We start from the raw sequence: 57,671 nt of genomic DNA on the forward strand, positions 1-57,671 counted from the left end.
ATTATACTTTATTTCAATCTATAAAAATATGCAATTCAATATCTGTTAGTTAAATTACTTTAGCACAGTTCTTCAACTCTCTGAAATAAGATATCTCCATCTTTTCCATATTCATTTATGATTACTTTTGTAGCCTTGCTTTTTGGAATTAACTCATTATTCTTATCAACATAATGTTTCAGCAATCGAATACCACCATGAGGGTATTTACCGGTTTCAATCTCAATTTGAGGATCTTGATCTTGCTGCTCTGCAAGTACTTTCAGCTGTTGAAGAATTTTTTCAAAATGAATATGTCTCTTAAAGTCTATTTGTCTTTCCCTATTAATTGGATTCTCAAAATCCAATATTTCTTCATATAGAGTTATACAGATGACGCTATCTCCAATTCGTTCATTTGAGTAGCAGTTTTCAAAGCTTGCAAGAACTTCTTTCGAAACGTAATTATAATAGTCATTACCAAACCACATTTTTCAAGCTGAGCCTGCCCATATACCATTAATATAGGTATTATAACCAGGCATCTTTTCTACATTAACAATTTCTCGATTATTAAAACGAGGGTCTTTTTTCAGTGGTATATTTTTAAGTGATCTGCCTTTTGCTTTATAAATTTCTATTTGATGCATATTTTGCCAGAAATCATCCTCTAATATACTGACTTTAGCAGAAACACCACATTGTTCCATTATCTTGTCTACTAATAAATCAATAGATTGCTTTTTTTCTAAATATAAGTCGAGATCTAAGCAAGCACTCAAAATAAAGGTATTATGCACAATAGCACTTTTAGACACACGAATTTCATTTACTAAATGACTATAAGTTATTGAAAACTTATTATTATGGATGACGTTCTCAATAACTTGCAAAAATTCAGGCTCAGAATATTCTTTATCTATTTTAACCCTATCAGCTTTAATTATCATTTTATTTGGTATAATAAAATCAAAAAAATGAAACCATGTTTTTAAAGTATCTACTTCAATATTAGTGACCACTTTTATCGAGGCACGCATTTTATCATATCTCCTTTATCTCTAAGTTTATACCCATCTCAATCGCTTCATCTTGTAAAAGCTCTAAATCCAAAGTATCAAGTGTCCCTTTAGGAATTCTCAAATCCAGCGTTTTATTAGCTGATATATCACTAACAGTTATCTGCTTATCTAAATCATTTAGATATTGCAGAACTTGTTTAGTTGCTTTATCTCCTGTATAGGATGGCAATCTAGGATCAAGGCTTTTTAAACTAACTACCTCATTTCCTAGTTGAAAGTCAATTGTCGGAAACTTACCATCATAAAGTTGACCACAATTCCACCATTCTTGATACTCAGTTTTGGCTAAAATTTCTTCAATTTTATTACCGCCTTCTAGTTGAGGTAAATCCCAAATATCATCAAGTTCTTTTGTCAGTGCAGCTAATTCATCCGCATATTTCCCAACATCCGCCACATCTTCAGCTGCATCGCCAACCTTACCGGCTTTTCCTAATTTACCTAATCCTTTGGTTACCAAAATATCTAATGCGATATCCGGCACTGCTGCACCTATACTACACATTATACCTTTTTCTTCATACGTGTCACTGATATTTTGACCCATTCCTTCAAAAATCAGGCAGGGATCATTAAGAATCGTACCAATCGTTTCATTTGCCCCGTCAAGATAATCGAGTACTTCCTGAGGTGTTGAACCGAACGGGGCAGTAACCAAGTAAACAATGCCGCTAATCGTATAACATGACACATTTACAGCCATACTCCACAAACCTGAAACAATTCCCACGATGCCATCCCATACGCCTACAAGGAAACCTACATCTCCTTGACTCGCTGTGTTGAAAATATCACTGGCTCTTTCTTGCCAACTCGTATAGTGATCATACAATCTTTCAGAACGCGCTTTGTAGTCATCATCCGTGTTTTCAAAAGGAACAATTCGTTGGTTATAAATATCCCATAAATCTTGAATTTCATTCTTGATACACGCAACTATATAATGCACATCCTCTTCAATTTGATCCACGATTCGTTGATTGTGTTGACCACTTACAGAGGGTTCAGTTGTTGTCGTATAAGCGTTCGCAAAAGCATCATAGGTAGAAACATTACTTGAAGTGTTCACATAGGATTTCATCACCGAGATATAATTCGTTCCTTCAATTTGCCCCATGTTCATCCAAATATCATTTCGATCCACCTGCATAACAGCGCCGATTGCCTGCGGACGAATATAACGCCCCATATCCATCACATAGTCACAGATTAACACATAAATATCATTTACTTGTTCTTTATACGTATCAATGGCTTTTACTACTTCTGATTTACTTTCCCGAATCGCTTCTACACTTTTTCCCGACCCGTTTGCTAATTCCTTATCAATCAGTTGGACCGAACCCTTCATTTCTTCTAATGCCCGCATGAACTGATATAATGATTCCCGCACATCTTCCAGTACGCCAAAATTTATCCTCAAATCCCGTTTCATCTCATTACTCCTCCATTAGCCGGTGTTCATCGTATCAAAATTCATGCACTTCGTCATTCTCATGCTTCACTTTTGATTAGTATGGGTGAAAATCCACTAATTATCAAAGACCGTTTAGGACATGAAGATATTGAAACAACACTTGGTACTTACGGTCACCTGTATCCAAACAGCAACTTTGATGTTGCCAAGAAACTTAGCGGTGTCATTCACTTTGAACACTCGAAAACAAATCTTGACACTTCACCTAAAAATCAATTCACAAGAGACTATTTACGAAAAAACGCATAAAAAAATGCAATGCTTTATATAAAAAAGCCGTAAAACCTTGATATACAAGGCTTTACGGCTCTCCGACTACTATTCCCACTCCACCGTAGCTGGCGGCTTACTTGTCACATCATAAACCACGCGATTCACATGTTTGACTTCATTTACAATCCGAACAGAAATTTTCTCCAGCACATCCCATGGGATTCTTGCCCAGTCCGCTGTCATGCCGTCAATACTGGTGACTGCGCGGATTACGACTGTATGGTCATATGTCCGGCCGTCTCCCATTACGCCTACACTGCGGATGTTTGGTAAGGCTGTAAAATATTGCCAGATTTCGCGCTCCAATCCGGCCTCTTTGATTTCTTCACGAAGAATATAATCGGAATCACGCACGATTTCAAGTTTTTCTTCAGTGATTTCTCCTAGTACGCGAATCCCAAGTCCTGGTCCTGGGAACGGTTGGCGCCATACGATTGCATCCGGCATGCCTAGCTGGGTGCCAAGTGCACGTACTTCATCTTTGAACAGCGTGTTTAATGGCTCGATCAGTTTAAACTGCATATCTTCCGGCAAACCGCCTACATTGTGGTGAGATTTGATCGTTTGTGCGGTGGCTGTTCCACTTTCAATAATATCTGTATAAAGTGTACCCTGAGCAAGGAATTCTACACCGTCAAGTTTGCTTGCTTCATCGTCAAATACATAGATGAACTCGTTTCCGATGATTTTACGTTTTTGTTCTGGATCTGAAACGCCTGCTAATTTTTTCATAAAGCGGTCTTTTGCATCTACTTTAATGATATTCATGTTGAACTCGCCTTGCAAGGTGCTCATAACCTGGTCAGCCTCACCTTTACGAAGCAAGCCATGATCAACAAAAATACAGGTCAGCTGATCGCCAATCGCCTTATGGATCAAAACGCCCACGACAGAAGAGTCTACACCACCGGATAGGGCAAGCAGCACTTTCTTATCGCCCACTGTTTCTTGGATTTTTGCAATCTCTACTTCGATAAAGTTTTCCATCGTCCAGTCGCCTTTAAGCCCACAAATATTGAGTGCAAAGTTTTTCAGTAGCTCATTGCCGTACTCAGAATGGCGGACTTCTGGATGGAACTGCACGCCGTAAATTTTCCGTGCTTCATTTGCAATCGAAGCGATCGGACAAGATTTACTCGTTGCGATAATTTCAAAATCAGCGGGTGCTTCTACAACCAAATCACCATGGCTCATCCAAACCACTTGCTCATCTGGAAGTGCTGCGTATAAATGGCTTGGCTGCTCGACATGGATTGTCGCTTTGCCGTATTCGCGGTCGCTTGCAGGTTCGACTTTTCCACCAAAGTGTGTCGTAAGAAGCTGCATGCCATAGCAAATACCAAGAACTGGAATGCCCAAATCGAAAAGCGCCGGGTCACAGCGGAATGCGCCCTCATCGTAGACACTATTAGGACCGCCGGACAAAATAATGCCGCTCGGATTTAGTGCTTTCATTTCCTCTGCTGTAATCGTATGCGGGTGCAGCTCACTATACACGCCAAACTCACGAATACGTCTTGTAATCAGCTGATTGTATTGACTGCCAAAGTCCAGAACAATAATTTTTTCAAGATCCGTAAAATCTTTCATCTGTTGATCAAAACCACCTTATCTATAAAATTAAGCCGCTAAAAAAATCGGCTCATTCGTCCTTTCATACAAGAAAAGGACAAACTGCTTTGTCCTTTTCACGCTTCTTTCATTTTAACTTGTTATGTGCGAAGTTGCAACCACTCTCAGGCTTTTTTTATGAATTATCCTCATCACCAAGCATCTCAAGCGGCTCACTTTGGTTAATCTCACGTATAAGCGGTTCTGCCCGCTGAATGACCGCCCGGATTTCCTTATTGTCTAGTGACGCTTTGTGGTGGCCTTCATCCGTCCACATTTCAAAAACCGTCACACGATCAGGCGCCTCTTCTGAAACTCCGACAAAATATTCTAAACAGCTCGGAATTCCTTCTAAAATGGGGCCTGCTTCTAAAATAATTTCTGCTAAAGCTTTTCCCTCACCTGCATGTGCATGAAAAGTTGTCACTAGACCAAAACCAATCTTCATTTTGTCCCCCTCACTTCCAAAAGTCGTCGAAAATCGTGATTGCCATATGCCGTTTATGCTGTGTTTTCAAATACCAGTTTTCAATTTTTCGAGCTGCTTCTTCAGGGACTGCTTTTCCTTCCAAATAATCATCAATCTGATCATACGTCACGCCGAGTGCTACTTCATCCGGCAAAGCAGGCTTGTCCTCCTCTAAATCAGCCGTCGGTTTCTTCAAATAAAGATGCTCCGGACAGCCGAGTTCTTTTAACAACGCCTTGCCTTGCCGTTTATTCAAGCGGAAAATCGGATTGATGTCCGTGCCGCCATCGCCATATTTCGTATAAAAACCTGTGATGGCTTCTGCCGAGTGATCCGTTCCGACAACCGCTCCCTGATTCATTGCCGCAATCGAATATTGGGCTTTCATGCGTTCGCGCGCTTTCTCGTTTCCTTTGGCAAAGTCGCTCAGCTCCACACCCGCTGCTTTTAAAGTGGCTGCGCTGGCATCTACAGCCGCTTTGATATTGATGGTCATTCGCACATCGGGTTCAATAAACGTCAGGGCATCTTGTCGGTCCCCTTCATCAAATTGCTCCCCATAAGGCAGGCTGACAGCGATGAATCGATACTCGTCATCTCCTGTTTCTTCACGCATCTCCGTCATGGCAATCTGTGCCAATCGACCGGTCAGTGTGGAATCCTGACCGCCAGAAATTCCCAGAACAAGTGATTTAATAAATGGATACTTCTTTAAATAGCTTTTTAGAAAATCGACGCTTTTGCGGATTTCTTCTTGGGGATCGATTGTCGGTTGTACTTTCATATTAGCCAAAATTTGTTCTCTTAATTGCATGGATACACTTCCTCCTCTAATTTACGAAAGCGACTTGCTATTTTCAGTTTTCCCGAAAAGCAAGTCGCCAAACCCTGTGATTAAAACGGCATTTCAAGGTCGATCGGCGAGTGAATTCGTACGCTTTTTCTTACCTTTTCAATGTTGCGCATTTTATTTTTCCAACAACGAACACTTAAATCGACCGGATATTGTTCTGGTCGAACAGTTCGCTTATACTCATCCCAAAGCAGCGCCAAATTTTCCTCTTTATATGCTTTAATTTCTTCCAAGGACGGTTTTTCATAGACTAGCTTGCCATCAGTAAAAATGGGCACGAGCAATTCACGTGCTTGGAAGTTCCGAACGGTTTTTGTGATGTAAGTATGCACGGGATGGAACATCGTCAGTTCCTTCATCCCCTCAAGCGTCTCATCCTCAAGTGCAATGTAGTCGCCTTCTGCTTTTAGACCGCCTTCATTGGTAATGATTCGATAGACCTTTTTCTTGCCTGGTGTAGACACTTTTTCTGTGTTGCTAGATAGCTTGATGGAGTCCTGCAATACGTCATTCTCATCCGCGATCGCCGCCATTTTATAAACAGCGCCAAGTGCCGGCTGATCATAAGCCGTAATCAGTTTTGTCCCAACACCCCACGAATCGATTTTTGCCTTTTGTGCTTTTAACGAAAGAATCGTATGCTCATCTAAATCACTTGAAGCAAAGATTTTCGCATGAGGGAAACCTGCTTCATCCAGCATTTGCCGCGCTTTCTTCGATAAGAATGCCATGTCACCGCTGTCTAGACGAATCCCAATAAAATTGATTTTATCACCGAGCTCTTTGGCCACTTTGATGGCATTGGGGACGCCAGATTTTAATGTATCATATGTATCAACAAGGAAAACGACATCACGATGCGTAGTGGCATAACTTTTGAAAGCATCGTATTCATCGCGATAAGCCTGCACCATGGCGTGGGCCATCGTACCGGAAACCGGAATGCCGAAAATTTTTCCAGCGCGCACGTTGCTTGTCGAATCACAGCCGCCGATATAGGCCGCACGTGTCCCCCAAATCGCCGCATCCATTTCCTGCGCTCGTCTGGTGCCAAATTCAGCCAATGATTCATCCTCGACGACACTGCGAATGCGTGCTGCTTTGGTGGCGATCAGCGTTTGAAAGTTCACAATGTTGAGGAGTGCCGTTTCGATCAGCTGTGCTTCTGCAAGACTTGCCTCCACTTGGACGATCGGTTCTGTTTTGAAAACAAATTCACCTTCTCGTGCCGCACGAATCGTTCCTTTAAAGCGGAAATCCCGCAAATAATCTAAAAATGGTCCATCAAAGCCTAACTCATCGTGCAGATAGGCGATATCGGTATCCGTAAAACGCAAATTTTCCATGTAGTCGATGATTCTTTCCAAGCCAGCAAAAACGACGAAACCTGAATCGAACGGCATGTCGCGGAAAAATACCTCGAATACACTTCTTCTTTCATGGAGTCCATCATCAAAATACGCCTTCATCATGTTCAATTGATAGAGATCCGTATGTAATGTCAGACTATCATCTTTAAACAATTTTGTCATTTGTCTGCTCCAATCCTCTATGGTTCATTCGACCAATACGTCATAATACCCTTATAATAGCACAAATTGCCTGCCCGAACTAGTGTAAAGACACCCGCCCCAATTGAAAAAGAACCTGCCAGAAACGGCAAGTTCTCCTTATTTTAGATCATCTTTGATTTGTGTGGTGGATATCCCTTCTGTCCGCGAGAGATAGATGACTTCGCAATACCCTTTTAAAAAGTCAAATTCGCCTTCCCAGTCGCTTCCCATCACAAAGATGTCGACATGGTATTTTTCAACATCATTGACTTTTTGTTCCCAATTTTCTTCTGGAATCACTTTATCCACATACCGAATCGCTTCCAAGATCAGTTTGCGATGCTCATAACTGTGAAAAGCTTCCTTATGCTTGATCCGATTGAATTCATCCGTCGACAGTGCCACGATCAGATAATCACCTAGCGCACGTGCTCGCTTAAGCAGCTCGATGTGTCCCCAGTGAAGCAGATCGAAAGTACCGTAAGTAATCACCGTTTTCATGCTTTCTCCCCCTTACAGCTTATCTTTCAAATAATGCACCAGCCGTTTGCCAGACTCCCCATCTGCAAATTTGTTCCATTTTTGACCAAAATGAGCAATTTTTTTCAAATCGGCTGCTTCTTTTTTGATTGCCTCTACAAGCTCTTCTGTCGAGCGGTAGACTGGTCCTGGTATCATTTTTTCAAACCCTTGTACTAGGCCGCGTTCTTTGTCATATTTTTCTAAATCAGGTGCAAAAAAATAAATCGGCCGTTTTAAAAGCGCAAATTCAAATGGCGTAGAAGAATAGTCCGTCAGCAAAATATCGCTTGCCGCCAGTACTTCTTTCATTGGCAATTGACTATCCAGTAGCAAAATATTTCCCTTTGCTTGCGGAAGTTCGACATTTCCACTAATCGCCGGATGCAACTTTAAAAGCAGCTGATAATCAGCACCTAGCATGTCTGCTGCTTTTTGAACATCAAGTAATAACTGCGGACTATCCAGCTCCTGATCCCGAAAAGTCGGTGCATATAAAACTGTTTTCCGTGAGCCTGTCGCCCATTTCGCCCGGTAATCGGACCGCGTCTTTTCGATTTTTTCCTGATCAAAAAAATAATCCGTACTCGGCACGCCTAATTTCAGAAAGCGCGAGTCATCCTCGATTAGGAACGATCGCTTAAATATTTTTGTCATTTCGTCAGATCCCACTAACACATGTTGAAAAGACCGATAAACCGCTTTAAAACGTTTTTGGTCACTTTCACTGCGAGCAGATACTGTTTTATCTTCCCATGCAAAGCGTTTTAGGGCTCCATCTGCATGCCAAATTTGCACACAGGTCACATCAGTTCGCCATTCAACAGATGCAAGTTCAGGAAAATAATTATCAATAATGACCACTTTAGCCGTATTTAAATGATACAGACGAGAAACCAGATTCTTTTTTGTTAAGGGAATCATCTGGATAAAATTCCGCGCAAATTGGCTGCTGTCAAGCCGAGGATCATAATAGACGATCGTTTCCGGCGTAAAATGTTCTGCTTCCATATCTTGAAAAAGCTGCTCCGGATTATCAGAAAAGCTGATCATCATGACCGTCTTAGTTTGCAATTTGAAATGGCGGAACAGTTTCGAGCATAGCGTGGCCGCCAACATATAAAGGGATACGAGTAGTTTGTTCAAGATTATCATCTCCTAGTTTCAAGTCTCCCTTTTGTAAAAACGCAGTGCAAGACAAAACCAGCACTGCGCATCAAGCTAAATTAAATATTCCATGCCATGACCGTTTTGCCCCAAGGACTCCGCAAATCAGATTCAAATGCTTCAATGACATCCTGAATACTGCGCACATCGTGAATTTCCCCTACAAGGTTAGCCAAGTATTCCACCGCACGTCGATTATTCGCTAAAAATTCCACTGTTTTCTCGAAATCATAGACCCCACTGCGGCTGCTGCCATAAACGGTCAGCCCTTTTTCAAGTACCATCCGGGTGTTAAATTCGATTGGATACTCAGAAACACCTAGAAGCGAGATCGTGCCTTCCGGGCGGATGAGATCAATGATTTGGCTCACTGCATACTGACTGCCGCGGCCTCCTGCACATTCAAATGCCTGATCAATCACCAAATCATCCGGAATGCTATCAATATTATAAGCACCATCTACAAACGAGAAAAAGTCCAGCTTATACGGTGTTTTACCAAAAATGTAAACTTTGCTGTCTGGATAATAGTTTTTCAAAAGCAGTGTCATAATAAAGCCTAAATTACCGTCGCCCCATACCCCAAATGTCCCGCGGTTCTGGTTGCCGCGTGAATCAAATCGAAGTAGCGCATGTACGGCAACAGAAATCAGCTCAGAAAAAGCAGCCACTTTCATATCTATTCCCTCAGGCAAAACAACCAGCCGATCACGCCGAATAAAAACATTATCCTGCATCAGCCCATCAAATCCACTGGAACGAAATTTCGATGTCTGCAAATAATTTTCTGCAATAACAGGGTCCTTTTCCATGGGCGTATTAGGAACCATGACAACTTTGGTGCCAATTGGAAATTCTTTTTTCGCATCATAGACCACTTCGCCGACGCCTTCATGAATCAGCGCCATAGGCAATTTTTTAGCGAGGATCTCTTTGCCACGCGAGCCCGTATAGTAGCGCTGGTCTGCCGCACAAATGGATAAATGAGTGGGCCGAACTACGACAACATCTGAAGATAATTCTTCCTCTACATTGCTCACTTCAAATTGACGTTCTGAAACGAGACGATACACCTGATTAATCATTGTTTATCCGCTCCTGTACAATCGCACCTGCTACCTGAAGATCATAAGGCGTCGTAATCTTAATGTTGAAAATTTCCCCCTTCACCAGGCTTACTTTTTCACCGGCGAGCAAGCAAATCTTACAAGCATCCGTTAGAATTGCTTTCTTTTCATCTGAAAGGTCATTGTAATGCTTCATGATCATTTGCATATTGAAGCTTTGCGGTGTTTGACCTTGATACATATGGTCACGCACCGGAATGTCAGTAATAAAATCATGATTGCTGCTTTCAACGATTGTATCAGTTGCCGGAATGACCGTATCTACCGTGCCGTATTCTAGGACAGCATCAATATTTTCTTCAATAATTCGATGCGTTAAAAATGGTCGAACGGCGTCATGCGTAACCAGCACATCATCATCATTCAAGCCATAATTTTTTTCCACAAAACGAATTCCGTTCATAATCGTTTCATTACGATCTGATCCGCCTTCAATGACAAGTACGCGATCATCTGAAATATATTTTTTAAGAATATCTTCTGTGTGATTCATCCATTCTTTCGGACAAGCCACAAAGATTTTTTCAAAACGTGCATTCAAGATAAATTTTTCGACAGTATGGACGATTACGGGTTTATTACTCAGTGGCAAATATTGCTTAGGCATGCTGACATTGCCCATTCGTGTTCCTTTACCGCCTGCAAGGATTTCTGCATAGATCATTTTTCTATTCTCCTTCATTTCTAAAGTTTCTAATTCACATAAATTCATTTTAACATAAAGTATCAAATTTAACAGTGGTAAAGCAAAAGACACAGCATTAAGCTGTGCCTTTCCGGAAATACCTTTTCAGCAGATAACCGCCGAGCAGAATGAGTATGCCTAAGCCAAACATGATCAAGCCGATTTTAAGCCCCGGCGTATGATAGTTCAGTTCGATCTTGTGCGTTCCTTTTTCCAAGGAAAGCGTCATAAAGCCATCATCCAGTACAGGGGTCAGCGCTGTTTTTTCTCCATCCACATAAGCTGTCCAGCCTTTACTATACGGAATGGATAAGAATAAGTCGCCCTTTTCTTTCGCGGTAATCGTACCTTCAATCTGGTCATCGGTCTGCTGCTTCACTTCCAGTTCAGAAGTGGCTAATTCATGAATACGTTGATCAAATGCGTCCAAATCCAGTGCCGCAACTTTAAAATGATTCCAGCGGTCACTGTCTTTTTTCACTACGATCGTCACTTTCACCGGCTCATTTTCATAAGTTCCCAGATCGGCCACTCGACCATCCAGTGAAGTTTGATAAACCGAAAGCAGCTTGCCATTCACATAGACCTGTGTTCTTGTATTCGGATCCCATGTAAAAGCATATTGATCATTTGAAAAATACAGCTGTTGCCGCCCTGTAACATTGAATTCAAAGCTCAGTTTGGCCTCCTTACTATCGGCATCCTTGTTGATCACTAGGTTGCCATTTTGATAGGAAAAAGTCCCGCCTGTCATACTAATTGGACTGACATCCAAATAAGAAAAATAATTTCTCGGCTGATCGGCATCACTAAAGAGAATATTCTGGCGATCAAAATACCCCATCTGCGGATCATTTAGAGCCTGCTCCAACTTCTGATAATCTGCATTCATCATAAAACCAATGCCAAGATTATTCTGGTTCTCCTGCAGAACAAACGGCTCGTCTGTCGCTACATCCTGATAGCCATATTTTTCAATGTTATAGCTCGGTTGCGTCAAATTATACCCGACATTGAAGAGCGCATCTGTTACCAGCGTTGATCCTGTATAACGCATCCAAACCTTAGATGGAGAGGTACTAAAGCCAAGTTGCCCCAATGACTCGTTCAGATTCTTTTGCGTCATTGTATTATAATTGGTCACACCGTCAAACCCGTAGCGGAAGGAATCATTATTCGAATAGGTGCCTGTATTCATCTGACCAATTCGCTCATATGGCTCTTTTTGTTCATTGAAAGCTTGATAAAGAGTCGTTTTCTGCTCACTATCCTGCCAAAACTCAGCTTTCGACTGCGCCGGATAAGCCAAATTCGACTGATAGGTATTAAAGCTAAAATCGAACACAAAAATAATGATTAAACCAATCCAAGCTAGATTCCGAACATTTTTTATCTGCAGCAGCGTCAAAAAGACGACCATGACAATGATGATAAAAATATTTACCTTTAACAAATCGGCAGTTATCAGATCCGGCTCTTTCATGGAAACGAAATAAACGACACCAATTAAGACAATGCCTGCGAGCCATATCCAAATTTTTCGGACTTCTGAAAAATGCATGAACGTTCTGGCCGCCATAATAATCAGAAAAGCCGACAGCAAGAAAATAAAACGATACGGCCAGCCATTTGGCAGTGCAAAGCCGTGCATTGCATAATAAAGTCCCTGATTTTGCGTTGCTAGAACGAAAAACAGCGAGCCTAGCACCCATAGAATTTTACTTTTCCAAGGGATGGCACGATTAAAAAGAAAAAGTAGCACGCATAATAAGGCTAAAAGACCGATATAATCATTCGGCGCATTATTCGCGGAATCCACCATTGGGAATGTCACACCGCTAAAAAGTTTGGCCAGCGATCGAAGCGGATCGGTCATGAGTAAGGAGGTGTAGTCAATTTGACTGTCCATACGCGGCTGGGCAAAAATATCTGTCACAACGGGAACAATCACTGGAGCTGCCAGTAAGGCCGCCGTAATCCCAGATATAGCAAACCCGACAAGCGAAATGAAAAACTGCTTGATGGCTCCTTTTTGCCAGTGATGAAGTTCCAAATAGCGAATCAACCAGTAAATAGAAGTTCCGATGGCAACCATATAGCCCATATAAAAATTAGTGATAAAACTAAAAGCAAGCGCCAAGATAAGCAGTATATATTTTTTATTCTTAAGCAGATGCTCCACACCCAAAAGAACAATTGGGAAAGCATACACGGCATCAAGCCACATAATATTCGACTGATAAACCACCACATAGCCGCAGAGCGCATAGGCTGTTGAAAATAGTAGCAAGGAATAAAATTTATCCTTATAGTGATGGCGCAAATATAGCATCATTGTCATACCGGACATAAACACCTTGGCCCAGAAAACAAATTGCATGAAGTAGACAATGTGATCCTTTTGGAATAGCACGACTAAGAAGGAAAACGGCGTCATCAAATAATAGCCGATCAAAGAAAATGTCCCCAGTCCCAAGCCGCCGGTAAATGTGTACGACCAGTTGGCCTGCCCTGTAAGCAGATCGTAGAGCAGATAATGATACGAGACATATTGACTTTTCAAATCCGCCGCAAGAAACGTTGCATCCCCACTTACACCGATCCCCAGATACGTTTGAATTGCAATGACAAGAAGCATCGGCAAGAGTCCGGCAAGCGTTAAAAGCAGCAGACTGTTCGCTTTTTCCATCCATACCTTTTGAAGCTTCTTTCTCATCATAAAGAGGATTCCAAGCTCCACGATTATGACAACAAGCGGTAACAGCCACACGGAAAGTGTATGTTCAATGACCGCAATGTAACTGAGCAGGAGCGGTAAATATAGCCATCCCCCGAGAAATATGAGCGGCAGGTTACGAAACAGTGGTCGCACCCGATAGATCACTAAAAATAGCAAAATCCCGCCCGCAAAAGGAATGGTTAGCGCCCAAACTGGCTCTGCTTGCTGCAACACACAAAATAACAGCCAATTGAACAAAAAGGAGGCAGCTACAGCCATTTCTGTCTTTCTTTCAATCATTCATCTACCTCCTCGGTTGATTTAGAAAATAAATTTCATTGCATTTGATCAGCGGTTTATCTGAATTCAGTCGAACCGCTTTATATAAAGCATTCGTAGTTTGTCTGTAAAAACCTAGATACCACTGCAGGGAATTATAATGCAGCGAATTACATAAAAACTTGCCAAAGCGCATATAATCACGCCTGAACTCTGCATGATGCCGAATAAGATGATAGTTTTCGATAGGTATCTCTACAAATGGGTAACCTAAGTCAATTAGGCTTGAAATCACCTGTTTAGGAAAGCCTTCCAATCTCGAATACATCTTGTTAAGGAAAATATCCGCCTCATCAAACGCCTGCTGCTCTATTAAATCTTGAAATGCAGGCCCGATATATGCACGGATCATATAGTTCATTAAGTTCACATCAAAATCCTGATTCATTAAACGAATTGTGCAATATTGCCGCTCTAACTCACTCCAAGCTGAAAACGTCTCAAAAACCTGCTCCAGTTGAAATTCTTCTGGCAATTCCACCTTTGTATAAATCTCCAAAATACTTTGCTTCACAATCTGCTCGCTCGTACGGAGCATTTCAAAAACAAGTCGATCAATCCGATCATCCTGATTCATTTTAGCTAAAGTTTCTTGCACCAATGCCGTTTTAAACATGGTAAATTGATAGCACTCAGGGAAAACGATTTGCGGATCCTGTTCAAGAAAAGTCGGCATGCTTAAATCAACTTCTTCTGTAAACCTCAAGTCTTCCGTTTCCTCAAAATCCAGATTTTCACTGTTCATTTTCGTAAATGCTGGATTGATTTGAAAATAATGAATCTCGTTTTCAAAAATGGCCTCGCCAAACTGCTGGATGAAGGAAGCGATTTGTTTATACGCTATTGCCGCTTTTGTCTCTTGAAAAAAGACGAATGGGGCATTGACCGAATCCATGTCATGTCGAATTTCTGCAATCGTTGTGGTTCGTTTTGCAGGTATAAATTGGTAGATCATTTCCCATTCCTCCTATCCACATATCTCTCAATGAATCGTTCAGTGGAATGTCCATCTAAACTTGCGACAAATTTTTGACGAAACGCAGCTAATTTTTCATAATCATAATGTTGCTGCTGAATAGCTGTAATCAGACTATCTGTCGTTTTAAAAATATCACCTGGCACCATTGTTTTATAGTCAAAATAAAACCCGCGTTCATCAAAATAATCATCAATATCGTAACTAAAGAAATACATGGGACGATTCATCAAGCTATATTCAAAAATAACAGAGGAGTAGTCGGTAATCAGGATATCGCTGAACAGCATCAAGTCATTAATATCCGATGTAGGATCCGGCATAATAATAAATGGATCATCACTGTCAATATTGAGAGAAATATTTTTAATCATCGGGTGGAATTTCAAAATCATCACATATTCATCCTGTAATGCCTCTTTCATTGCCTTTAAATCCATAACAACGCTATAATTTTTCCGCTCATCTGGTCCACCTCTAAAAGTAGGGGCATACAAGATCGCCTTTTTCTGCCGCAATACAGGATATCTTTTGCGATAAATTTCTCGTTTATAAGCTTTGTAATCTTCATCAAAGAAAACATCCGTCCGCGGAACGCCGATTGGAATAATCGCTTTTTCAGGCTTATGAAAGGCCTCCGCATATTGCGGAATAATTTCTTTTGAACTGATCAGCACTTCGCTATACGGAGAATGGGCTTTTTGTTCAAACTCTTCTGTATTGGAGTCCCCGGCACCTAAAGCACTGAATCCAAATTTTTTAAACGCGCCTGTCGCATGCCAGGACTGAATGACATTCGTTTTACGATTGAAACGGAGTCCATAGATTTTATTATAGTAGTCATCCAGCACAACCGTCCGAACTCTTCCTAACACATAGTAGAGCTGTAGTGTTTCAAACCAGCTTCTATTTTTTTGAATAAAAATATAGATGCGTTCTTTGCGCTGATTTTGGAACATATAATCATAAATAGAAAGTAAATTCCCCTCCAATTTAGTGCTCCGTTCGGTCGCTAACGCAAGCTGTTCCTTTCGTGGCATCCAGCTGGCCATACGGAAAACTACTTTTCGACCAAGACCTCTAATTAACCGCGGTGTATTTAGCATAACGCGAATCATAAAACGAGTGGAAAGTTTTTTAGCTTTTTTCCATTTATTGTGGAGGATAATATCTGTAGCTGCAATCGTATATACTGGGTAAGATTTATGGAAAGCTTTTTGCTCTTCTTCCGTTTGGCGCGACCAAAGATAGGTAATCAACGCCCGATAATCATCTCTAGCTCCTTTTTGAATGTAATTCACACGATCGATCATACTGTACATCAAAAAGTATCTGAAAGAAGGAATCAAATTTAAAAATTCATCCGATTTTGTTTGAAACCAGCCTAGTATCATTTGGTAACAAGTTTTTTGAAAATCTTTATTCTTGCTCTCTGTTGCTGCTTTTAAAGAAGCCCATAGTTCCACACTGGAGACCCGCTGATAATATTTTAAAGCCACTTCTTTCGCTGTTCCACTCTCTTTGATTTCGCGTTCTCCAAAGTCGAATACATCAAAAACCGCTTGCAGTATTCGCACTGGATCCTTCCCAATCGACTGTGTAATCGACTGTGACTCCCCTTCTCTCAATCGGTAATAATACACGACTTTTTCAACCGTATAGATTTTTTTAGCATTTAAAAGTGTATGGAGAACAAACGGCTGATCCTCCCCGTAACGAATCGATTCAGGAAAAAAACGGCCCTCAATCAAAGAATGGTGATAAAGTTTCGCACATGGACCAATCGAATAGAATAATTCCGGATTTTTTTCAATATTTTTTTCCCCTGGTTTAGCAATATTGTACTGGACGTGCATCGGAATAAACCATTCGTCCGTAGAATTGAAACGTTTTGTAGCCCCAGTAACTAACTGTGCTCCGTGCTCTACCGCCCCTTGGTACATCAATTCTAATGCATGAGAAGGAATGAAATCATCGCTATCGACAAAACAGATGAATTCTCCCGTTGCCAGTCGCAAGCCGTGATTTCTGGCAGCAGCCGGCCCAGCATTTTCTTGTTCGATCAACTTAAAATTGGGATGACTAGCTTGAAAAGACTTCGCTATCTCAACCGTCTTATCTTTTGAACCATCATCAATCAAAAGTACTTCAAAATCCTGAAAAGTTTGATTCGCAATACTTTCCAGCGTTTCTAAGATGACATCTTCTACATTGTAAAGCGGAACAATGATACTGATGCCTTTTCTATCTGTACTCAACATAATAATTGACTTCTCCTAACTTTTTCCATATCAAACCAATTTTAGCGATTTATTCACGTTTAGTCAATTATCCTTAGTTCCCCTTGTTCTAGTACATCTAATAGCTTATAATGAGAACAGAAAGATAAAACTTCGGGTTTTTATAGAAAAAGACCAGAATCAGGAGGATTATAAATGAAAGTTAGAAAAGCAGTCATTCCAGCAGCTGGACTTGGTACTCGATTCCTGCCTGCCACAAAAGCGATGCCGAAAGAAATTCTGCCAATCGTCGACAAGCCGACTATCCAATATATCGTGGAAGAAGCAGTAGCATCCGGCATTGAGGATATTTTAATTGTTACAGGTAAAGGAAAACGTGCCATTGAGGACCACTTCGACTCAGTGCCAGAACTTGAAGCGAATCTTCGCGAAAAAAACAAGCTGGAACTTCTCCATCTTGTTGAAGAAACAACGAACATTAACCTGCATTTTATCCGTCAATCTAAGCCAAAAGGATTAGGAGATGCCATTTTACAAGCAAAAGGATTTGTTGGGAACGAACCTTTTGTCGTGATGCTTGGCGATGATATTGTTCAGGCAAAAGTTCCTTGTGCGAAACAACTGATTGATCAATATGAAAAAACACATAGCTCCGTCATCGGTGTTCAAACTGTTCCTCATGAAGAAACGTACCGTTACGGAATTATCGACCCTGCTGATAAGTACAGCGAACGCCTATACAATGTAAAAGGATTTGTTGAAAAACCAAAAGCAGACGAAGCGCCATCTGATTTGGCTATTCTAGGTCGCTACTTACTTACCCCGCAAATTTTTGACTATCTTGAAACACAAACAGCTGGTGCGGGCGGCGAAATCCAATTAACAGATGCCATCAATCGCCTAAACGAGATTCAGCGCGTATTTGCCTATGATTTTGAAGGCATTCGTTATGATGTCGGTGATAAATTCGGCTTTATTCAAACCACCATGCAATTTGCCCTACAGCATCCAGAAATTAAAGAGGATGTTCGTACATTAATTGATACGCTATATGCCGAAATTCACCAAAAAGATAAAAAATCCAAATAAAAAATCTTACTATTTCCGCTCTCTGTATAAGTTTATGCAGAGAGTTTTTCTTTTCGTTATAATAAAAATACGACATGGCTGTCCAATAGTTTATCAAGCTAAAGCCATCGTATAAATTTTTATTTTCCCTCTGTCAAACTTCTTGGTAGTGAACAGTCTGCAAGTCGCGGTTTTCTTGCTTCATACATCTTTTATCTTAAATCAATCACAAAAATATACAGATAAAAAGACTTTTTTATTCATTTCTTGCCTGTGTTTTTTAAGTAGTTGAAAACTTTATGTTCTATTATTTTTGATTATAACGCTTACATCGTTTTCCAATATGACTTTTCTCCCTATCTTATGATAAAATTGAAACAGTAAATGATAAGGAGAATCCATATGAATATTTACGCAAAAAACATTATTCTTGATGAAGAAAAAAAGAAATGGCTTTTTTCGGGCTCAACAGAAGCTAAAATTATGAAAGCATTCGCTTTTTACCATAATGATGAAATGTTTAAACATCCCGCTAGTAAAGTAGAGCTTGTTATAAAGCAAACTGATAAGCAATTTGATCTCATGGTTGATTATGAGGAGATTAAAAACCTTTCTTCTTCCTCTGCATCATCTCTTTGGCAGTTTCAGCTTTACTTAGAAGATGGTACTAAACAGTTGCTAAAGACTGATGGCCCCATTCGTTATGAAACTTTAAAACAACCAAATTCATTGTTTCAACAACATTTCGGCTTTCCAGAGGGTATTCTAACTTTACAGGTCGAAACTGCTCCCTTTAAAGCGGTTCTTAACGAAATAAAAATTGTAGACCAATGCTTTAGTGGCATTATTCAAGTTACTCCTTCACAAAAATTAAAACAAGCTAAAATGACCTTATTGTTAAAGAAAAGATTAAAAGCTGAAATATTCCCACTTTACGAAGATTATCATCGTATCGCGCCTATAAATTCCGACTTTGATCAAAATCATTTTGTTATTCAGCCTACTGAATTACCCTTAAAATTTCTTCATGATGAAATAAATTTTTTAGATATGCATCTTTTTATTGAATTTGGCCATCACTCTCTGACATTACCTGTTCAAGCAGATTCTGAAATCAAACAACAAATTGGGCGTCAGATTATATTAGGCCACCCTTACTATAGCGTTTTAGAGCCCTATGTAAATAATTCTAACCAAATTTCATTTTATTTTAAGCAAAGCAATCAAAAAATTATTACAGCTAAAAGCATTGAACAAAAGGATACGTACCAAAAGTTACAAATTATCTCACCTGTGAAGCTGTTTTCTCCACAACTAGTGCTAAAAAGGCGGGATATTAGATGGAGCAGTTTTGATTACCAAACTGAAATTAGTTGGCCACTGAAAAAAAATTTAAAGGGTATATATACCGCCACAATTCCCGAAAACGAAATAATTCAACTATCTGAATTCCCTAAAGAAGAGGTCTGGGATTTATTTGTTCGATCAGATGGAAGTTGTGATTACCCATTATTTGTTACAGAATTAAAGTTAACACAAGAAGCCCCTTCTTTTTATTTAGCCAATAACAAATTGGCCGCATCATATTTGCGAAATGAAAAAGGGAATTTAGCCTTACAGCTTTCTCCATTACCAATGAAAGCTCCTAATAACAAAAAGATACCAAAAATTGCCTTGCTTGGTTCCGAAACAAGTCATTCTGTTTTTCAGACAACACCCTACTTTAACCCTGATGCTCCATTATTCTTTGACTTATGCTTGAGCCAGCTTGATATTTCGATTATTAGTCTGCAATCAGCACCGATTGAAACGGCTTCATTTGAGCTTGACCAACTAGATGCAAATTTACAAGCAGATCTACAAAAAAACTTTTTCCAAAAACTCGAACAAGTAAATACTGATTATCTATTGCTTGATTTTATGACTGATAGTATCTATCCAACAATTTGGTTGAATGAACACTCAGCGATTACGCTATCAAAAACAATCGAAAATAGCCCTCTCTTTGATCAATTAGTTGTTTCGCAAGTTATTGACCATTCCTATGAAGCGATTTTTTTCAAAAAATGGTGCAATTATATCGAACAATTTTTAGAAAGCATTAAAAAAATCATTCCTGAAAAAAGAATTATTTTAAATCGTGGTGGTTTTACCTTAAATTATTTAGATAAATCACGTAAAACTACTACATTTAAAAATAAAGCTGAACTTCAAAAAGCTAATCTTCTATTAGACGACATGAATAATTATTTTCTCAAAATTGCTCCATTTTCNNCGCGTCGTTGATTTAAGAGGAATTGATTATCCAGCTAATAGTCAGCACCCTAATCTTTTAGCACCAAATCATTTCATTTCTAAGTATTATAAAGATGTCTTAAAAGAATTGCTTTACATTGATAATACCAATATATTATAAACTAACAAGCTCTAAAATATTTAAACTGATTATAAACGAAAACAAGGTCTCTTCTTTTCAGAAAAGACCTTGTTTTTTATTTCTGCAACATTAAGAGAAAATGCTCATTAAAGAAACCCCTGTGGCTATCAAACTACCAAAAAAGATGGTAAGTCCAAATAAACCTGCAAGCATAAATCGATCCACTATTGTCAACTTATATTTATTTAAATCAGGATTTTCATGATGCTTTTCTATTGGCTCTTTTTGGCCTGCTTTCTTCTCAATTTGATAATTCTTCTTGAAGGTTCTAGACTGTGTGTTAAACCATTTTACAAAGTCATCATACAGGCTAGCAATTTCATCTGCGTCGCCCTGCTCTCTAACTTCCCCATAATGCATCCAAATGATTTTATCGCAGAGAGACTTGACTTGGCTGAGTGAATGGCTGACAAATACGATCGTCTTGCCACGTGCCTTAAATTCATTGATTTTATCCACACATTTTTGATAAAAAGTTTGGTCCCCTACTGATAGTGCTTCATCAATCACTAAAATATCCGGATCAATATGCACGGAGATGGCAAAGCCCAGTCGCGACTTCATCCCGCTTGAATAATTTTTTACAGGCTGATTGATAAAATCACCTATATCAGCAAAGTCAATGATACTTGGCAAGAGCCGATCAATTTCTTTATTTTTCAAGCCATGCATTAAACATTTCATGCGGATGTTCTCAAGCCCTGTTAGCGGTCCTTTTAGCCCAACATTAATCGCAATCAGAGAAGCCTCACCATTGATTTCCACTTCTCCTTCAGTGGCCGGAATGACGCCTGAAAGGATGCTTGAGATCGTCGATTTACCGGAACCATTGATGCCGATAAGTCCCACTGTCTCCCCCTCATGAATTTCAAATGAGACGTCTCTTAAAGCCCAAAATGTCGGGCTTTTTTTATTTTTAGGACGAAAAAGCGCCTTTAAATTATCGGATTTATTTTGGAATAGGTCATATTCCTTGCTGACATGACGAAATGCCACCTTTACTTTTCCTGCCATTTCGATTCCTCCTAGACAAAGTCAACGAAGCGTTCACGGAATTTCATATGAAGCGTCGCGCCGACAAATAAGAATAATGCGGTAATTAGCCAGAAATAAATGGTATAGGATGGCGTCTCCCAAAACCACTGATTCATTAAAAAGGTATTACGGAAACCGTCAATCAGATACATCAACGGGTTCAGCTTCAAGATATTGTACGCCCATGCAGGCAAGAGATCTGGAATATTCCAAACAATCCCTGTCAAATAGAACAACACGCGCATCAGACTTTGCAGCACGAAAGCATGGTCGCGAATCAGGACCGTCACTGTTGCATTAAAGAGCGAAAAGCTGAACAAGAAGAAAATCATCGCGATAAAATAATAAATGAACTGCACCCAATGAATGGTGATTGGCGTGCCTTTGATGAGAAAAATGCCCAACATGATCGCTAACATGACAAAGTAACTCATCAGATTGGAAACGATCGTGATATTTGGCAAAATGCTCATTGGAAAATTCATTTTTGATACGAGATGAATCTTGTTATAGATGCTGTTTGTTCCTTGCAACACAACGTTATTAATGAAAAACCATGGTACAATTCCGGCAAGCATCCATTCAAGGAACGTGACATCGCCAGAAATACTTTGAGAACCGCGTAAGCCATAACCAAATACTAAATAGTAAATCGCAATTTGAATGAGTGGGTTCAAAATCTCCCACAATAATCCTAAATAATGGCTTTGATAGTTCGCTCGATCCTCATAACGAGAGATTCGCACCATCATCGGTGTATATTTAATTTGTTCCTTAAGTACAGTCAATACTTGTCTCACAAAAACACTTCTTTCCAATCATTTTATTGCGGAATGATCCGTCTTTATCGCTTCAAATAGGTTTAATCGCACCTCTCCTGTCTTAGAAGCTATGCTTGCCGTTGTGATTTATTGGATGGTATCTTATGTCAATTCTGCCTACAACATGCATTCTTTATTAGGATAAAAGATATCCCTATGTAAAGTTACCTTAAAATAGCCATTTTGTAAAGTCGTGACACGTAAAAATAGTCGCGTTTTCTTCATAAAAAGAGCAATAGGCATGGTTCGCCATGTCTATTGCCCTTTTCACATACAAATTACTTACTTGCGGCCAACTTCCATCAATAGATCCCCAGATTCAATGGTATCGCCATCCGTTACATGCACGGCAGCCACCACACCATCAAACGGTGCTTGAATCGTCGTTTCCATCTTCATGGCTTCTGTGATAAGAAGCGGGTCACCTTTTTTAACTTCATCGCCTTTTTTCGCAACAACTTGAATCACAGAACCAGTCATTGTGGCACCAACATGCTCAGGATTTGTTGTATCGATCTTCCGGCGAGCAATGACAGTTGATTGTACATTAAAGTCTTGCACATTGATTTCACGCGGCTGACCATTGAGTTCAAAGTAAATGACGCGCGTGCCGTCCGCAATCGGTTCGCCAATCGAGCTGAGTTTGATAAGAAGGATTTTTCCTTTTTCCAGCTCGACTTGGATGGTTTCGCCAAGACGCATCCCTTTAAAGAATGTTGGCGTGTCAAGTACGGTTACGTCCCCGTATTTATTGATCATTTCCTGATAGTCAAGGAATACTTTCGGATAAAGAATATACGACAGCACATCCTTGTGAGATGGCTCATAGCCGATTTTTTCTTGCAATTCCTGCTTCACAACTTCAAAATCAACGGATTCCATCTGCGCACCTGGACGCTCTTTCAGCGGCTCGCGGCCTTTTAGAACCAATTTTTGAAGTTTTTCAGGGAATCCGCCAACTGGCTGACCAATTTCTCCCATGAAGAACTCAATCACGGAATCTGGGAAGTCAAGACGGTCGCCTTTTTCATAAACATCTTCTTCTGTCAGATCATTTTGGACCATAAACAGAGCCATATCGCCCACTACTTTAGAGGATGGCGTTACCTTCACGATGTCACCAAACATCTGATTGACCACCGTATAGGTCGCTTTCACTTCATCCCAGCGATCCCCTAGGCCAACTGCTTTCGCCTGTTGCTGCAAGTTCGTATATTGACCACCCGGCATTTCATGGATGTATACCTCTGTTTGCGGCGAATTAAGTGCATTGTCAAAGTCCTTATAGTATTTACGCACATCTTCCCAGTAATGATTCAAAATTTGTGAGTTATGTGCATCTAAATTAGTTTGACGCTTGCCGTTCACGAGGCCATAGTAGAGACCTGTCATACTTGGCTGGCTAGTGGCGCCACTCATTGCACTGGATGCCACATCGACAATATCTACCCCCGCACTGACTGCTGCTGCATATGTGTAAATGCCGTTTCCACTTGTATCATGTGTATGCAGATGAATCGGCACGTCCACCGTATCTTTTAACTCGTTAATGAGTCGATAGGCAGCTTGCGGTTTAAGCAGTCCGGCCATATCTTTAATGCCCAAAATATGTGTCCCTTGGGCAACCAATTCTTTCGCCATGTCTTTATAATAATCGACGGTATATTTAGTTCTTGTCGGATCGTCAATATCACCTGTATAACAAATGGTCGCTTCGACAATTTTGCCTGCATCGCGGACAGCTTCAATCGATACTTCCATGCCTTTGATCCAGTTCAAACTGTCGAAAATACGGAAGACATCAATGCCGCTTTCTGCCGACTGCTTCACGAATTCACGAATCACGTTATCAGGATAGTTTTTATAGCCGACCGCATTCGCACCACGAAGAAGCATTTGGAAAAGGACATTGGGAATTTGCTTGCGTAAAGTTTCCAGCCGCACCCATGGATCCTCATTTAAGAAGCGATATGCCACATCAAAAGTAGCGCCGCCCCACATTTCAAAGGAGAACATTTCTGGAAGCAGATGCGCCATTGCATAGGCAACTCGGAAAATATCTTTTGAACGAACACGTGTGGCAAGAAGCGACTGATGGGCATCACGCAACGTCGTATCTGTTAAAAGGACGCCTTGCTGTTCTTTCACCCAATCTGCGACACCTTCTGCTCCCTTGCTTTCCAAAATCTGCTTCGTACCTGGCTGGATCTTAGCATCATAAGGAATTTTAGGCAGACGCGGTTCATCATATACACTCTTTTCACGCTGCTTGATACCTGGGAAGCCGTTAACCGTTACCGTACTGATATAACGAAGCGTTTTCGTTCCGCGGTCACGTACATGCGGGAACTTGAACAGGTCGGGTGTGGAATCAATAAAGGATGTATTGTAGTTGCCGCTGATAAAATCAGGATGGCGCACCACGTTTAGTAAAAATGGAATATTCGTTTTAACGCCGCGGATCCGGAACTCAATCAGGTTACGAATCATTTTCCGAGCCGCCTGTTCAAAGGTCATCCCCCATGTCGAAAGTTTGACAAGAAGGGAATCGTAAAATGGCGTAACCACCGTTCCTTGGAAACCATTCCCCGCATCAAGCCGCACACCAAAGCCGCCGGTCGAGCGGTATGTATTGATGCGACCAGTATCTGGCATGAAATTGTTCAAAGGATCTTCCGTTGTGATCCGGCACTGAATGGCAGAACCATTGATGCGGATATCTTCCTGCTTCGGTACTGCCACCAGCTGATCATGCATACTGTATCCATCTGCAATAAATAGCTGTGTTTGAACAATATCAATCCCTGTAATCATCTCCGTGATGGTATGCTCTACTTGCACCCGTGGATTTACCTCTATGAAATAGAAGTTGTCCCCTTCAACGAGAAATTCAACGGTTCCGGCATTGAGATACTCGACATTTTTCATCAGTTTAACTGCCGCTGCACAAATACGTTCCCGCAGATCTGTCGTGATGGCATTACAAGGAGCTACTTCTACTACTTTTTGGTGACGGCGCTGAATCGAGCAGTCCCGTTCAAATAGATGGACGATATGACCATGAGAATCTCCTAAAATTTGTACTTCAATGTGCTTCGGATTCATCACGCATTTTTCAACGTAGACTTCATCATTACCGAAAGCTGCACGTGCCTCGGAAGCCGCACGTTCAAATGCATCACGGACATGTTCCTTACTTTCAACCACACGCATACCGCGGCCCCCGCCTCCAAGAGACGCTTTAATCATCAGCGGATAGCCATTTTTTTCACCAAACGCTTCGACTTCTTCTACGCCGGATACTGGTCCATTACTGCCTGGGATAACCGGAATATCTGCAAGTAGCGCTTGTTCTTTTGCTTTAATTTTATCGCCGAACATATCTAAATGTTTCGATTTTGGCCCAACAAAAATAATGCCTTCTTCTTCACAGCGCTTCGCAAAATCAATGTTTTCTGATAGAAAGCCATACCCTGGATGGATAGCGTCGGCACCTGATTCTTTCGCAATTTCAATAATATTTTCAATGTCTAAGTAAGCATCAATCGGCTTTTTCCCTTCACCGACCAAGTAAGCTTCATCTGCTTTATAGCGATGAAAAGCTCCTGCATCTTCTTGAGAATAGATAGCAACCGTCTTGATTCTGAGTTCTGTACATGCCCGTAACACACGGATCGCAATTTCACCGCGGTTGGCAACTAATACTTTTTTAATACGATTCATAGTTCTCCTCCTAACCCACACGTTCTAAAAATGAGGTCATTCGTTTCGCGATCGTTGTTCTCAAACCTCTACCCCGGCTTACAAATCATGCAAGCTTTTTTGTTCCTAATGAAAAACGGTATGTAAATTCAATTATAGCTTTAAAGAGGGTATTATGTAAATTATTTTCTACTCGAAAATCGTTTTCATTGAAAAAAAGACGGATAATTCTTAAATATTGCGGGCAATCATTCGACAAGCTTGCATAGCGGTGATATTTTAAAAGCATTGAAAAACCGCGCTTTTCAAGATGATAGGCGCGGTTTTTTTGCACGGATTCTTTTTTTCTTTTTAGGTATTTGTTCAGTTTCTGCTCCTGGTCCAAATTTTCGCTGATAATTATTCAGCATGGAAACATTCATCACAATTCCCACTAAAATGGAGAGCACCATCAAAGAGGAACCGCCATAGCTGATAAACGGCAGCGTTACACCTGTTAAGGGAATCAAACCAGTGGCCCCACCAAGATTGATAAATGCTTGGATACCCAGCAGACTGGCTGTCCCGTAACATAATAGCGAGCCAAATGAGCTTTTCGTCCGCATGCCAACAATGATCATTCGGAAAATCATAAAGAAGATGCCGCCTACTGCAAGAAGAACGCCAAATATACCTAGTTCCTCTGCAATGACAGAAATGATAAAGTCCGTATGCGCTTCAGGCAGATAACCCAATTTTTGTACACCTTGGCCAAGGCCTTGACCAAAAAGTCCGCCCGATCCGATCGCATAGTAGGAATTGACCAGCTGATGACCGACCGTATCCGCATATTCAAAAGGATTCGTAAAACTCATCAACCGACCCAGCCGATTATCTGTAATAATCTTACTCCGAATATCTTCCGGCAAGATCGTTAAAATGACCGCAAATATACCTATTAAGAGTAAGCCGAGTCCAATCAATTTTAGAATCGTTCGAAGGCGCATCCCCGAGCAGATAATAATACAGCAGCTCGTCAAAAAGATGATAAAGGCTGTCCCAAAATCCGGCTGAATCAAAATCAAGAAGCAAATGAACGCCAAAAAGAAAATGGGTGGCAAAACGCCGCGATTGAAGTCATCAATATAAGGCTGTTTTTTCGCATAAATTGCAGATAAGTAGATAATCATCGAAATCTTTACAAATTCTGCTGGCTGAATGGATACACCACCAATTCTAAACCAGCTTTGTGCATTATTAGCCGTATGTCCGACAAAAAACACCATGATAAGTAAGGATACAGACACAATCATCATCGGCATTAGAAATTTATTTTTTTGATAGAATTTATAAGGGAAAAGCGCAAATAGCGTAAGAAATACTACGCTGACCAATGCATTCTTTATTTGTTTGACATAAAAATAGTCCGCTGGCAAGTCATTTCGATAGGCAAGCGGCCAACTGGCACTATAGACCATGATCAAGCCAAAGGCCACTAAGACCAAATACGTACATAGTATATAGTAATCTGTTGATTTCAAGATTTTTTTAAACATTATCATCTTCCAATCCTATGAAGCATTTCTTCAAGTTTGTTTATCATCTTTTCATTATAAAGAACTTTCATTAATAATAAAAGTGACAAATGGCCTGAATAGAAAAAAGAGATCTGAAGTCTGCTGGAAACTCAAGATCTCTCTTTGATTATTGTTTATTCATGGATAATTCATGTAGAGTGGAAAGTTCTTTTTCAAGGGTTTGAAGAAGCTTCTTTCCTTCCTCTTGTTCAATCAAGCCTAAACGAACCGCAAAATTAATTTCGCGCGAAAGCCCGTACATTTGAGTATCCAGTACCTCTTCATACGCCGGACATTGCGGTAATGTTAAATTGTCCATCTGTACTTTGATAAGCTGTAAAATGCGCTTTGCATCTTCTTTCAGCACAATTACTGCTTCATCTCTGTGATTCATCTTTTCCTCTGCCATCACAGCGAACCTCCTGTCTTACGCACAACTTCGCGTCTCATTGATATTTCAAACAGTTTCGTCAACTTCACTTAAATTCAGTATAGCACAAATCCTTAGAGCTGCAAAGAAGAAAGTTGTCCCGCTTTTCTTTAAACTGAATATTTAAAGGAGCAAGCTATGAATTATTCGTCTTTCCATCATAGGCTATTCTTTTACGTCCTGTTTTATTTCATGTTATAATAAAAGTTGCGAGGTGAGTACGATGAAAGCAACCTGTATATTATGTGATCAAGTTGATGAGCTGGATGATCGAAAGTTCAAAACTAAACAGCTCCGCAATAAACCGATTCGCATGTACCTTTGCGATGACTGCAACCATCGAATTGCTGTAAAGACAATGACACGCATCAATTCCGGCAAATTTCGTTTTCATAAGCCCTATGCCAAGCCTTTTAGTCAATTGATGAAGGATTTGGAACGAGCCAACGAAAAATCCGAATAAAAAAATCCCTTTTGAGTGATCACACACTTAAAAGGGATTTTTGTTTATCTAACTGGGAATGACGCCACGACATCATTCGGGTCGCCTTGATTTTTCAAGTTTGCATCAATTTTAGAAGGACTTGGAACGGCAATTCGTGAATTTTTAGCCAAGTCTTCAAATTTACTGTTATTCATCATAAAGGTCAAAAGGCCACGTGCTGTTTTTCCTGCTGTAAAGACATATGGATCCGCTTCTGAACCAATCAAATGGTAACTGGACGGAACAAAATTATCCAAGCTTCCCCCTGTCAGCTCACTCGCTCCAACAAGATTAATCATATCGGGTTTATAGGTAATATCTTGACCTGTTTTATTTTTAATAGATACGTCAAGTGTCACCACGTAGCCATCCTGATTCTGCAGGAAGCTCGTTGGATCAGCGGCATCTATCTGCTTCGTTGCCCCCTGAACACTTTCTACTTTATACTGGTTCACAGTAATTACCAGATTATCAAAGTCTTTAACAAATGAAGGTGAACTGCTGAGATAGGTGGTTTTGACTGTTCCACCAGTGACAGGCAGGACATTGGATACCTGAAACCCTGTCGTCGAAAGTGAAAATGTGCCACTTGTTGCAGTTCCATCCTGATTCGTATCAGAATTTGTCTTTTCATCACTTGAAGCGGAAGAATCTCCAGAAGGTTGCGCGTTAGAATCAGCTGTGTCTTTCGTGCTGTCCTGCTGCGTGCTACTAGCGGTCGAATCCTCCGATGTTGCCGAGTCAACCTGGCTTTCTTCTTTCGTTGTCTTCTTCTCCGCTTTTTTGCTTACTTCCTGTTTAGCGTCATCCGCCTTTTCTTTATCCTCACTGCCACAAGCAGCAGCAAAGACCGCTAATGAAAGTATAAGTGCAAACATCCACCACTTTTTCATTATACACACGCCCTTTCTTACCTCTAATATAGCAAAAACTTCCTGATGTTACAATCACATTACAAAGATTCTTTTCCCTTTTTTTACTGATTTAACCCAAAAAAAGAATGGTTCCGACACAACCGGAACCATTCTTTTTAGAAATCTTTATTTTTCAGCGCTTTTTGAACGTTTTGCTGCTTTTTCACGTTCATTTTTATTCAAAATTTTCTTCCGCAAACGAATATTTTCTGGTGTTATTTCGCAATACTCATCTTCGTTCAAAAATTCGAGTGATTCTTCCAGCGAAAGATGACGTGGTTTTTTGATCACACTTGTTTGATCTTTCGTCGCCGAACGAACATTGGTCATTTGTTTAGCTTTCGTAATGTTTACCGCAATATCATTTTCACGGTTGTTTTCGCCGACAATCATGCCTTCGTAGATTTCAGTACCTGGTTCCACGAAAATCGTACCACGATCCTCGATTTGCATTGTACCGTAAGTCGTTGTTTTCCCTGTTTCCATGGAGACAAGCGCTCCGTTACGACGACCCCCTACACGACCTTGTTGAACGGGTTCATAATCCAAGAAAGTATGGTTGATAATTCCGTAACCGCGTGTCATGGATAGGAAGTCTGTTGTATAACCAATTAAGCCACGTGCTGGAACTTTGAATTGCAGACGAACTTGACCATTGCCGTCATTAATCATATTCTGCATTTCACCTTTACGTTGACTGATTGATTCGATTACTGCGCCCATATATTCTTCTGGCGTATCGATTTGTACATCTTCCACCGGTTCGCATTTAATGCCATCGATCTCACGGATAATTACTTCTGGTTTAGAAACTTGCAGCTCATAGCCTTCACGACGCATAGTTTCAATTAGGATCGACAGGTGGAGTTCCCCACGACCGGAAACTGTCCATGCATCCGGTGAGTTTGTTTGTTCAACACGAAGCGACACATCTGTTTGAAGCTCAGCAAGAAGACGCTCTTCAATTTTGCGGCTGGTAACATGTTTGCCTTCACGACCGGCAAATGGGCTGTTATTCGTTACGAATGTCATTTGCAGGGTTGGCTCGTCAATCCGCAAGACTGGGAGTGCTTCCTGATGGTCAAATGGTGTAACTGTTTCACCGACAAAGATGTCCTCCATACCGGAAAGTGCAATCAGGTCGCCCGCTTTAGCTTCTTTAATTTCGACCCGTTTCAAGCCGAAGAAACCGAACATTTTTGTGACACGGAATTGTTTGATGCTGCCGTCAAGTTTCATTAGGGCAACGGTTTGACCAACATGCATGGTACCGCGGAAAATACGGCCGATCCCAATACGGCCTACATAGTCATTGTAGTCAAGAAGGGATACTTGGAATTGAAGCGGCTCGTCGCTATTGTCGACTGGTGCCGGAATATGTTCAATAATGGTATCAAGAAGCGGTGCCATTGTTTTTTCCTGATTAGCAGGATCGCTGTCTAGGCTGCTTGTTCCGTTGATTGCAGACGCATAGATAACAGGGAATTCCAATTGATCATCATTGGCGCCAAGCTCGATGAACAGTTCCAAGACTTCATCAACCACTTCTTCTGGACGTGCAAAATCACGGTCGATTTTATTGACGACAACAATGGGTGTTAGATTTTGTTCTAATGCTTTTTTCAGTACGAAACGTGTCTGTGGCATGGTTCCTTCATAAGCGTCTACAACAAGCAGAACACCATCAACCATTTTCATGATCCGTTCTACTTCACCGCCAAAATCGGCGTGTCCAGGAGTGTCCATGATGTTGACACGGATATCCTTATAATTGATCGCTGTATTTTTAGCTAAAATCGTGATACCGCGTTCTCTTTCTAAATCATTGCTGTCCATCGCCCGTTCATCGATATGTTCGTTTTCACGGAATGTTCCGGACTGTTTCAAAAGCTCATCAACCAGCGTCGTTTTACCATGGTCAACGTGGGCGATAATCGCGATATTACGAATGTCTTTTCTTAAATTCACTTTTATTTTCCTCCTAAATAATCACTTTCCAAAGGGGCTTCCCTGCGGTTAGATCAAGTTCGTGTTGCGAAACGGCCTTGTCTGTACCTGCTTTTGAGCCCAAATAAAGAGGAAAATATGGTTATTTTCCTCTTCCCGAATCGCATCGTTTAATTCAACTTACCAATTATAGCACACCACTTTCAAAAATTCACGTCTTTTATTTTCAGAAAACGGTTACTTTAAATAATTTTTCATCAGTTCGTCATAAACCTGTGGAAGTGCCACAATCGAGCTGCCTTTTTCCAACATGTCAATCTCAGTCTGATCAAGGCGTTTGACGATGCAACCAACCTCCTCGGCAATAATTTTTCCAGCCGCCAAATCCCACGGAGCCAAATTGGCCGAAAGATAGGCACCGGCACGCCCTGTTGCAACGGCCATATATTCAAGGGAAGCTGCGCCATAAAGCCGCAATCCGCGTGAAGCCTTGATGGCCTCCCAAAGAACCGGATACTTGCGTGAAGCACTTAAATTTGCAATGAGTAGATGATCAGCCAGTCCGGATTCCTGGCTAACTGGCGCAATTTTTTGACCGTTCACAAAGGCGCCATGCCCCTTTTTTCCAAAATACAGTTCGTCCTTTTCTACGTCATAAATGTAGCCGAGCTGTCCGATGCCCTCTTGATAGACGGCGACAGAGATCGCAAAGCCGCGTTTTTGCGTGACAAAATTAAGTGTTCCATCAATCGGGTCAATGATCCATACCGTTCCGTGCAAATCGCTCAGCTTGTCTGCCATTCCTTCTTCGCCAAACACCCGATGTGTGGGAAAAGCAGCACGAATCACTTCTACAAAATAGCGTTCGGTTTCTTTATCCATATTGGTTACCAAGTCATTTCGACCTGATTTGGTATCAATCGATAGATCTGTTTGAAAGGATGCACGAATCCTCTCAGCTGCTACATTCAGCCATTCTCTTGCTTTTTGATCGATTATTTCAAGCTCCACTTTTTCTCGCCCCTTTTTATATGAAGTCATGCTCTTAGTTTACCACAACTAGTCCAAAATAGGCACACGGGCAAGTTACTTTCTTCACTTCTTTGCTTCACGTATAATGAAACTAGTTGAATTTATCCGCACAAGGAGGAGAATCATGACAGCTATAAAAGGTTTTACACAAGCAGATTTTGATAGTATGGAAGTTCCTGGTCTAGAGGCGCGCATGGAAAAAATCCAAACGCATATCCAACCAAAATTCCAGACACTTGGCGCCGCACTCGCGACTTATTTAAGTGTTCAATTGGGGACGGAGATGCATTTGCATATTGCACGTCATGCTCGTCGTTCCGTTAACCCGCCAGACAGCACTTGGCTTGCTATCGCGCCTGATAAACGTGGTTATAAAAAGCACCCGCATTTTCAAGTTGGGCTTTATGATGATTATTTATTTGTTTGGCTGGCTTTTATTTATGAAAATGAAGAGCGGAAAAAGATTGCGGACCGCTACATTGGTGAAAAAGAGGCATTTGCGCGGCTTCCAGAAGACTTTCGAATTTCAAAAGATCATACGGTAAAAGAGACATACCCGCTTCATTCAGCAGAATTACCTAAAGCATTGGAACGTTTTCGCGATGTAAAAAAAGGAGAATTCCTGATTGGAAAAATTTTCCCGGCCGGTAGTCGTGAGATTGCGAATGGTCCGGTGCTTGAAAAGGAAGTTGAGGCGGTCTTTTCGGCGCTGCTCGACTTTTACAAACAAGCGATAAAATAAGCATGTACAAACCCCCTAAAAATGGGTATAATGGTAGAGTTGTGGGAATGAATATGAAAGGAGTGGAAAGATGTGAAAAATGCCCAGCAGACGCAAAGCGAACCGGAACCGCATCGAAGTAGGAAACTGGCTGTCCGTGCACATCTTTCTGTGCAGCTAACAGCCTGACTCGTTATTAAAAAAGGAGGTTTTAGCCTTGCACCAAATTTTCAAATCAAACCCAGAAGGTACATTAGAAGAACTTGATCAAGCAGAACGCAATGCTTGGATCAACATTGTGGCACCGACTTCCGAGGAAATCAATCAACTGGCGGATGAGTACAATATTCCGCTTGAATTTCTGGAAGATCCGCTCGATAAAGATGAAAGTGCCCGGATTGAACGTGATGATGACACTGATTCTGTCCTGATTATCTGTGACTTTCCGATTGTGGATGAGGACGATATTCATTACGCTTCCTTTGAGACGATTCCAATGGGGATAATTTTGACGAAAGATTATTTTATCACCATTTGCACGATTGACTCCTCCATTATCCAGTCCTTTATCAAACGGCGAATCAAAGGTTTTTATACGCACATGAAGACGCGTTTCGCCTTGCAGATTCTTTATATGATTTCTACGCAGTTCTTGCGGCATTTGAAACGCTTGAACCGGCAGACAGATCTGATTGAAAAAGAACTGCATGAATCCATGAAAAACAAGCAGCTGTATGATTTGATGGGGATAGAAAAAAGTCTGGTTTATTTTGTGACCGCCCTTAAATCCAACAAGCTGGTGCTCGATAAGATGATGCGGCAAAATATTGTCAAAATGTATGAGGAAGATCAGGATCTCTTGGAAGATGTGATTATTGAAAACCGCCAAGGAATCGAAATGGCAGAAGTCCACTCGAATATTCTCAGCGGTATGATGGACGCCTATGCATCGATTATTTCCAATAACATGAATATCGTAATGAAATTCTTGACATCTTTTACCATCATTTTGACGATTCCAACGATGGTTTTCAGCTTTTATGGAATGAACGTGAAGCTGCCTTTTGAAAACCTACCACTCGCTTGGATTTTAGCACTTGGCATGTCATTTGGGATCGCTGGACTACTAGGCTTTGTCTTTTGGCGACGTAAATTTTTCTAAAGAAAAAGGATCTACACGCAAATGGTTGCGGCAGATCCTTTTTTTATTTTGCATAGGCTTGGTTTAAAAGCGCACGCAGTTCTTCTGGTGTGATATGTTCATCAAAAATATGTTCTCCTACAATGACCGTTGGAACAAAGACAACATTCGCTTCGCCAGCTTCCTGAATGATCGCCTGTTCAGCCTGCTCATTGTTTTGACGGGTTAAGCCCAACTTTTCTTCCATGAAAGCCGCAACCTCCTCTAACGGAAGGTTCCCCCATTCATCTTGCGTTTCATAGATTCGATCAATGGCAACTAATGTTTCAAACGGGGTCTCGTAATTCAAGTATTTATGCGCGACATTTCCAGGCTGCAAGGATTCTTTTTCTTTATCAAACGGCTTGATAACCAGCTCGATTTTTCCTTCATCAATAAATTTCGCTAGCACGTCACGAGAATCTTGATGCCATTTTCGGCAAAACGGACAGCGCAGATTGACAAATGATAGCACCTTTACCTTGGCTGCTTCACTTTTAGATAGATGGATGCCTATTTCCGGCGTCACTTTTTCAGCTTTGATTTGACTGATATCCAATTTTCTTCCTCCTTTATTATGGTTTCATTTTGATACTACTGGTCGTTGCGTGTTTTACCAGCTGCATGACTTGATAGGCAGAATAACCGCTCTCTTTCTCGAACTCCCGGCCGATTCGCTTTTCTTCCCCAATGGCTGGTACGACTTTTTTGAAAGCACGATAGCGACGCTTGATTTCCTCCACATCGATGCCTTTTTCATAAGCTTTTTCAACTGCCTGAAAATATTGAATCACAACCGTTACTTCTTCTTTTGTCCAATCTATATCAATCGGATAGCTGTACTCCATCTCGTTCAGTCCTTTCCAATATTTTGATGCATGCAAGCGTTGATCTATCCCGCGTTGAATCGCATACCTGTATTTTAGCATGTTTTTTGTTGGAGTAAAAACGTTCTGTCCACGAAAAAAGCACATCCACTTTTGGACATGCTTGTCTTTTTAGGCAGCTCGATTTTTCCGCACGAAATGTGTCGCGATAAAAAAATAAATCGGTAAAAGATAGCTGACAATGATGAGTAAAATGACTTCAATGACAGATTTTTGAATATAGCCATTGGTCATTTTAATGAAGCCTGTGATGGGCGTTTCTAATATCTGGATGACGGAACGCCAAGCTCCTGTATCGTGCATATGATGGATAAAGCCTATTACGATTGCAATTGCTGTTAAAATCGTACAGAGGCCAGCTAAAATGTATGAAAACCAAAACAAGCCTTTTTTCATTAGGTCACCTTTATTCTTTTAAAATTTTCAGCAGCATATGTAAAAATTGTACATCAATAGCTGTGCGCCTCTTCGTGATGCAGTAAATAATCCTGCTTCACAAAATGCATGCCTAGCCAAAACATAGCTGGTAGCAAATAGTTTAATACAAAAACAACCACGTAACGGAGCGCAACACTCGCGATTGGAAGCGTCCATACCGGATCGGTAAATGGTGTAGCAAGTATGCGTAGCACCGCTCGCCAGCCATCTGTATCATGCATATGATGAATAAAGCCTACGCCGAAATCCACCATGGTTATTGCAAATAAAACACCCGAAATGGTCATCAAAATGATGAATATTGCTTTCGCTACATGCGAATGCAAGTGAATATGCCTTTCCACTTTCAACACCTGGATTCTTTTAAATTTTATGAAATAAATCCTCTTTTTCACGCCTCTTTAGTTTAACATATTTATCACGAATTTTCATCCGTTTTCATAAAGAAAAGCCCGAGAGAATTCTGTCATTCTCTCAGGCATTATTTTGTTTAAATATGGATGGGACGTCCTAGTGCCAATTCAGCAGCTTCCATCGTTAATTCACCAAGCGATGGATGGGCATGAATCGTCAGTGCAATATCCTCCGCTGTTACGCCCGTTTCAATTGCCAGACCAATTTCTGAAATAATATCAGAAGCGTTCATACCTGCTACTTGCGCGCCTAAAACAAGGCCATCTTCTTTGCGTGTCACAAGACGAACAAAGCCTTCCGGTGCATCAAGAGATAAAGCACGACCATTGCCGCCGAATGGGAATTTCGCTGTTTTTACATTGAAACCTTCTTCTTTGGCTTGCTTTTCAGTTAGACCTACTGTTGCCAGTTCCGGATCACTAAATACCACGGCTGGCAGGGCTGTGTAGTCAATCTCTGCTTTTTCACCGGAGATTGCTTCCGCCGCCACTTTTGCTTCATAGCTTGCTTTATGGGCTAGTGGAACACCAGGCACGATGTCACCGATGGCAAAAATGTTCGATACATTCGTACGACCTTGTTTGTCCACTTCGATCAAGCCACGTTCGTTCACTTCCACGCCAGCTTGTTCCAGACCTAGTTCATCGGTATTCGGACGACGACCAACTGTTACAAGGACATAATCCGCTTCGATTGTTTTCGTTTCACCGTTTGCTTCATAGGTTACTTTGACGCCATTTTCAGTTTCTTCGGCAGATTTCGCCAAAGCTTTTGTCACAATTTCAACGTTTTTGTCTTTCAGGTTCCGTTTCACAAGAGAAACCATATCTTTTTCATAGGTTGGCAAGATTTCTGGGCCGCCTTCTAGGATTGTTAATTCTGTTCCTAGATTAGCAAAGGCGCCGCCAAGTTCAGTACCAATATAACCGCCGCCAATGACAACCAGTTTCTTCGGTACTTCTTGAAGGCCAAGCGCGCCAGTAGAGCTTAGGACGCGTTTGCCATATTTGAAGCCTGGGATTTCGATTGGACGGGAACCCGTAGCCACTATCACATTGTTAAATGTATAAGTTTGAGCGGAATCGGGATGAATCACGCGCAAGGAATGATCATCTACGAAGAAAGCTTCCCCTTCCAACATTTCTACTTTATTTTTCTTGAGCAAGCCGCGCACGCCACTTGTCAACTTGCTGACAACGCTCCCTTTCCACTCTTGTGCTTTTGTAAAGTCAAGATCTACATTGTCAGCTTTGATGCCCATGTTCTCGGAATGTTTCGCTTCTTTATAGCGGTGACCGATTGTGATGAGCGCTTTAGACGGGATACAACCAACATTTAAGCAGACTCCGCCGTAGTATTCTTTTTCAATGATCGTTACTTTTTGGCCTAGTTGGGCAGCGCGAATCGCCGCTACATATCCGCCAGGACCGGCACCAATTACTATTGTATCTCTTTCTTCTGGAAAATCGCCTACAACCATTTTTTTACGCCTCCATTAGTAATAATTCTGGGTCATTGAGTAACCGTTTGATATTGTTCATTGCTTTTTGCGCGGTAGCTCCATCGATGACACGGTGGTCAAAGCTTAGCGAAAGTGCCAAGACTGGTGCTGCTACGATTTCGCCGTTTTGAACGATGGCCTTTTCAGCAATACGACCAACGCCTAAAATAGCCACTTCTGGGTAATTGATAACCGGTGTAAACCACTGGCCACCAGCAGAGCCAATGTTAGAAATTGTCGCTGAACCATGACGCATTTCATCGGCTGTTAATTTGCCGTCACGTGCTTTTCCAGCTAGTTCATTGATTTCATTCGAGATAACAAAGACGGATTTTTTGTCTGCATTTTTGACAACTGGCACGTAGAGTCCGTGGTCAGTATCTGCTGCAATCCCGATATTATAATAATGTTTTTGAATCAGCTCATCTGTTGCATCATCAAGCGTGGTATTAAGCACTGGGAACTCACGCAATGTGGCCACGAGTGCTTTCACGATATATGGCAAGAAAGTGAGCTTGATTCCTTTTTCTGCCGCCACTTCTTTGAAACGTTTTCTGTGTGCCATCAAAGCAGATACTTCGATTTCGTCCATCAACGTCACGTGTGGTGCTGTATGTTTCGAGTTGACCATCGCTTTGGCAATGGCACGACGCGTTGGCGATAGTTTTTCACGTGTTTCTGGATAAGCATCGCCTGCTGCCGGTACTGGTTTTGGCGCTGGTTTCGCTGCTTCTTTTTCGGCAGATTGTGGCGCTTTTTCTGCTGCCGCTTCTGCTTTCGACGCTTGATCTCCACTTAAGAAAGCATCCACATCCGCTTTCAAAACACGGTTATTTTTGCCACTGCCAGATACTTCAGCAATATTGACACCTTTTTCACGTGCATATTTCCGTACAGACGGCATCGCGATGACAAGACCATTCGGATCTTTTTTCGCAGATGGTGTCCCGTCAGTCGAAACATTTGCTGCTGCCGGTTCGGTCATTTTCGCTTCTTCAGCTGGTGATTCCGGTGTCGACGAGTGGTCAGCGGAGCCTTCAAAATCGCCTTCAAATGTGATCAGTCCTTGGCCAACTGTGGCAACAGTGCCTTCTTCAACCAGAATTTCCTTGACCGTTCCGTCTACTGGTGATGTGATTTCTTCGACAGATTTGTCGTTTTGCACTTCAAAAATGGCTTGGTCTTCTTCTACTTGATCGCCCGGTTTAACAAACCACTTCACGATTTCCCCTTCGTGAATCCCTTCGCCGATATCCGGCAATTTGAATTCATACATACCTTGGCCGCTTGTTTTTGTAGCAGCTGATTGTGTGTTTTCTGCTTTTGTATTTTCTTCTTTTGCGCTGATCTCTTCGGCGTCGTCTTCGTGACCTTCTACGCCGTCAAATGTGATTAAAACTTGACCAACCGTTGCAACTTCCCCTTCTGCAACTTTGATCTCTTTTACTGTCCCTGAAACGGGTGAAGTGATCTCTTCGACAGATTTGTCATTTTGCACTTCAAAAAGAGATTCATCTTCTTCAATTTTATCGCCGGGCTGAACGAACCATTTCACGATTTCGCCTTCATGGATTCCTTCGCCGATATCTGGTAATTTAAATGAATATGCCATTATTCTTTGCCTCCTGTTTTTATATCAAACTTGATTGAAAGGGAGCCGGCTAGCATTTAGCCGGCCATTACTTTTATTAGAAAGCCAGTACTTCTTTTACGCGTTCGATGATGTCATTATGATTCGGCAGCCAAACTTGTTCAGCCTGCGAAAACGGAAATACGCTATCTGGTGCTGTCACACGCATAACAGGTGCCTCAAGAGAGAGAATAGCCCGATCATTGATTTCCGCAATCACATTTGCAGCAATGCCGGCTTGTTTTTGTGCTTCCTGTACCATGACAACACGTCCCGTTTTCTTCACGGAAGCGACGATTGTTTCTGTATCCAGCGGGCTGATCGTGCGTAAATCAATCACTTCAGCAGATACGCCGTCTTTTTCAAGCGCTTCTGCTGCTTTGACGGATTCTTGCACCATGGCACCGTAAGCAATAATCGTCACATCTGTTCCCTCGCGGCGAACGGCTGCTTTACCAAGCGGCACTGTATATTCACCTTCTGGAACTTCTTCACGGAAAGAACGGTAAAGTTTCATATGTTCAAGAAAAACAACAGGGTCATTGTCGCGAATCGCTGAAATTAGCAAACCTTTGGCATCATACGGCGTTGATGGAATCACAACTTTCAAACCTGGTGATTGTGCCATCAGACCTTCCAAATTATCTGCGTGGAGTTCAGGTGTATGAACCCCGCCGCCAAATGGAGCGCGGATTGTGATTGGTGCCGTCCGAGTGCCGCCAGTACGATAGCGCAACCGAGCCATTTGTCCGACAACAGAATCCATCACTTCAAAAACAAAGCCGAAAAATTGAATTTCAGGAACCGGACGATAGCCCTCAAGTGCTAGGCCGATCGCAAGGCCGCCGATACCGGACTCTGCAAGCGGTGTATCGAAAACACGGTCTTCGCCGAATTCATCTTGAAGTCCTTCTGTCGCACGGAAAACCCCGCCGTTTTTACCAACATCTTCTCCGAAAACTAAGACGTTTTCATCGTTTTTCAGCTCTACTGCAAGCGCATCTGTAATCGCTTGAATCATTGTTTTTTGCGCCATGATTATTTCGACTCCTTCGCTTCATAGATTGCCAGTTGTTCTTTGACACTAGCTGTCGGTGTTTCATACATATTGTTCAAGAGATCTGTCACTTTTTGTTTTGGTGTTGCATCTGCCTCTTTAATGGCTGTTTTGATCTCTTCTTTAGCTTGTTCGATCACTTCATTTTCTTTTTCTTCATTCCAAAGGCCTTTACCTTCAAGGAAAGTCCGGAAACGAACGATTGGATCTTTTAATTCCCATTCACCGTCTAATTCTTTGGTGCGGTAACGAGTAGGATCATCTCCAGAAAGCGTATGCGGACCATAACGGTAAGTCAGTGTTTCAATCAAAGTTGGGCCTTCTCCGTTCACGGCACGTTCGCGCGCAAAGTGAGTAGCGGCATAGACGGCCAGTGGATCCATACCATCTACTTGAATGCCGACAATGCCAGCTGCTACTGCTTTTTGAGCAAGTGTTGGTGCAGCCGTTTGTTTTTCACGTGGTGTTGAAATCGCAAACTGGTTATTTTGAACAACGAAGATCGCTGGCGCATGGAACGCACCGGCAAAGTTCATGCCTTCATAAAAGTCCCCTTGTGATGAACCGCCGTCACCCGTGTAAGTGATGACCACTTGTTTTTTCGCCCGTTTTTTAAGTCCTAGCGCTACGCCTGCCGCTTGAACGATTTGCGCACCGATGATGATTTGTGGCGGCAATACATTTAAATCGTCCGGGAATTGGTTGCCGACAAAGTGTCCCCGAGAAAATAGGAAGGCTTTTGTTAGTGGCAAACCATGCCAGATAAGTTGCGGTACATCGCGGTAACCCGGTAAAATATAATCTGCTTTATCCAGTGCGTAGTGACTGGCCAATTGGGAAGCTTCTTGTCCTGCTGTCGGAGCATAAAAGCCTAGACGCCCTTGACGATTAAGGGAGATCGAACGTTGATCAAGCACACGTGTCCAAACCATTCGTGTCATTAGCTCAACTAATTCGTCATCATTTAGATCCGGCATTAGATCAGGATTAACAACTTCTCCTTTTTCATTTAAAATTTGCACCATCTCAAACTGTTTCGAGAGAGCGTCAAAATATTTCTTTTGGTCGATTACAGCCTTCTTCGTTTTTGAAGCCATTGTGAATCTCTTCCTTTCGTTTCGTAATATGAAGAAATGAATGCGCCATCATTCAGACAAAAATTTTTTCGCCTTCATTTCGATAAACCCGATTGTGTATGAAAAGCAGGCATTACAAGATAGAAGAAATTATCTGCTATGTCGTTTTCCGTTTTGTAAGATTTCGATAAACTCTTCTATTCAACCCTTATAAACATTACTTATTCTGATTAATTCCCCTTGTTTGGCTGTTAAAACATCTTTGCATTGTGAAACAAGCGAAACTTTGCGCATTTTTCACAAACAAATTATTCGATTATGGCCGTTTTCTTCGTTGAAACTGTTTTAATCAAAATCATAAAGTTTATTAATACACCAATCTTCTCCTTTAATTTACATGATGTTTTAGCAGAAGTCAACATTCTGAACCGCGTTATTTTATCGCTTACAATCGCTTAAAAACGTAAAACATTCGCATTTTATCACTGTATTAAAAAATCTCTCTATACCGCTAATCTGTTATATAATATTATAAACAACAGATTATCACACAACTTCTCCTCTCTTTTTCCATCGCAGACTATTGTTTGTGAAATCACAAACTAATTTTTATTTTGATCGCATCTGTGAGCCGAACGTTTACGGCAATGAAATAAATAAAGTTCGGCTTTAAACTTTGCTTATTTTTAACAAATACACCAAAAGCCCTACTTGTTCCAATTTAATCTTGCTCTTTCCCATCACGATTGTTCCCTTTTCGGGTTGGATTTGTTAAAATAAATAATAAGAAAGAAATGAACAGGAGAGATTTAGCAGTGCTATTAATGAAAGATATTGTGCGGGAAGGTCATCCTGCCCTTCGTGAGGTTGCAGCAGAGGTTTCTTTTCCGCTGACAGAAGAAGAAAAAAAGCTTGGACAAGAGATGCTTCAGTTTTTAAAAAACAGCCAAGATGATGAGCTGGCAGAAAAATACGGATTGCGCGGTGGCGTTGGATTAGCCGCTCCACAACTAGCTGTTACAAAACGAATAATTGCCATCCACGTCCCAGATGAAAATGAAAAGTATTACAGTTATGTGCTTTACAATCCAAAAATCCGGAGCCATTCTGTACAACAGGCATGCCTTGCAGGTGGTGAAGGCTGTTTATCAGTGGATCGTGAAGTCCCAGGCTATGTGGTGCGCAGTGAACGAATCACCGTCGAAGCTTTCGATGAAACAGGCAAACCATTTAAACTTCGCCTGCGTGATTATCCGGCAATCGTGGTTCAACATGAAATTGATCATTTGAACGGCATTATGTTTTATGACCATATCAATAAAGAAAATCCGGCCTACTTGCCGCCGGATGTCGATGTATTAGGCTAAAAATCAGACAGAACCGTCACAATCTCGGTTCTGTTTTTTTAAAGGAGGTTTTTAGGTGAATCGCTACGACAGACAAACACGCGTGGCTGAAATTGGACACTCCGGTCAGCAAAAAATCATGGCTGCTCGCGCCTTGATCATTGGTGTTGGAGCAATTGGAAGCCATGTAGCCGATGCTTTAGTGCGTATGGGTGTGGAAGACATCGTCCTGATTGATCGCGATTTTGTGGAACTGACCAACTTGCAGCGACAAACCCTTTTCACGGAAGAAGATGCTCACTATAAGCTTCCCAAAGCAATTGCAGCGAAGGCTCATCTGGAAAAAATCAATCAGCAGGTGTCGATCGACGCTTTTGTAGATGAGGTAACGATAGATTTTCTAACGGAGCAACTCACACAAAATCAGCGGACTTTCGTTTTCGATTGCACGGATAATTTTGCGACGCGCCGATTAATCAATGAAGTCTGCCTGTTGCATCATACGCCTTGGATTTTTGCTTCTTGCGCGGGAAATTTTGCCAATGTCCTACCAATCATGCCTGGTAAAACCGCTTGCCTGACTTGCCTCATCGGAGAAGTCCCGCAAGTCAACGAAGCAAGCTGTGAGCTGATTGGTGTAAATGGCGCCCTTTTGCCGATGCTTGCAGGTGTGATTACTGCTTTATTTGTCCGAATGACAGTGGATGACACTTTTGAAGCAGGTGACTATTACCAGCTTGACGCGTGGCAGTTGACGACCGCCAAATTTAAAATTCCTAAAAGAGCGGATTGCTCGACGTGTGGTGATGAGGCGAAACCTAGGGCAGTTGCGTTTTCCGACCAGCCAGTTGTACTATGTGGTCGCGAAACGGTTCAATTTCGATTGCCAGATCGTCAAGCGGCAGATTTTCAGTTGCTAACAGAGCGGCTCATTAGAGAAGGGCGACCTTTTTCAAAAAATCCTTATTTGATTTGTTTTCAGTATCATGACTTCACTTTTTCTATTTTTCAAAATGGCCGCGTGCTTCTCCATGGAACGAGCGACCTTCACCAAGCTAAAAAAGCTTACCACTACTTTTTCGAATAGGAGTGTTTATACAATGGAAGTAACTGATTTCCACGCAGTCAGCTGTGCCATTTTGACAATTAGTGACACCAGATCACTTGAAACAGACGAAAGCGGGCGCTATTTGGCGGCAACGCTTACTGAAAATCAGCACCATCTCGTCGAACGGGCGTTTTGTCGAGATGAACCGGAAGCCATCAATCGGCAGATCGATCGACTGATTGCCATGAAGCCTTTTTGTCTGATGACGACTGGCGGCACCGGGCTGGCCAAGCGTGATGTGACGTATGAAACACTTAGGCAGCGGATCAGGCAGGAAATTCCCGGCTTCGGTGAACTTTTTCGCATGCTGAGCTACAAAGAGGTCGGCAGTCGCGCCATGGTTTCTCGCGCTTTTGCTGGTTTTACGGAGGAAGGGATACTTCTTTTTGTTCTCCCCGGCTCGAAAAATGCTTGTCAGACCGCACTGGAAAATTTAATTTTACCCGAATTGCCGCATTTATTTGTCGAACGGACTAAGAAAAACTAAAAAACGCAAACAGGTTGGTTAAAAGGAATCTTTCGTCACTTTTACTCGCCTGTTTGCGTTTTTAGTTGACTGTTTGAAAGCCATGATCTTGCAAGATTTGCTGGGATTCGGCTGCCGTTAGTTGATCCATAAAGGTTTGAACGGCTTTTGTATGTGAGCTATCTGTAATAATTCCAGCATAATAACCGATTTCTGTATGTAAATCTTCTGGTATTTTCTGGACGATCTTAACGTCAGGGCTGATTGCCGCATCTGTTTGATAGACAAATCCCAGCTCTGCATTTCCACTGGCGACGTAAGACAATACTTGACGCACATCTGAACCAAAAACAAGCTGATCATGTAGCGAGTCATAGAGTTTGAGCGATTCTAGCGTCTCCTTGGCATAGCTCCCCGCTGGAACAGATTCAGGATCCCCCATCGCGATTCGTTCTGCTTGTTTCAGTGCCGTTTGCCAATCCTCATCCGTCCCCTTTGCCTCTTTCGGCTGAATTAGCACGAGACGATTTGTCGCAAATTTTTCTTTCCCTTTTGCAAGTTTTTCATCAATCAGGGCATCTAGGTCTTGCTCACTGGCAAATAAGACGCCGTCAATGGGCGCTCCGTTTTTTACCCGCTCGCGAATTTGTCCTGAACTAGCATAATCAATCGTTAATTTAATGGAAGGATTTTCTTTTTCAAAATTTCGCCGAATTTCCTCGACCGATTCTTTTAAGCTTGCGGCAGCTGATAGATGAATCTCAATTGGGTCACTTTCTGGCGATCCGATACTTTCTTTCTCCCCATTTGTTGTACATCCCGTAAGAAGTATTGCTAGCAGACTGGCCATTAGCAGTATTTTTTTCATTTTACGCCCCCTTATTCTCTTATTTTACTTAAGTTTGACAAGCTTTGCCAGTGTTGGTCATAATAGAAAAGGACACGCTGTTTTAGCGAGTGATTCTGTTTGGAGGCGTTCATATGTTTACTTCTGTTTGGCATTCCGTTTTGGTGGCACTAGTATCCACTTTTCTCGCCCTCATTGTTATGCTTCCGGTCAGCTACTATTTTGCCAATCGGAAATCTCGCCTGCAATTACCGGTTGAAACCTTGATCTTGTTGCCGCTTGTTCTTCCGCCAACAGTTGTGGGTTTGATCTTACTGAATATTTTTGGCAAAAACGATTGGCTCGGCGGTTTCATTTGGCAAACGTTCGATTTTAGTTTTATTTTCACCCTGGCTGGAGCCGTGATTGCCACCACCATCATTATTTTACCGATTATGTATCAGGGCTTGAAGGCGGCCTTTCTTTCAATTGATCACGATTTGGTTTCAGCTGCCGAGACGCTCTCGGCCAGTTCCAGTCAAATTTTTCTTCATGTGATCATCCCGAACTGCTGGCAGCCGATTTTAGCCGGACTATTACTGAGCTTTTGCCGTGCGATGGGCGAGTTTGGAGCCACCTTGATGGTAGCGGGCTACATCGAAGGAAAAACAGATACCATTGCATCAAGTATTTATTTTATGGTTCAGCAAGGCGAGATGAAAACCGCCATCTACTTAGGCATCATCAACGTGGTAATTGGCGTTTTCGCGCTGCTTATCATTCATTTACTAACCGTTCGCCAAAATCAGCTTTTGAGGAGGAAATAGCATGAGCTTAGTTTGCGATTTTACCAAACAAATGCCGTTTAACAGCTTGGAAATCACGTTCACCTTTGAAGCTCCGATTACGGCCATCATGGGAGCAAGTGGGGCTGGAAAAACAACCCTGTTTGCTTGTATTAGCGGCTTAACGCGTATTGACAGCGGCTCGATTACTTTTGCCGATCAAACTTGGGATGATCAGCGGATTGCGCTGCATTTGCCGGCAGCTGAACGAAAAGTTGGCTATCTTTTTCAAAATCTGGCCTTATTTCCTAATATGAATGTCTATCAAAATATTGCATTTGGTTTAAAAATGCAAAAACAGCCCAAAAAAGACATTGAGCTGCGCGTTCGGAAAATCAGTGACTATTTGAAAATTACCCATCTGCTTTATTCGTCGGTGCAAAAACTTTCCGGCGGCGAGAAGCAACGTGTGGCCATGGCGAGGGCAATGATTACAGAGCCCAGACTGCTGCTTTTAGATGAGCCCTTTAATGGTCTTGATGAAGAGACGCGTGAAATTTGCATGGCTTTAGTGCGCCAAATGGCCGATGATTTTAAAATTCCAGTTATTTTTGTGACACATTACAGTTCAGAAGCAAAAAAAATGACAAATGAAATTTTGGTGATGAAAAATGGTAGTCTCACAACCGCTTGACCGAGTTGGGATTCTTTTAGCTGGAGGTCGTTCGGTACGTTTTGGAGAAGATAAAGCTTTTTATAGAAGCTCAGCTGAAGCGCCCACATGGGTTGAAAAGACAGCGGCAGTACTGCTTCCATTATGCAACCGGGTGGTCATTTCTGCCAACCATGAGCAACTGACAAGGATGAAGCAGCTTTTTGCAAATGAGTCGCGTATTCAGGTGGTAGAAGATTTGCCTGGACTGACAGACTACGGGCCAATCGGTGGCTTATATGCAGCGATTACACAGATTGGGACGGCTGCTTCTTTTTTGATTTTAGCGGTCGACTATCCTTTCATGACTACGAAAATACTCGCGCAGCTGGCGGCTACACCAAATTGTTATGCCACGACACCCAGCCAGTCACATTATCTGATTGCTCATTTGCCTGATTTTCAGCGGGCGATCGAGCCACTGATCCAGAGACGTGAGCATCGTGTTCGTCTATTAATGGAAAATTTGGCGACTGTCCCGCTTGCTTTTCCGCCATCAGCAGCCTTTACAAATCAAAATAAAAAATGATCCTGCCGCAATTTAGCACGGCAGGATCATTTTTTTATGGTCGATTAAAACGGCCTGGTTGAACTGGGATTTTTTCGTCTGTCATAAGCCATCCTGTTGGAAAATCAACATAGGCATAATCAAACGAGTCCAGCGGTTTGTTTAGAGTTAAAATCAGTTGGTTCCCATTGATCCGATAGGCAATTTCTTGTCCCTCAGCTACAATTACCCGGTCCCCATGTGTGGTCAGCTGCTTAGTCGAGCGGCAAACCAATTCGATTTCCGTATCTGTCCAGCGGCTGATTTCAAAATGCGGCGTATCCACCGGATCATTTTGATAAAGCGACTGCCAGATAACATAGCCGAGCCGCTCGCCAAAGGCTTTCTTACATGTCGGATGCACATTGTGAGATTCCCCTTGGTCAATAAACGGAATCAGCGTCACATCAGCCGTTTCGCGACAAACTTGCCACTGTCTAGCACGGAGTTCCGCCCAACTTTCCGGATCCGTTTCAAGATAGCCTGGTAGTCCGACCACAAAAATTGGCAGTGAAGGATTCTCGAACATCTCGCGCATCTGCTCAATCATGCCAGCTAGTAAGCCATCATAAAGCGTCGCATTTTTCGAGTCCTCCTCGCCTTGATACCAGATGGCTGCTTTGATCGTGCAATGAGTCAAGTGTTCCAACATGGTATGATAAAGCCCCGCAGGCCGTTGATAACTGGAATAGGTTAGTGGCGGCGGCCATGGCGTATGACCGATTTCCTGCTTCATTACTGACGCTTCCCCATCCGGATGTTCCGCTATCCACGCTTCTTTGATGCCTTGATAAGCTGTAAGGCGCTCCAAATATTCCGCTTCTAACTGTGCTGCTTCCGCCTTTGATTGGTTTTTAAGAATCGCTTGAAACGGCTGCAAAAAATGTTCATCAAGAATCGGGCTAGCTTGTAATTTGTCTTCATCAAGCCAAGCAGCTGCAGGCGTTCCACCTTTATAACAACCAATAAAGCCAATTGGAACGTCCGGATCCTGTTTGCCCAGATAGACAGCTAAATAATAGCCGAGCGCAGACATTTCTTTGACAGTATCCTCATCCACTTTTTGCCAGTGATTATTCGCCACCTCAGCGGGAATGCATTCATCCTCATCCTGATAAAGCACTTCTGGTACAGTATAGTAGCGCACATCATTTTTCAGTGCCGTTGGATCATAAGTACCGCCATTTTCTAAAAAAGTAAACGCAATATTGGACTGGCCGCTAAGGAGATAGACATCCCCGTAGCAGACATCCGTTAGCACTGTTTCACAGGTCGCCGAGTTCAAATGGATGGTTTCTGTCTCACCCTTCGATTTTCCAGGAAAAGTCAGCTGCCAGACGCCATTCGTAACGACTGCTTGATAATTCTCAGTTCCACGGTTGCATGTAATAACGGTCCCCTCTTGGCCGGAGCCGTAAAGGCTTACTTCACGATCGCGCTGTAGAATCATGCCATCTGTAAAAACATCCGCCAATTGAAAGTCTGTCATAAATCATGCCTCCATTTTCTGATAAATATGCAGAAACTTTTCCGCCAAATCGATCGTCGTATTGGCTGCCATAAAGTGATCCTGCGCATGGATTAGTAAAATTGTTTTCTCCAGCATTTCGCCGTTCATTTCAGTTGTCAGCATATCTGTTTGGATCTTGTGTGCCTGATGAAGCTCTTTTCTGCTAGCTTTTAAATCAGCCGCTGCTTCTTCAAGCTCCCCATTTTCCGCTTTACCGATTGCTTCCATCGCTTTCGATTTCGCATTTCCGGCAATAAAAATTAACTGCATGGCTTGCTCTAGTGTTTGTTCATTCATAACTAAAATTCCTTCCTATAAGTCGAGCATTTTCTTGTTTTTCATCGTATTGGCCATTTTAACAAATGGTAGATAAATCAGGATCGCGACAACTAAATTGACAAGCTGCACGATGGCCCCATTGATCGACCCGGTAAAGAGTAGCCCGGATATCAGTGGCGGAACCGTCCATGGTACGTTATTTGTAATGACATCAATAAACCCGATATTCGTGAAGAATACTGCAATGTAGAAACAAATCGGTTGAACGATGACAAAAGGAATAAACATAATTGGATTTAAAACAATCGGCAAACCAAATGTAATAGGCTCACTGATATTGAAGATTGCTGGCATCAAAGCAATTTTGGCCACTTTCTTTTCTGAGCTGATTTTCGAGAAAATAAGCAACGCTAGAACCGGTGCCAAAGCAAATGTTCCGGCAGCAATGGTTGAGAAGTTCATGAACATTGTGGAATATAAGTGATGAGCAGTTCCCATCATATTTTCCGTATCTGCTACATTCCAGGTTACCCCGAAAATCGGTCCCCAAATCGAGGTTGGATGAATCCCAAACCACTGCAAGAGTGGCCATGTAATTTGTGCAACTAGTGCAAAGGCTGCAGTTCCTGAAATCATCATCGCTGGTTTTTGCATGGCTTGAAGGAATAGTTCCGGTAATGTTACGCCGAAAACGCCTACACTGATCCCCGTTAGAACAACGAAGAAGCCGAGAACAAGCAAACCAGGAATAAGTGATTCAAAGCTTCTTGCCACTGCCGGTGGTACAGATTCCGGCATTTTGATAACGATATTTCTTTCTAACAGTTTATTATAGAGCCACACTGCCACCCCGCTGATGATCAGTGCGGAAAACACACCTTGTGTTCCTAAGAAATTTGAATTCAGCATACCACTGATTTCAACACTTTTATCATTTAATGCATAATCGTAGTTCCAAGGCACGCAGACAAAGAATGCTGCGAGTGCATAAAGAACAGATGTCATATGCTCCTTGTTTTTTGGAAAATATTTTTTAGAGAATGTATAACTGAAAACAACCACAATTAATAATGACATAACGGACAAAGCGCCCTGTGAAAAGAGATTGATCATTGATTGCAGATAACGAAGCGTATCCGCAAATCCAGATGCATCCCAAGCTGACCAGCTACCACTGATTAGTTTACCAAGATGCAGCCCCTGCTCACCAAATATCAACCCGTTCGGATCTAAGAAAACCGAACTGATCATAATCGCAAATCCGGCAATCATTGTCACAGCTGAGACAAGAATAAAGGAATCACGTAAAGTTAGGAGCAGCTTGTTTCCGGCAATTTTTCCGACAATCCGCGTAAATTTCGCTTGAAAGCGTGAAAATTTGCTGTTTTCCATCAATCATGCACCCCTTCTTTTTTCAAGCGTTCAATAACAGCAACTCCGTCCATCGCACCAAATTCCTGCATTGTCAAACAAACAATCTTTTTCCCTGGATATTGTTCTTCTACCTGTTCTTTTGCCCAGCTGATTTGCGGCGCAATAATAATAACGTCAACTTCCCCGCCGATTTCATCAATCATCGCAAAGTCATATGCTTCTACCGAAATATCTGACCGGCCCTGTTCTTCATAAACTCGTTTCATTTTTGAACCAACTAAACTAGTGGACATACCACCGCTGCAAAATAAAGCTATTTTTAACATTTGTATATCTCCTTTTCGTTGTAATAGAAAACGCTTTCCAGAAATAAGTTTAAAACGTTTTCCGGAATAAGTCAATACTTTTTAAAAATTAATTATAACAACTTTTTTAAAATCAAAGAAAAACCGCCAGTAAATGGCGGTTTTAAACAACAACAATATTTTGCAACTCATATTCTTCTGATTTGAGCCGAATCAGTGAATACTCAAATGGACGTCCATCATTCAGATAAACCGTCTGCTCAATTTCAAGCACGGGATGCTTTTCGTCAACATTCAGCAGTTTTCCGACTTTCTTTCCTGCATAAACCGCACGAATTAGTCGGTGGGTACTTTGCGGAATCAAGCCAAGTTCATTCTCCATATACGTATAAAGTGATTGACCAAGTACGTCAATCCGCATACCTTGAACCGTTTGAATCGGCATATAGCTTTGCTCAACAGCCACTGCTACGCCTGCTTTTTTCCGAACCCGCCGGATATCATAAACAAAATCAAATGAAGAAATTTTCAACTTTTCTGTGACGACTTCTGGCGAGGTGATCACCGCGAAATCAATAATCTCAGTTGTTATATCATTTCCTTCTACCACTTCCAGGCTTCTCTTTTGCCCGGCGGTTTGATTTTCTGTAATATCCTTCACAAAACTGCCAGAACCGCGGCGCTTATAAATCAGCCCCTCGTTTACCAGAATGTCCATTGCTTTACGAATCGTGATGCGACTCGCATTATATGCCTTACAGAGTGCTGCTTCTTGCGGCAGCTGCTCATTCACTTCGTAGGCTCTTTCCAAAATTTTTCGTCGCAAATCATTTGCGATCAGTTCATATTTAGGCGCTGCTTCAGCCATTTTATCCATCCTCTTTTATTTGTTATAACATTTTACATTATAACACGTCTAAAAGAATTCTAAAAGAGATGTTATGACTGCTGGCTTTCAAAATGGACGGCTGCTCCGATTAAATTCGCACTGTTACGGTAGGTGCATGGCATAACAACTGGCATAAAGTACTGCCATTCTTTTTCTGCAACAAATTGCTCAACAGCTTGCTTGATCTCTTCCATGAAAGCAGGACGCCCTGAAATACCTCCGCCAAGCACGATGCAATCCGGATCAAAGGCCACTTGCAGATTAAAAATACCTGTTGCAAGATAACGATAAAACTGTGCTACTTCTTCTTTTGCAGCTGCTTCCCCTTGATCCGCACGCCGGAAAATCTCTTCCCCGTTTAGCCCTGTTTCTCCTGTTCGCTGCTCGTAACGTTCAACAAGTCGAACCACTGTCCCTACTTCGCTAAATGTTTGCGCACCGTCAATAAACATCATGCCATACTCACCAGCATAGCCATGATGCCCCGTATAAATCTGTCCATTTTGAACAAAGACACCGCCAACTCCTGTGCCTAAAATCAAAAAGAGCACATTTTCTTTTCCTTTTGCTGCTCCAAGAACTGCTTCTGCCATTCCTGCTGCATTGGCATCATTAATCATATGCACGGGTAAACCAAACAGTTCTTGCAAAGCCGCCTTGATTTCAAAGTGATGGATATACGGAATCGCACTAATCCCATTAATGACACCCGCTAAATCATCCACAACACCCGGTGCACTGATTGCTACCCCTTTAAACGAATACGTTTTAGCAAGTTCTTCTTGTTTTTCTTTTAATTGCTGCATCATTTCTTCCCATGTCTTCGGTGTTGGAAAAGAGAAAGGTTCGATCATCTCATTTTTTTGAAAAACGCCACCCTTCACACTTGTTCCGCCCCAGTCAAAAACTAATAAGCCCATATTTTTAGCTCCTCATGTTTATACTTTTGAAACCTATAAACTATATATGCCACAAAATGAGAACGCTGTCAACTTACATCCTAAAAAAACTGGCAGCCAAGTATACGTATCACTTAACCGCCAGCCAAGCTATTTCCTTATTTCGTCCACTTCAGCCAGCCGTAAGAATCTACAATCTGCAAAAAGCGAACGAGCCGTGCTAAACTCATGCCGTCCTCATTGCCAAACTGTCCATTAAAAAGCTGTTCAAGTTCAAAGACATTTCGCTTTCCATCAACTTTTTGTAAAATAAATGACCCTTCCTGATCGAGCGCAATCTTTCGTTCTGAGGGCTGCTTCAACCATTTAATCGCCAGACGCTCGAGAGGGTTTTTACGCGGTACAATTAAGAAAAGTTGCCCCTCTTCCAAACGCAAAAAAAGGGCGTCCTTTAAACAAGGGATTTGTTCAAGTAAATTTTCTTTTTTACGTGCCAAAATAATCCCTCCAAATTAGTGGCGTTTTTTACGTGGAACTGTTGACAAGTACAGTAGCCCGCATACAAGAATGAAGACTAGGAACGGCAGCCATTGATTTTGAATCCATACATCAGTTGGAATAATGGCCGGGTTGATGGAAATAAGAAAAGCAATCACAACGCCCAGCAAAGATTCACCTGCAATCAGTCCGGAAGCAAAGAGTGTCCCTCGCTCGATCCGTTCAGCAGAAGCCGCCTCTTTTTCTTTCTTATGCTTGATGACAGCATTGACGATCATGCGCACAAACCCACCAAACATAACAGTTGCACTGATATTAAGCGGCAAATAAAGACCTACCGCAAAAACAAGCGAATTCATCCCCATAAATTCCACTACAATCGCAATGGAAACGCCGATAAAAATGAGCGTCCACGGCAAGTTGCCATTCAAGATTCCTTCTGCCAAAATTTTCATCAGCATGGCTTTAGGTGCTGGAAGTTCCGCAGATCCCATCCCATAAGCATTGTCAAGCAGCGTCAAAATGTAGCCCATCACTAGTCCGCTTGCTAAAACGCCGATCATCATTGCTACCTGCTGCTTCCACGGCGTCCCGCCAACAAGATAACCTGTTTTTAAATCCTGAGAAATATCCCCTGCCACTGCAAGTGCTGAGCAGACAATTGCCGCAACAGTCAGCGTCAAGATAATCCCCTGGTCTCCGTGATAGCCAAACGCCTTATAGACAATCGCCACAATTAAAAGCGTCGCAATCGTCATTCCGGAAACTGGCGAAGAGGAGCTTCCGACGATCCCAACGATCCGCGAAGCCACCGTCACAAAAAGGAAGCCAAAAATGCCAATCGCCAGTGCACCAATGATCCCCACATTCGTAAACGGATCAAAGGCAATGATCAAAAGAATCGCCAGAATGCCTATAATCACCCACTTCATCGGAATATCCCGATCCGTCCGTTCCAGCTCTACAACAGCCATCCCTTTCGACCGATTCATGCTGACAAATGTACTTTTTAATGTTTGAAAAATGGCCGGCAGTGTTTTAACCAGCGTAATCAATCCGCCAGCAGCCACGGCACCTGCACCTATGTATCGAATATAATTGTCCCAAATACCAGCAGCATCTAAGCTTTTAAGTGCCTCCGTCGCCGGAAATATGACCTGCGCACTTTCCCCGCCAAAAAAGGCAATCGCCGGAACCAGCACTAAGGAGGCCATTAAGCCACCCGCCACCATCTGTCCAGCAATCCGCGGTCCAATAATAAAACCGACGCCGAGAAGTGCCGGATAAATCTGCGTGCCAATAAAGGCGTTCTGAAACTTGTAAATACCAACAGATATCTCACTTTTGAAAAGTTTAAAGCCGTCTGTCAACACCTTCACAGTTCCGCCAGCCAGAAACCCCAGTGCTACAAGTTTCGCTTGCGATCCACCCGTTTCCCCTGTTTTTAAAACTTCTGCACAAGCGGTTCCTTCTGGATACGGCAACGTTTCATGCTCGTTGACAATCAGCATTCGTCTAAGCGGTACCATCATGAAGACGCCAAGAAATCCTCCTGTTAGTACGATAAAGATCAGCATAATCTGCTTGATGTCTACACCCATCAGGAAAAGTGCTGGAATGGTAAAAACTGCCCCTGCTCCAAGCGCCTCCCCTGCCGTTGTCATCGTTTGAACGATATTGTTTTCCAAAATAGAATCCCGTTTAAAAATCCCTCGTAAAATCCCCATTGAAATGACTGCTGCCGGAATGGAAGCCGACACTGTCAAGCCAACCTTTAAGCCTAGATAGGCATTGGCAGCACCAAACAGAATGGCTAAAATAATTCCGAGAATAATCGACGTTGCGGTAAGTTCTGGCAGCGACTTAGAAGCTGGAATATACGGGACGAACGTTTTCTTTCCTCCAGGTTCGCTCATCATTCTAACTACTCCTTTATTTTTTCTACACTTTATTCGTTTAAAGTGACGTTACTATCGTACACCTTTCGTAGGAGCATTACAAACCATTTTGAGAAAAAAAGCACATTTTACTATAAAAAACGCCAAAATAAAAAGTCCGTTTTCAAACAAAAAAGGACTTTTTACATAGTTCTGTTTTTATTGTATGATCATTGTGTGAATTTTTTATAATAATCCAACATGTTGAAGACCCTTTAGAATCCCCTCTTCATCGACAGATTCGGTGATATAGTCCGCTACTTTTTTCAGCTCAGGGCGGCCATTTCCCATAGCGATTCCCGTCCCCACTTCTTGTAACATTTGAATATCATTTAATCCATCACCAAAAGCATAGGTATCCTCCATCTTAAAGCCAAGTTGCTTGATGAGCTCACGAATTCCCCGTGCTTTGCTGCCGTTTGCCGGGCACACATCCACAGAAACGTCATGCCAGCGCATAAAGCTGTATTCTGGAAAAGCTTCCGCATAAAATGAATCGAAGTCTTCCGTGCAAAACAATAGACACTGATAGATTTCACGCCCACGATAAAAATGAGCGTCTACACGCGGATAACCACGTTTTAGTGAGTTCATTCCTTCCAAGACGCCCGGGTGATCAGGCAAATTGACGCGCATTTCTTCCGCTGCTGAAAAAACAAGCGGATGGTCATTTTTCATGGTTGTTGTGATTAGCCGATCCAGTGCCTCCTGCGATAGCGGATTTTCATAAATCACTTTTCCTTCAAACACCACATATTGCCCGTTATAGCAGATGAAAGAATCAATTTGAAGCTTTTCAGCAATTTCGTGTAGCATAAACGGCGCGCGCCCACTGGCAATGGCCACAAAGATTCCTTTTGCTTGAAGCGCTTTGACCGCTTCCACTGTTGAAAGTGGAATTTCCTTCTCTTCATTTACTAAAGTCCCATCAATATCAAAGAACACGATTTTACTCACGCAAACACATCCTCATTTAGATTCAATTGCTAGTATACCAAACTTTTCCCTTTTTGACGACGGGGCAAAAAGAGCTAAAATAGTAGAAATTCAGGCAAATAAGAGTAATTCTCTTAGCATTTTAGGATTTTTGTGGTATATTAGATAGCAAGGATATAGTTCGGACGAAACTGGAACACAATGAGGAACGTGAAAAAAGCGGTTCGAATTCGGTCAACTTACTGGTTATTTGTGAAAATAAGCTGCTAAGTTGTTACTGCATTGGACTTTTATAAAGGGGATTAGACAGCTGAAAAAGGTCATTCACTGTCATGCTTTCTTTTTGTCTTTTTTTCACTCATACCCGTGTGACTTAGGTAGAAAGAAAATAGAACGGCTGCATTTGTTCTATATATCCGTTATCTTGAATCAAACAGAGTGATCTCTGTATGTTTATATCAAAGGAGAGAAAAAAATGATTTTTAAAGTATTTTATCAAGAAACACTGACAGAAACCCCTGTACGGGAAAAAACACAGTCGCTTTATATCGAAGCAAAAGATGAAGTAGAAGTACGCCAACTACTAAAAGAAGAAGCTTTTCATATTGAATATGTGGAGCTGTTAAGCGACAAACATTTGGAATATGAAAAGGCACAACCTGACTTTTCACTGTGGGAGAAGTAATTCTTTATGAAATTTGTAAAAAATAATGAAACGGCTGTTTTCGCTTTGGGTGGCCTTGGCGAAATTGGCAAAAACACTTATGCTGTGCAATTTCAAGATGAGATCATTTTGATTGATGCCGGAATTAAATTCCCGGAAGATGAACTTTTGGGAATCGATTATGTCATTCCGGATTATAGTTATCTTGTAAAAAACAAGGACAAAATCAAAGGTCTATTTATCACGCACGGCCACGAAGACCATATCGGTGGCGTACCCTATCTGCTTCGTGAAATCAATATCCCGATCTATGCCGGCAAACTAGCCAGCGCACTGATCCGCAATAAACTTGAGGAACACGGCCTGCTCCGTCATGCCAAAATCTATGAATATGAAGAAGAGGATGTCTTTAAGTTCCGTAAAACAAGCGTCTCATTCTTCCGCACGACACACAGTATTCCAGATACGTACGGAATTGTTGTCAAAACACCGTCTGGAAATATCGTGCATACAGGTGACTTCAAATTCGACTTTACCCCTGTGGGCGAGCCAGCCAACCTGACCAAAATGGCTGAAATCGGCAAAGAAGGCGTGCTCTGCCTTTTATCCGACAGTACGAATGCCGAGGTACCGAACTTCACAATGAGTGAGCGTGTCGTCGGTGAAAGCATCAAAAATATTTTTCGCGATGTTGATGGCCGAATTATTTTTGCTACATTTGCTTCTAATATCTATCGTCTACAACAAGTCATCGAATCCTCCATTGAAACCGGCCGTAAAGTGGCTGTCTTTGGACGCAGCATGGAATCAGCTATGCAAATTGGTCGCGAACTAGGCTATATCAAAGCGCCAAAAGACCTCTTTATCGAAGCGAACCAGCTAAATCGCCTGCCTGCCAATGAAGTAACGATTCTTTGTACCGGTAGCCAAGGTGAGCCAATGGCCGCTCTTTCACGGATTGCAAACGGCACGCACCGCCAGATTCAAATCCAACCGGGCGACACGGTGGTATTTTCGTCCTCACCAATTCCAGGAAATACGATTAGTGTGAACCGGACGATTAATCTGCTCTATCAAGCTGGCGCCGAAGTCATCCACGGAAAAGTCAACAATATTCATACATCCGGCCATGGCGGTCAACAAGAACAGCGCTTAATGCTCCGCCTGATGAAGCCTAAATTCTTTATGCCG

The 57,671-nt window shown here is 41.9% G+C and carries 53 protein-coding genes and 1 pseudogene (1 of these 54 running past the window's edge); 14 read left to right on the forward strand and 40 right to left on the reverse strand.

Annotated elements, in window-relative coordinates; all coding sequences use genetic code 11:
• Nucleotides 1-59: 59 nt before the first annotated feature.
• From CS921_RS08965 to CS921_RS08975, 3 genes are read right to left on the reverse strand one after another with little or no spacing between them, the layout of a single operon-like run.
• Nucleotides 60-470 (reverse strand): hypothetical protein, encoded by a 411-nt coding sequence (locus CS921_RS08965; protein WP_099223079.1) that lies wholly within the window; start codon nt 468-470, stop codon nt 60-62.
• A 3-nt stretch (nt 471-473) separates the two neighbouring features.
• Nucleotides 474-1,019: a hypothetical protein gene (locus tag CS921_RS08970; RefSeq protein WP_099223081.1), complete on the reverse strand. Its 546-nt coding sequence runs from the start codon at nt 1,017-1,019 to the stop codon at nt 474-476.
• A gap of 4 nt (nt 1,020-1,023) precedes the next feature.
• Complete coding sequence (locus tag CS921_RS08975) at nt 1,024-2,496, reverse strand: hypothetical protein (RefSeq protein ID WP_099223083.1); 1,473 nt, start codon at nt 2,494-2,496, stop codon at nt 1,024-1,026.
• 15 nt (nt 2,497-2,511) lie between these two features.
• Here CS921_RS08975 and CS921_RS08980 point away from each other — a divergent pair.
• A pseudogene (locus CS921_RS08980) lies at nt 2,512-2,787 on the forward strand (tyrosine-type recombinase/integrase); the annotation flags it as partial.
• A 69-nt stretch (nt 2,788-2,856) separates the two neighbouring features.
• On the opposite strand, the gene guaA reads toward CS921_RS08980, so the two are convergent.
• From guaA to CS921_RS09035, 11 genes are all read right to left on the reverse strand, one after another.
• Nucleotides 2,857-4,401: a glutamine-hydrolyzing GMP synthase gene (gene guaA, locus CS921_RS08985; RefSeq protein WP_099223085.1), complete on the reverse strand. Its 1,545-nt coding sequence runs from the start codon at nt 4,399-4,401 to the stop codon at nt 2,857-2,859.
• 157 nt (nt 4,402-4,558) lie between these two features.
• Nucleotides 4,559-4,870, reverse strand: a complete 312-nt coding sequence (locus CS921_RS08990; RefSeq protein ID WP_099223087.1) for a putative quinol monooxygenase — start codon at nt 4,868-4,870, stop codon at nt 4,559-4,561.
• Nucleotides 4,871-4,880: 10 nt separating this feature from the next.
• Nucleotides 4,881-5,705: an ammonia-dependent NAD(+) synthetase gene (gene nadE / locus CS921_RS08995; protein WP_099223089.1), complete on the reverse strand. Its 825-nt coding sequence runs from the start codon at nt 5,703-5,705 to the stop codon at nt 4,881-4,883.
• Between the two features lie 80 nt (nt 5,706-5,785).
• A complete protein-coding gene (locus CS921_RS09000; RefSeq protein WP_099223091.1) occupies nt 5,786-7,276 on the reverse strand; it encodes a nicotinate phosphoribosyltransferase in 1,491 nt (496 codons plus the stop codon).
• A gap of 138 nt (nt 7,277-7,414) precedes the next feature.
• Nucleotides 7,415-7,798: a glycerol-3-phosphate cytidylyltransferase gene (tagD, locus tag CS921_RS09005; RefSeq protein ID WP_099223093.1), complete on the reverse strand. Its 384-nt coding sequence runs from the start codon at nt 7,796-7,798 to the stop codon at nt 7,415-7,417.
• 12 nt (nt 7,799-7,810) lie between these two features.
• On the reverse strand, nt 7,811-8,962 hold the full coding sequence (locus CS921_RS09010; RefSeq protein WP_162921735.1) for a CDP-glycerol glycerophosphotransferase family protein: 1,152 nt from the start codon (nt 8,960-8,962) through the stop codon (nt 7,811-7,813).
• Between the two features lie 80 nt (nt 8,963-9,042).
• Nucleotides 9,043-10,068: a ribitol-5-phosphate dehydrogenase gene (locus CS921_RS09015; RefSeq protein WP_099223095.1), complete on the reverse strand. Its 1,026-nt coding sequence runs from the start codon at nt 10,066-10,068 to the stop codon at nt 9,043-9,045.
• The gene (locus tag CS921_RS09020) at nt 10,061-10,774 is read right to left on the reverse strand and encodes an IspD/TarI family cytidylyltransferase (RefSeq protein ID WP_099223097.1); all 714 of its coding nucleotides are present in this window, start codon (nt 10,772-10,774) and stop codon (nt 10,061-10,063) included. The genes CS921_RS09015 and CS921_RS09020 overlap by 8 nt, the downstream gene beginning before the upstream one ends.
• 97 nt (nt 10,775-10,871) lie before the next feature.
• The gene (locus CS921_RS09025; RefSeq protein ID WP_099223099.1) at nt 10,872-13,814 is read right to left on the reverse strand and encodes a YfhO family protein; all 2,943 of its coding nucleotides are present in this window, start codon (nt 13,812-13,814) and stop codon (nt 10,872-10,874) included.
• Between the two features lie 4 nt (nt 13,815-13,818).
• Complete coding sequence (locus CS921_RS09030; protein ID WP_099223101.1) at nt 13,819-14,808, reverse strand: hypothetical protein; 990 nt, start codon at nt 14,806-14,808, stop codon at nt 13,819-13,821.
• A complete protein-coding gene (locus CS921_RS09035) occupies nt 14,805-17,090 on the reverse strand; it encodes a bifunctional glycosyltransferase/CDP-glycerol:glycerophosphate glycerophosphotransferase (RefSeq protein WP_099223103.1) in 2,286 nt (761 codons plus the stop codon). Before CS921_RS09035 ends, CS921_RS09030 begins: the two co-directional genes overlap by 4 nt.
• 174 nt (nt 17,091-17,264) lie before the next feature.
• Here CS921_RS09035 and galU point away from each other — a divergent pair, with 174 nt between their 5' ends.
• Entirely contained in the window at nt 17,265-18,158 is an 894-nt protein-coding gene (galU, locus tag CS921_RS09040; protein WP_099223105.1) for a UTP--glucose-1-phosphate uridylyltransferase GalU, read from the forward strand.
• 1,614 nt (nt 18,159-19,772) lie between these two features.
• Nucleotides 19,773-20,423, forward strand: coding sequence for a DUF6270 domain-containing protein (locus CS921_RS15940; protein WP_476738462.1), 651 nt, complete (start codon nt 19,773-19,775; stop codon nt 20,421-20,423).
• A gap of 220 nt (nt 20,424-20,643) precedes the next feature.
• Here CS921_RS15940 and tagH read toward each other — a convergent pair whose 3' ends face one another.
• The 5 genes from tagH to CS921_RS09070 all read right to left on the reverse strand — a co-directional run bounded on the left by tagH (nt 20,644) and on the right by CS921_RS09070 (nt 28,097).
• A complete protein-coding gene (tagH, locus tag CS921_RS09050; RefSeq protein WP_099223109.1) occupies nt 20,644-21,588 on the reverse strand; it encodes a teichoic acids export ABC transporter ATP-binding subunit TagH in 945 nt (314 codons plus the stop codon).
• An 11-nt stretch (nt 21,589-21,599) separates the two neighbouring features.
• The gene (locus CS921_RS09055) at nt 21,600-22,409 is read right to left on the reverse strand and encodes an ABC transporter permease (protein ID WP_099223111.1); all 810 of its coding nucleotides are present in this window, start codon (nt 22,407-22,409) and stop codon (nt 21,600-21,602) included.
• 303 nt (nt 22,410-22,712) lie between these two features.
• On the reverse strand, nt 22,713-26,153 hold the full coding sequence (locus CS921_RS09060) for a pyruvate carboxylase (RefSeq protein WP_099223113.1): 3,441 nt from the start codon (nt 26,151-26,153) through the stop codon (nt 22,713-22,715).
• A 284-nt stretch (nt 26,154-26,437) separates the two neighbouring features.
• On the reverse strand, nt 26,438-27,667 hold the full coding sequence (ftsW, locus tag CS921_RS09065) for a putative lipid II flippase FtsW (RefSeq protein WP_099223115.1): 1,230 nt from the start codon (nt 27,665-27,667) through the stop codon (nt 26,438-26,440).
• A 148-nt stretch (nt 27,668-27,815) separates the two neighbouring features.
• Nucleotides 27,816-28,097, reverse strand: a complete 282-nt coding sequence (locus CS921_RS09070) for an Fpa/YlaN family protein (protein WP_099223117.1) — start codon at nt 28,095-28,097, stop codon at nt 27,816-27,818.
• A gap of 244 nt (nt 28,098-28,341) precedes the next feature.
• On the opposite strand from CS921_RS09070, the gene CS921_RS09075 reads away from it, so the two are divergent.
• A complete protein-coding gene (locus CS921_RS09075) occupies nt 28,342-28,581 on the forward strand; it encodes a YlaI family protein (RefSeq protein ID WP_099223119.1) in 240 nt (79 codons plus the stop codon).
• 44 nt (nt 28,582-28,625) lie between these two features.
• Here CS921_RS09075 and CS921_RS09080 read toward each other — a convergent pair whose 3' ends face one another.
• The 3 genes from CS921_RS09080 to CS921_RS09090 all read right to left on the reverse strand — a co-directional run bounded on the left by CS921_RS09080 (nt 28,626) and on the right by CS921_RS09090 (nt 32,474).
• Nucleotides 28,626-29,495 carry a DUF5068 domain-containing protein gene (locus CS921_RS09080; protein ID WP_099223121.1) on the reverse strand — a complete coding sequence of 290 codons (870 nt, stop codon included), beginning with the start codon at nt 29,493-29,495 and terminating at the stop codon, nt 28,626-28,628.
• 147 nt (nt 29,496-29,642) lie between these two features.
• Nucleotides 29,643-31,484, reverse strand: coding sequence for a translational GTPase TypA (gene typA, locus CS921_RS09085; RefSeq protein WP_099223123.1), 1,842 nt, complete (start codon nt 31,482-31,484; stop codon nt 29,643-29,645).
• 216 nt (nt 31,485-31,700) lie between these two features.
• Nucleotides 31,701-32,474: an inositol monophosphatase family protein gene (locus CS921_RS09090; RefSeq protein ID WP_099223125.1), complete on the reverse strand. Its 774-nt coding sequence runs from the start codon at nt 32,472-32,474 to the stop codon at nt 31,701-31,703.
• Nucleotides 32,475-32,619: 145 nt separating this feature from the next.
• Between CS921_RS09090 and CS921_RS09095 the strand changes: the two genes are divergently transcribed.
• Entirely contained in the window at nt 32,620-33,237 is a 618-nt protein-coding gene (locus tag CS921_RS09095) for a YktB family protein (RefSeq protein ID WP_240422331.1), read from the forward strand.
• Between the two features lie 196 nt (nt 33,238-33,433).
• Nucleotides 33,434-34,378: a magnesium transporter CorA family protein gene (locus CS921_RS09100; RefSeq protein ID WP_099223129.1), complete on the forward strand. Its 945-nt coding sequence runs from the start codon at nt 33,434-33,436 to the stop codon at nt 34,376-34,378.
• Between the two features lie 43 nt (nt 34,379-34,421).
• Here CS921_RS09100 and CS921_RS09105 read toward each other — a convergent pair whose 3' ends face one another.
• The 8 genes from CS921_RS09105 to pdhA form a co-directional block, all read right to left on the reverse strand.
• The gene (locus tag CS921_RS09105) at nt 34,422-34,955 is read right to left on the reverse strand and encodes a DsbA family protein (protein WP_099223131.1); all 534 of its coding nucleotides are present in this window, start codon (nt 34,953-34,955) and stop codon (nt 34,422-34,424) included.
• Nucleotides 34,956-34,971: 16 nt separating this feature from the next.
• Nucleotides 34,972-35,244, reverse strand: a complete 273-nt coding sequence (locus tag CS921_RS09110; RefSeq protein WP_099223133.1) for a UPF0223 family protein — start codon at nt 35,242-35,244, stop codon at nt 34,972-34,974.
• A gap of 150 nt (nt 35,245-35,394) precedes the next feature.
• Nucleotides 35,395-35,679 carry a hypothetical protein gene (locus CS921_RS09115; protein ID WP_099223135.1) on the reverse strand — a complete coding sequence of 95 codons (285 nt, stop codon included), beginning with the start codon at nt 35,677-35,679 and terminating at the stop codon, nt 35,395-35,397.
• A gap of 53 nt (nt 35,680-35,732) precedes the next feature.
• Nucleotides 35,733-36,065, reverse strand: coding sequence for a hypothetical protein (locus CS921_RS09120; protein ID WP_240422332.1), 333 nt, complete (start codon nt 36,063-36,065; stop codon nt 35,733-35,735).
• A gap of 146 nt (nt 36,066-36,211) precedes the next feature.
• Complete coding sequence (gene lpdA / locus CS921_RS09125; RefSeq protein ID WP_099223137.1) at nt 36,212-37,615, reverse strand: dihydrolipoyl dehydrogenase; 1,404 nt, start codon at nt 37,613-37,615, stop codon at nt 36,212-36,214.
• Between the two features lie 4 nt (nt 37,616-37,619).
• Nucleotides 37,620-39,248: a dihydrolipoyllysine-residue acetyltransferase gene (locus tag CS921_RS09130; RefSeq protein ID WP_099223139.1), complete on the reverse strand. Its 1,629-nt coding sequence runs from the start codon at nt 39,246-39,248 to the stop codon at nt 37,620-37,622.
• 76 nt (nt 39,249-39,324) lie between these two features.
• Complete coding sequence (locus CS921_RS09135; RefSeq protein WP_099223141.1) at nt 39,325-40,302, reverse strand: alpha-ketoacid dehydrogenase subunit beta; 978 nt, start codon at nt 40,300-40,302, stop codon at nt 39,325-39,327.
• 2 nt (nt 40,303-40,304) lie between these two features.
• Nucleotides 40,305-41,420, reverse strand: coding sequence for a pyruvate dehydrogenase (acetyl-transferring) E1 component subunit alpha (pdhA, locus tag CS921_RS09140; RefSeq protein WP_099223143.1), 1,116 nt, complete (start codon nt 41,418-41,420; stop codon nt 40,305-40,307).
• 794 nt (nt 41,421-42,214) lie between these two features.
• Here pdhA and def point away from each other — a divergent pair.
• Genes def through CS921_RS09155 form a run of 3 tightly spaced genes read left to right on the forward strand, consistent with a single transcriptional unit; the run spans nt 42,215 to nt 44,340 of the window.
• Nucleotides 42,215-42,766, forward strand: a complete 552-nt coding sequence (gene def / locus CS921_RS09145; RefSeq protein WP_099223145.1) for a peptide deformylase — start codon at nt 42,215-42,217, stop codon at nt 42,764-42,766.
• 55 nt (nt 42,767-42,821) lie between these two features.
• Entirely contained in the window at nt 42,822-43,832 is a 1,011-nt protein-coding gene (locus CS921_RS09150) for a ThiF family adenylyltransferase (protein WP_099223146.1), read from the forward strand.
• A gap of 13 nt (nt 43,833-43,845) precedes the next feature.
• Entirely contained in the window at nt 43,846-44,340 is a 495-nt protein-coding gene (locus tag CS921_RS09155) for a MogA/MoaB family molybdenum cofactor biosynthesis protein (protein WP_099223147.1), read from the forward strand.
• Nucleotides 44,341-44,401: 61 nt separating this feature from the next.
• Here CS921_RS09155 and modA read toward each other — a convergent pair whose 3' ends face one another.
• Nucleotides 44,402-45,187 carry a molybdate ABC transporter substrate-binding protein gene (modA, locus tag CS921_RS09160; RefSeq protein WP_099223149.1) on the reverse strand — a complete coding sequence of 262 codons (786 nt, stop codon included), beginning with the start codon at nt 45,185-45,187 and terminating at the stop codon, nt 44,402-44,404.
• A gap of 113 nt (nt 45,188-45,300) precedes the next feature.
• Here modA and modB point away from each other — a divergent pair, with 113 nt between their 5' ends.
• The 3 genes from modB to CS921_RS09175 are packed head-to-tail and all read left to right on the forward strand — an operon-like array spanning nt 45,301 to nt 47,171.
• Nucleotides 45,301-45,972, forward strand: a complete 672-nt coding sequence (modB, locus tag CS921_RS09165; RefSeq protein ID WP_099223150.1) for a molybdate ABC transporter permease subunit — start codon at nt 45,301-45,303, stop codon at nt 45,970-45,972.
• A 1-nt stretch (nt 45,973) separates the two neighbouring features.
• Entirely contained in the window at nt 45,974-46,624 is a 651-nt protein-coding gene (locus CS921_RS09170; RefSeq protein WP_099223151.1) for an ATP-binding cassette domain-containing protein, read from the forward strand.
• Nucleotides 46,602-47,171, forward strand: a complete 570-nt coding sequence (locus CS921_RS09175; RefSeq protein WP_099223153.1) for a molybdenum cofactor guanylyltransferase — start codon at nt 46,602-46,604, stop codon at nt 47,169-47,171. The genes CS921_RS09170 and CS921_RS09175 overlap by 23 nt, the downstream gene beginning before the upstream one ends.
• A 34-nt stretch (nt 47,172-47,205) precedes the next feature.
• On the opposite strand, the gene CS921_RS09180 is transcribed toward CS921_RS09175, so the two are convergent.
• From CS921_RS09180 to CS921_RS09220, 9 genes are all read right to left on the reverse strand, one after another.
• Nucleotides 47,206-48,678 carry a sialate O-acetylesterase gene (locus tag CS921_RS09180; RefSeq protein WP_099223154.1) on the reverse strand — a complete coding sequence of 491 codons (1,473 nt, stop codon included), beginning with the start codon at nt 48,676-48,678 and terminating at the stop codon, nt 47,206-47,208.
• A gap of 3 nt (nt 48,679-48,681) precedes the next feature.
• On the reverse strand, nt 48,682-48,996 hold the full coding sequence (locus tag CS921_RS09185; protein ID WP_099223155.1) for a PTS lactose/cellobiose transporter subunit IIA: 315 nt from the start codon (nt 48,994-48,996) through the stop codon (nt 48,682-48,684).
• Between the two features lie 15 nt (nt 48,997-49,011).
• Complete coding sequence (locus CS921_RS09190) at nt 49,012-50,370, reverse strand: PTS sugar transporter subunit IIC (protein ID WP_099223157.1); 1,359 nt, start codon at nt 50,368-50,370, stop codon at nt 49,012-49,014.
• Nucleotides 50,370-50,678, reverse strand: coding sequence for a PTS sugar transporter subunit IIB (locus tag CS921_RS09195; RefSeq protein WP_099223158.1), 309 nt, complete (start codon nt 50,676-50,678; stop codon nt 50,370-50,372). Before CS921_RS09195 ends, CS921_RS09190 begins: the two co-directional genes overlap by 1 nt.
• Before the next feature lie 142 nt (nt 50,679-50,820).
• Nucleotides 50,821-51,525, reverse strand: coding sequence for a GntR family transcriptional regulator (locus tag CS921_RS09200; protein ID WP_162921736.1), 705 nt, complete (start codon nt 51,523-51,525; stop codon nt 50,821-50,823).
• 71 nt (nt 51,526-51,596) lie between these two features.
• Nucleotides 51,597-52,466 carry an ROK family protein gene (locus tag CS921_RS09205; RefSeq protein WP_099223162.1) on the reverse strand — a complete coding sequence of 290 codons (870 nt, stop codon included), beginning with the start codon at nt 52,464-52,466 and terminating at the stop codon, nt 51,597-51,599.
• A gap of 137 nt (nt 52,467-52,603) precedes the next feature.
• Nucleotides 52,604-52,942, reverse strand: a complete 339-nt coding sequence (locus CS921_RS09210) for a PqqD family protein (protein WP_099223164.1) — start codon at nt 52,940-52,942, stop codon at nt 52,604-52,606.
• A gap of 15 nt (nt 52,943-52,957) precedes the next feature.
• Nucleotides 52,958-54,859 carry an OPT family oligopeptide transporter gene (locus CS921_RS09215; protein ID WP_099223649.1) on the reverse strand — a complete coding sequence of 634 codons (1,902 nt, stop codon included), beginning with the start codon at nt 54,857-54,859 and terminating at the stop codon, nt 52,958-52,960.
• A 207-nt stretch (nt 54,860-55,066) separates the two neighbouring features.
• Nucleotides 55,067-55,837, reverse strand: a complete 771-nt coding sequence (locus CS921_RS09220; protein ID WP_099223166.1) for a Cof-type HAD-IIB family hydrolase — start codon at nt 55,835-55,837, stop codon at nt 55,067-55,069.
• Nucleotides 55,838-56,291: 454 nt separating this feature from the next.
• Here CS921_RS09220 and CS921_RS09225 point away from each other — a divergent pair, with 454 nt between their 5' ends.
• Together CS921_RS09225 and rnjA are read left to right on the forward strand one after the other, a co-directional pair.
• Nucleotides 56,292-56,501 carry a DNA-dependent RNA polymerase subunit epsilon gene (locus CS921_RS09225; RefSeq protein ID WP_099223168.1) on the forward strand — a complete coding sequence of 70 codons (210 nt, stop codon included), beginning with the start codon at nt 56,292-56,294 and terminating at the stop codon, nt 56,499-56,501.
• Nucleotides 56,502-56,507: 6 nt separating this feature from the next.
• Nucleotides 56,508-57,671, forward strand: the 5' portion of a protein-coding gene (gene rnjA / locus CS921_RS09230; protein ID WP_099223170.1) for a ribonuclease J1. Its footprint extends 504 nt past the window's final position; only the first 1,164 of its 1,668 coding nucleotides appear in the window; the start codon lies at nt 56,508-56,510; its stop codon lies off the right edge, out of view.

The organism is Listeria costaricensis, from assembly GCF_900183385.1.
Classification (GTDB): Bacteria; Bacillota; Bacilli; order Lactobacillales; family Listeriaceae; genus Listeria; species Listeria costaricensis.

Excerpts from the sequence above, each read along its gene's own strand:
- CS921_RS09215 (WP_099223649.1), bottom strand. The coding sequence starts at position 54,859 with ATGAGCGAACCTGGAGGAAAGAAAACGTTCGTCCCGTATATTCCAGCT.
- CS921_RS09195 (WP_099223158.1), bottom strand. The coding sequence starts at position 50,678 with ATGTTAAAAATAGCTTTATTTTGCAGCGGTGGTATGTCCACTAGTTTA.
- CS921_RS09190 (WP_099223157.1), bottom strand. The coding sequence starts at position 50,370 with ATGGAAAACAGCAAATTTTCACGCTTTCAAGCGAAATTTACGCGGATT.
- CS921_RS08975 (WP_099223083.1), bottom strand. The coding sequence starts at position 2,496 with ATGAAACGGGATTTGAGGATAAATTTTGGCGTACTGGAAGATGTGCGG.
- CS921_RS09075 (WP_099223119.1), top strand. The coding sequence starts at position 28,342 with ATGAAAGCAACCTGTATATTATGTGATCAAGTTGATGAGCTGGATGAT.
- CS921_RS09035 (WP_099223103.1), bottom strand. The coding sequence starts at position 17,090 with ATGTTGAGTACAGATAGAAAAGGCATCAGTATCATTGTTCCGCTTTAC.
- CS921_RS09185 (WP_099223155.1), bottom strand. The coding sequence starts at position 48,996 with ATGAATGAACAAACACTAGAGCAAGCCATGCAGTTAATTTTTATTGCC.
- CS921_RS09030 (WP_099223101.1), bottom strand. The coding sequence starts at position 14,808 with ATGATCTACCAATTTATACCTGCAAAACGAACCACAACGATTGCAGAA.
- tagD (WP_099223093.1), bottom strand. The coding sequence starts at position 7,798 with ATGAAAACGGTGATTACTTACGGTACTTTCGATCTGCTTCACTGGGGA.
- CS921_RS09015 (WP_099223095.1), bottom strand. The coding sequence starts at position 10,068 with ATGATTAATCAGGTGTATCGTCTCGTTTCAGAACGTCAATTTGAAGTG.
- CS921_RS09135 (WP_099223141.1), bottom strand. The coding sequence starts at position 40,302 with ATGGCGCAAAAAACAATGATTCAAGCGATTACAGATGCGCTTGCAGTA.
- CS921_RS09175 (WP_099223153.1), top strand. The coding sequence starts at position 46,602 with ATGGTAGTCTCACAACCGCTTGACCGAGTTGGGATTCTTTTAGCTGGA.
- CS921_RS09115 (WP_099223135.1), bottom strand. The coding sequence starts at position 35,679 with ATGAAAAAAGGCTTGTTTTGGTTTTCATACATTTTAGCTGGCCTCTGT.
- tagH (WP_099223109.1), bottom strand. The coding sequence starts at position 21,588 with ATGGCAGGAAAAGTAAAGGTGGCATTTCGTCATGTCAGCAAGGAATAT.
- CS921_RS09225 (WP_099223168.1), top strand. The coding sequence starts at position 56,292 with ATGATTTTTAAAGTATTTTATCAAGAAACACTGACAGAAACCCCTGTA.
- CS921_RS09060 (WP_099223113.1), bottom strand. The coding sequence starts at position 26,153 with ATGAATCGTATTAAAAAAGTATTAGTTGCCAACCGCGGTGAAATTGCG.
- CS921_RS09070 (WP_099223117.1), bottom strand. The coding sequence starts at position 28,097 with ATGGCAGAGGAAAAGATGAATCACAGAGATGAAGCAGTAATTGTGCTG.
- CS921_RS09180 (WP_099223154.1), bottom strand. The coding sequence starts at position 48,678 with ATGACAGACTTTCAATTGGCGGATGTTTTTACAGATGGCATGATTCTA.
- ftsW (WP_099223115.1), bottom strand. The coding sequence starts at position 27,667 with ATGTTTAAAAAAATCTTGAAATCAACAGATTACTATATACTATGTACG.
- CS921_RS09000 (WP_099223091.1), bottom strand. The coding sequence starts at position 7,276 with ATGACAAAATTGTTTAAAGATGATAGTCTGACATTACATACGGATCTC.
- guaA (WP_099223085.1), bottom strand. The coding sequence starts at position 4,401 with ATGAAAGATTTTACGGATCTTGAAAAAATTATTGTTCTGGACTTTGGC.
- CS921_RS09200 (WP_162921736.1), bottom strand. The coding sequence starts at position 51,525 with ATGGCTGAAGCAGCGCCTAAATATGAACTGATCGCAAATGATTTGCGA.
- CS921_RS09110 (WP_099223133.1), bottom strand. The coding sequence starts at position 35,244 with ATGGAGTACAGCTATCCGATTGATATAGATTGGACAAAAGAAGAAGTA.
- modB (WP_099223150.1), top strand. The coding sequence starts at position 45,301 with ATGTTTACTTCTGTTTGGCATTCCGTTTTGGTGGCACTAGTATCCACT.
- modA (WP_099223149.1), bottom strand. The coding sequence starts at position 45,187 with ATGAAAAAAATACTGCTAATGGCCAGTCTGCTAGCAATACTTCTTACG.
- CS921_RS09080 (WP_099223121.1), bottom strand. The coding sequence starts at position 29,495 with ATGAAAAAGTGGTGGATGTTTGCACTTATACTTTCATTAGCGGTCTTT.
- CS921_RS08990 (WP_099223087.1), bottom strand. The coding sequence starts at position 4,870 with ATGAAGATTGGTTTTGGTCTAGTGACAACTTTTCATGCACATGCAGGT.
- lpdA (WP_099223137.1), bottom strand. The coding sequence starts at position 37,615 with ATGGTTGTAGGCGATTTTCCAGAAGAAAGAGATACAATAGTAATTGGT.
- CS921_RS09095 (WP_240422331.1), top strand. The coding sequence starts at position 32,620 with ATGACAGCTATAAAAGGTTTTACACAAGCAGATTTTGATAGTATGGAA.
- CS921_RS09155 (WP_099223147.1), top strand. The coding sequence starts at position 43,846 with ATGGAAGTAACTGATTTCCACGCAGTCAGCTGTGCCATTTTGACAATT.
- galU (WP_099223105.1), top strand. The coding sequence starts at position 17,265 with ATGAAAGTTAGAAAAGCAGTCATTCCAGCAGCTGGACTTGGTACTCGA.
- CS921_RS08965 (WP_099223079.1), bottom strand. The coding sequence starts at position 470 with ATGTGGTTTGGTAATGACTATTATAATTACGTTTCGAAAGAAGTTCTT.
- CS921_RS08970 (WP_099223081.1), bottom strand. The coding sequence starts at position 1,019 with ATGCGTGCCTCGATAAAAGTGGTCACTAATATTGAAGTAGATACTTTA.
- CS921_RS09205 (WP_099223162.1), bottom strand. The coding sequence starts at position 52,466 with ATGGGCTTATTAGTTTTTGACTGGGGCGGAACAAGTGTGAAGGGTGGC.
- CS921_RS09025 (WP_099223099.1), bottom strand. The coding sequence starts at position 13,814 with ATGATTGAAAGAAAGACAGAAATGGCTGTAGCTGCCTCCTTTTTGTTC.
- CS921_RS09020 (WP_099223097.1), bottom strand. The coding sequence starts at position 10,774 with ATGATCTATGCAGAAATCCTTGCAGGCGGTAAAGGAACACGAATGGGC.
- nadE (WP_099223089.1), bottom strand. The coding sequence starts at position 5,705 with ATGCAATTAAGAGAACAAATTTTGGCTAATATGAAAGTACAACCGACA.
- CS921_RS09130 (WP_099223139.1), bottom strand. The coding sequence starts at position 39,248 with ATGGCATATTCATTTAAATTACCAGATATCGGCGAAGGAATCCATGAA.
- pdhA (WP_099223143.1), bottom strand. The coding sequence starts at position 41,420 with ATGGCTTCAAAAACGAAGAAGGCTGTAATCGACCAAAAGAAATATTTT.
- CS921_RS09170 (WP_099223151.1), top strand. The coding sequence starts at position 45,974 with ATGAGCTTAGTTTGCGATTTTACCAAACAAATGCCGTTTAACAGCTTG.